Annotated in this window: 55 protein-coding genes, 1 tRNA gene and 2 rRNA genes (2 of these 58 running past the window's edge); 40 read left to right on the top strand and 18 right to left on the bottom strand. The window is 66.2% G+C overall.

The features are described 5' to 3' along the window. From AC1RP5_RS07830 to AC1RP5_RS07880, 11 genes are all read left to right on the top strand, one after another. Nucleotides 1–1,070, top strand: a 23S ribosomal RNA gene (locus AC1RP5_RS07830); it begins 1,660 nt to the left of the window's first position. Nucleotides 1,071–1,151: 81 nt separating this feature from the next. Next, nucleotides 1,152–1,266 (top strand): 5S ribosomal RNA (gene rrf / locus AC1RP5_RS07835). Between the two features lie 58 nt (nt 1,267–1,324). Then, nucleotides 1,325–1,401: transfer RNA gene (locus AC1RP5_RS07840), tRNA-Met, on the top strand. A 170-nt stretch (nt 1,402–1,571) separates the two neighbouring features. Continuing rightward, nucleotides 1,572–3,065: a TRIC cation channel family protein gene (locus tag AC1RP5_RS07845; RefSeq protein ID WP_493110063.1), complete on the top strand. Its 1,494-nt coding sequence runs from the start codon at nt 1,572–1,574 to the stop codon at nt 3,063–3,065. A 15-nt stretch (nt 3,066–3,080) separates the two neighbouring features. After that, nucleotides 3,081–4,367 (top strand): HdeD family acid-resistance protein, encoded by a 1,287-nt coding sequence (locus AC1RP5_RS07850; RefSeq protein WP_493110064.1) that lies wholly within the window; start codon nt 3,081–3,083, stop codon nt 4,365–4,367. After that, the gene (locus tag AC1RP5_RS07855; RefSeq protein WP_493110065.1) at nt 4,364–5,518 is read left to right on the top strand and encodes an MFS transporter; all 1,155 of its coding nucleotides are present in this window, start codon (nt 4,364–4,366) and stop codon (nt 5,516–5,518) included. Before AC1RP5_RS07850 ends, AC1RP5_RS07855 begins: the two co-directional genes overlap by 4 nt. A gap of 66 nt (nt 5,519–5,584) precedes the next feature. Then, complete coding sequence (locus AC1RP5_RS07860; protein ID WP_493110066.1) at nt 5,585–6,544, top strand: helix-turn-helix transcriptional regulator; 960 nt, start codon at nt 5,585–5,587, stop codon at nt 6,542–6,544. Between the two features lie 126 nt (nt 6,545–6,670). Beyond that, complete coding sequence (locus AC1RP5_RS07865; protein ID WP_493110067.1) at nt 6,671–7,111, top strand: hypothetical protein; 441 nt, start codon at nt 6,671–6,673, stop codon at nt 7,109–7,111. Then, complete coding sequence (locus AC1RP5_RS07870) at nt 7,108–7,629, top strand: glycine zipper domain-containing protein (protein WP_493110069.1); 522 nt, start codon at nt 7,108–7,110, stop codon at nt 7,627–7,629. Before AC1RP5_RS07865 ends, AC1RP5_RS07870 begins: the two co-directional genes overlap by 4 nt. 72 nt (nt 7,630–7,701) lie before the next feature. Then, nucleotides 7,702–8,478, top strand: a complete 777-nt coding sequence (locus AC1RP5_RS07875; protein WP_493110070.1) for a phosphocholine cytidylyltransferase family protein — start codon at nt 7,702–7,704, stop codon at nt 8,476–8,478. Between the two features lie 4 nt (nt 8,479–8,482). Further along, nucleotides 8,483–9,544, top strand: a complete 1,062-nt coding sequence (locus AC1RP5_RS07880; RefSeq protein WP_493110071.1) for a hypothetical protein — start codon at nt 8,483–8,485, stop codon at nt 9,542–9,544. 66 nt (nt 9,545–9,610) lie between these two features. Here the strand turns inward: AC1RP5_RS07880 and AC1RP5_RS07885 are convergent, their stop codons facing one another. Continuing rightward, the gene (locus tag AC1RP5_RS07885) at nt 9,611–10,138 is read right to left on the bottom strand and encodes a TetR/AcrR family transcriptional regulator (protein WP_493110072.1); all 528 of its coding nucleotides are present in this window, start codon (nt 10,136–10,138) and stop codon (nt 9,611–9,613) included. Nucleotides 10,139–10,293: 155 nt separating this feature from the next. Here AC1RP5_RS07885 and AC1RP5_RS07890 point away from each other — a divergent pair, with 155 nt between their 5' ends. The 3 genes from AC1RP5_RS07890 (at nt 10,294) to AC1RP5_RS07900 (ending at nt 12,042) form a co-directional block, all read left to right on the top strand. Next, on the top strand, nt 10,294–10,560 hold the full coding sequence (locus AC1RP5_RS07890) for a DUF1127 domain-containing protein (RefSeq protein ID WP_493110073.1): 267 nt from the start codon (nt 10,294–10,296) through the stop codon (nt 10,558–10,560). A gap of 36 nt (nt 10,561–10,596) precedes the next feature. Then, nucleotides 10,597–11,217: a glutathione binding-like protein gene (locus AC1RP5_RS07895; RefSeq protein WP_493110075.1), complete on the top strand. Its 621-nt coding sequence runs from the start codon at nt 10,597–10,599 to the stop codon at nt 11,215–11,217. 114 nt (nt 11,218–11,331) lie between these two features. Next, on the top strand, nt 11,332–12,042 hold the full coding sequence (locus tag AC1RP5_RS07900; protein WP_493110076.1) for a DUF4198 domain-containing protein: 711 nt from the start codon (nt 11,332–11,334) through the stop codon (nt 12,040–12,042). Between the two features lie 4 nt (nt 12,043–12,046). On the opposite strand, the gene AC1RP5_RS07905 is transcribed toward AC1RP5_RS07900, so the two are convergent. Together AC1RP5_RS07905 and AC1RP5_RS07910 are read right to left on the bottom strand one after the other, a co-directional pair. Next, the gene (locus AC1RP5_RS07905) at nt 12,047–12,877 is read right to left on the bottom strand and encodes an enoyl-CoA hydratase (RefSeq protein WP_493110077.1); all 831 of its coding nucleotides are present in this window, start codon (nt 12,875–12,877) and stop codon (nt 12,047–12,049) included. Then, on the bottom strand, nt 12,874–14,055 hold the full coding sequence (locus tag AC1RP5_RS07910; RefSeq protein WP_493110078.1) for an amidohydrolase family protein: 1,182 nt from the start codon (nt 14,053–14,055) through the stop codon (nt 12,874–12,876). Before AC1RP5_RS07910 ends, AC1RP5_RS07905 begins: the two co-directional genes overlap by 4 nt. A 42-nt stretch (nt 14,056–14,097) precedes the next feature. On the opposite strand from AC1RP5_RS07910, the gene AC1RP5_RS07915 reads away from it, so the two are divergent. Next, nucleotides 14,098–14,841: a 2-keto-4-pentenoate hydratase gene (locus tag AC1RP5_RS07915; protein ID WP_493110079.1), complete on the top strand. Its 744-nt coding sequence runs from the start codon at nt 14,098–14,100 to the stop codon at nt 14,839–14,841. A 154-nt stretch (nt 14,842–14,995) separates the two neighbouring features. Then, nucleotides 14,996–16,231, top strand: coding sequence for an MFS transporter (locus AC1RP5_RS07920; protein WP_493110080.1), 1,236 nt, complete (start codon nt 14,996–14,998; stop codon nt 16,229–16,231). 3 nt (nt 16,232–16,234) lie between these two features. Here AC1RP5_RS07920 and AC1RP5_RS07925 read toward each other — a convergent pair whose 3' ends face one another. Then, on the bottom strand, nt 16,235–16,639 hold the full coding sequence (locus AC1RP5_RS07925) for a hypothetical protein (protein WP_493110081.1): 405 nt from the start codon (nt 16,637–16,639) through the stop codon (nt 16,235–16,237). Between the two features lie 24 nt (nt 16,640–16,663). Then, on the bottom strand, nt 16,664–17,443 hold the full coding sequence (locus AC1RP5_RS07930; protein ID WP_493110082.1) for an enoyl-CoA hydratase/isomerase family protein: 780 nt from the start codon (nt 17,441–17,443) through the stop codon (nt 16,664–16,666). An 82-nt stretch (nt 17,444–17,525) separates the two neighbouring features. Here AC1RP5_RS07930 and AC1RP5_RS07935 point away from each other — a divergent pair, with 82 nt between their 5' ends. Next, the gene (locus AC1RP5_RS07935) at nt 17,526–18,266 is read left to right on the top strand and encodes a carbonic anhydrase (protein ID WP_493110083.1); all 741 of its coding nucleotides are present in this window, start codon (nt 17,526–17,528) and stop codon (nt 18,264–18,266) included. 91 nt (nt 18,267–18,357) lie between these two features. Here the strand turns inward: AC1RP5_RS07935 and AC1RP5_RS07940 are convergent, their stop codons facing one another. Further along, nucleotides 18,358–19,536, bottom strand: coding sequence for a pyridoxal-phosphate-dependent aminotransferase family protein (locus tag AC1RP5_RS07940; RefSeq protein ID WP_493110084.1), 1,179 nt, complete (start codon nt 19,534–19,536; stop codon nt 18,358–18,360). Between the two features lie 99 nt (nt 19,537–19,635). On the opposite strand from AC1RP5_RS07940, the gene AC1RP5_RS07945 reads away from it, so the two are divergent. Beyond that, nucleotides 19,636–21,039 (top strand): aspartate aminotransferase family protein, encoded by a 1,404-nt coding sequence (locus AC1RP5_RS07945; protein ID WP_493110085.1) that lies wholly within the window; start codon nt 19,636–19,638, stop codon nt 21,037–21,039. A 101-nt stretch (nt 21,040–21,140) separates the two neighbouring features. Then, nucleotides 21,141–22,061, top strand: a complete 921-nt coding sequence (locus AC1RP5_RS07950) for an SMP-30/gluconolactonase/LRE family protein (protein ID WP_493110086.1) — start codon at nt 21,141–21,143, stop codon at nt 22,059–22,061. A gap of 6 nt (nt 22,062–22,067) precedes the next feature. Here the strand turns inward: AC1RP5_RS07950 and AC1RP5_RS07955 are convergent, their stop codons facing one another. After that, complete coding sequence (locus AC1RP5_RS07955) at nt 22,068–22,550, bottom strand: SET domain-containing protein-lysine N-methyltransferase (RefSeq protein WP_493113311.1); 483 nt, start codon at nt 22,548–22,550, stop codon at nt 22,068–22,070. A 63-nt stretch (nt 22,551–22,613) separates the two neighbouring features. On the opposite strand from AC1RP5_RS07955, the gene AC1RP5_RS07960 reads away from it, so the two are divergent. Beyond that, complete coding sequence (locus tag AC1RP5_RS07960; protein ID WP_493110087.1) at nt 22,614–23,051, top strand: GNAT family N-acetyltransferase; 438 nt, start codon at nt 22,614–22,616, stop codon at nt 23,049–23,051. Between the two features lie 148 nt (nt 23,052–23,199). Here the strand turns inward: AC1RP5_RS07960 and AC1RP5_RS07965 are convergent, their stop codons facing one another. Next, entirely contained in the window at nt 23,200–23,601 is a 402-nt protein-coding gene (locus AC1RP5_RS07965) for a RidA family protein (protein ID WP_493110088.1), read from the bottom strand. Between the two features lie 19 nt (nt 23,602–23,620). After that, nucleotides 23,621–24,592 carry a Bug family tripartite tricarboxylate transporter substrate binding protein gene (locus tag AC1RP5_RS07970; RefSeq protein ID WP_493110089.1) on the bottom strand — a complete coding sequence of 324 codons (972 nt, stop codon included), beginning with the start codon at nt 24,590–24,592 and terminating at the stop codon, nt 23,621–23,623. Between the two features lie 20 nt (nt 24,593–24,612). On the opposite strand from AC1RP5_RS07970, the gene AC1RP5_RS07975 reads away from it, so the two are divergent. After that, nucleotides 24,613–26,712, top strand: coding sequence for an acetate--CoA ligase family protein (locus AC1RP5_RS07975; RefSeq protein WP_493110090.1), 2,100 nt, complete (start codon nt 24,613–24,615; stop codon nt 26,710–26,712). Between the two features lie 149 nt (nt 26,713–26,861). Here the strand turns inward: AC1RP5_RS07975 and phhA are convergent, their stop codons facing one another. After that, complete coding sequence (gene phhA, locus AC1RP5_RS07980; protein ID WP_493110091.1) at nt 26,862–27,614, bottom strand: phenylalanine 4-monooxygenase; 753 nt, start codon at nt 27,612–27,614, stop codon at nt 26,862–26,864. Nucleotides 27,615–27,724: 110 nt separating this feature from the next. On the opposite strand from phhA, the gene AC1RP5_RS07985 reads away from it, so the two are divergent. Then, nucleotides 27,725–28,225, top strand: coding sequence for an Lrp/AsnC family transcriptional regulator (locus AC1RP5_RS07985; RefSeq protein ID WP_493110092.1), 501 nt, complete (start codon nt 27,725–27,727; stop codon nt 28,223–28,225). Here the strand turns inward: AC1RP5_RS07985 and AC1RP5_RS07990 are convergent. After that, nucleotides 28,198–29,154 (bottom strand): threonine dehydratase, encoded by a 957-nt coding sequence (locus AC1RP5_RS07990; protein ID WP_493110093.1) that lies wholly within the window; start codon nt 29,152–29,154, stop codon nt 28,198–28,200. The genes AC1RP5_RS07985 and AC1RP5_RS07990 overlap by 28 nt on opposite strands. Nucleotides 29,155–29,202: 48 nt before the next feature. Between AC1RP5_RS07990 and AC1RP5_RS07995 the strand changes: the two genes are divergently transcribed. The 6 genes from AC1RP5_RS07995 (at nt 29,203) to AC1RP5_RS08020 (ending at nt 36,259) form a co-directional block, all read left to right on the top strand. Further along, a complete protein-coding gene (locus AC1RP5_RS07995) occupies nt 29,203–30,372 on the top strand; it encodes a M20 aminoacylase family protein (protein WP_493110094.1) in 1,170 nt (389 codons plus the stop codon). A 24-nt stretch (nt 30,373–30,396) separates the two neighbouring features. After that, a complete protein-coding gene (locus tag AC1RP5_RS08000) occupies nt 30,397–32,157 on the top strand; it encodes a glucan ABC transporter ATP-binding protein/ permease (RefSeq protein ID WP_493110095.1) in 1,761 nt (586 codons plus the stop codon). 68 nt (nt 32,158–32,225) lie between these two features. Next, nucleotides 32,226–33,239 carry an ABC transporter substrate-binding protein gene (locus AC1RP5_RS08005; RefSeq protein ID WP_493110096.1) on the top strand — a complete coding sequence of 338 codons (1,014 nt, stop codon included), beginning with the start codon at nt 32,226–32,228 and terminating at the stop codon, nt 33,237–33,239. 18 nt (nt 33,240–33,257) lie between these two features. Next, nucleotides 33,258–34,043 carry an ABC transporter ATP-binding protein gene (locus AC1RP5_RS08010; protein ID WP_493110097.1) on the top strand — a complete coding sequence of 262 codons (786 nt, stop codon included), beginning with the start codon at nt 33,258–33,260 and terminating at the stop codon, nt 34,041–34,043. Next, nucleotides 34,040–34,816, top strand: a complete 777-nt coding sequence (locus AC1RP5_RS08015; RefSeq protein ID WP_493110098.1) for an ABC transporter permease — start codon at nt 34,040–34,042, stop codon at nt 34,814–34,816. The genes AC1RP5_RS08010 and AC1RP5_RS08015 overlap by 4 nt, the downstream gene beginning before the upstream one ends. A 192-nt stretch (nt 34,817–35,008) precedes the next feature. Beyond that, nucleotides 35,009–36,259, top strand: coding sequence for an Hsp70 family protein (locus AC1RP5_RS08020; protein WP_493110099.1), 1,251 nt, complete (start codon nt 35,009–35,011; stop codon nt 36,257–36,259). Nucleotides 36,260–36,385: 126 nt separating this feature from the next. On the opposite strand, the gene AC1RP5_RS08025 is transcribed toward AC1RP5_RS08020, so the two are convergent. After that, nucleotides 36,386–37,918 (bottom strand): ABC-F family ATP-binding cassette domain-containing protein, encoded by a 1,533-nt coding sequence (locus AC1RP5_RS08025; RefSeq protein WP_493110100.1) that lies wholly within the window; start codon nt 37,916–37,918, stop codon nt 36,386–36,388. 137 nt (nt 37,919–38,055) lie between these two features. Here AC1RP5_RS08025 and AC1RP5_RS08030 point away from each other — a divergent pair, with 137 nt between their 5' ends. Together AC1RP5_RS08030 and AC1RP5_RS08035 are read left to right on the top strand one after the other, a co-directional pair. Continuing rightward, nucleotides 38,056–39,150 carry an LLM class flavin-dependent oxidoreductase gene (locus tag AC1RP5_RS08030; protein WP_493110101.1) on the top strand — a complete coding sequence of 365 codons (1,095 nt, stop codon included), beginning with the start codon at nt 38,056–38,058 and terminating at the stop codon, nt 39,148–39,150. 11 nt (nt 39,151–39,161) lie between these two features. Further along, on the top strand, nt 39,162–39,533 hold the full coding sequence (locus AC1RP5_RS08035; protein WP_493110102.1) for a nuclear transport factor 2 family protein: 372 nt from the start codon (nt 39,162–39,164) through the stop codon (nt 39,531–39,533). Nucleotides 39,534–39,656: 123 nt separating this feature from the next. On the opposite strand, the gene AC1RP5_RS08040 is transcribed toward AC1RP5_RS08035, so the two are convergent. Continuing rightward, nucleotides 39,657–40,865 carry an amidohydrolase family protein gene (locus AC1RP5_RS08040; protein ID WP_493110103.1) on the bottom strand — a complete coding sequence of 403 codons (1,209 nt, stop codon included), beginning with the start codon at nt 40,863–40,865 and terminating at the stop codon, nt 39,657–39,659. 1 nt (nt 40,866) lies between these two features. Then, nucleotides 40,867–41,649, bottom strand: a complete 783-nt coding sequence (locus AC1RP5_RS08045; RefSeq protein WP_493110104.1) for an HpcH/HpaI aldolase family protein — start codon at nt 41,647–41,649, stop codon at nt 40,867–40,869. Between the two features lie 57 nt (nt 41,650–41,706). Here AC1RP5_RS08045 and AC1RP5_RS08050 point away from each other — a divergent pair, with 57 nt between their 5' ends. From AC1RP5_RS08050 to AC1RP5_RS08075, 6 genes are all read left to right on the top strand, one after another. Continuing rightward, complete coding sequence (locus AC1RP5_RS08050; protein ID WP_493110105.1) at nt 41,707–42,573, top strand: aldose 1-epimerase; 867 nt, start codon at nt 41,707–41,709, stop codon at nt 42,571–42,573. A gap of 9 nt (nt 42,574–42,582) precedes the next feature. Further along, nucleotides 42,583–43,350, top strand: coding sequence for an SDR family NAD(P)-dependent oxidoreductase (locus AC1RP5_RS08055; RefSeq protein WP_493110106.1), 768 nt, complete (start codon nt 42,583–42,585; stop codon nt 43,348–43,350). Beyond that, nucleotides 43,347–44,030, top strand: a complete 684-nt coding sequence (locus tag AC1RP5_RS08060) for a hypothetical protein (protein ID WP_493110107.1) — start codon at nt 43,347–43,349, stop codon at nt 44,028–44,030. The genes AC1RP5_RS08055 and AC1RP5_RS08060 overlap by 4 nt, the downstream gene beginning before the upstream one ends. A gap of 78 nt (nt 44,031–44,108) precedes the next feature. Continuing rightward, nucleotides 44,109–45,098, top strand: a complete 990-nt coding sequence (locus tag AC1RP5_RS08065; RefSeq protein ID WP_493110108.1) for a Bug family tripartite tricarboxylate transporter substrate binding protein — start codon at nt 44,109–44,111, stop codon at nt 45,096–45,098. A gap of 117 nt (nt 45,099–45,215) precedes the next feature. Then, complete coding sequence (locus tag AC1RP5_RS08070; RefSeq protein WP_493110109.1) at nt 45,216–46,199, top strand: Bug family tripartite tricarboxylate transporter substrate binding protein; 984 nt, start codon at nt 45,216–45,218, stop codon at nt 46,197–46,199. Between the two features lie 48 nt (nt 46,200–46,247). Further along, the gene (locus tag AC1RP5_RS08075; protein ID WP_493110110.1) at nt 46,248–47,117 is read left to right on the top strand and encodes a DUF3592 domain-containing protein; all 870 of its coding nucleotides are present in this window, start codon (nt 46,248–46,250) and stop codon (nt 47,115–47,117) included. Here the strand turns inward: AC1RP5_RS08075 and AC1RP5_RS08080 are convergent. The 4 genes from AC1RP5_RS08080 to AC1RP5_RS08095 all read right to left on the bottom strand — a co-directional run bounded on the left by AC1RP5_RS08080 (nt 47,114) and on the right by AC1RP5_RS08095 (nt 51,397). After that, nucleotides 47,114–47,806, bottom strand: a complete 693-nt coding sequence (locus tag AC1RP5_RS08080; RefSeq protein ID WP_493110111.1) for an alpha/beta fold hydrolase — start codon at nt 47,804–47,806, stop codon at nt 47,114–47,116. The genes AC1RP5_RS08075 and AC1RP5_RS08080 overlap by 4 nt on opposite strands. An 11-nt stretch (nt 47,807–47,817) precedes the next feature. Continuing rightward, nucleotides 47,818–48,897: a patatin-like phospholipase family protein gene (locus AC1RP5_RS08085; protein WP_493110112.1), complete on the bottom strand. Its 1,080-nt coding sequence runs from the start codon at nt 48,895–48,897 to the stop codon at nt 47,818–47,820. A gap of 17 nt (nt 48,898–48,914) precedes the next feature. Continuing rightward, nucleotides 48,915–50,159 carry an MgtC/SapB family protein gene (locus AC1RP5_RS08090; RefSeq protein ID WP_493110113.1) on the bottom strand — a complete coding sequence of 415 codons (1,245 nt, stop codon included), beginning with the start codon at nt 50,157–50,159 and terminating at the stop codon, nt 48,915–48,917. 341 nt (nt 50,160–50,500) lie between these two features. Further along, nucleotides 50,501–51,397, bottom strand: coding sequence for a LysR substrate-binding domain-containing protein (locus tag AC1RP5_RS08095; protein WP_493110114.1), 897 nt, complete (start codon nt 51,395–51,397; stop codon nt 50,501–50,503). 99 nt (nt 51,398–51,496) lie between these two features. Here AC1RP5_RS08095 and AC1RP5_RS08100 point away from each other — a divergent pair, with 99 nt between their 5' ends. The 4 genes in view from AC1RP5_RS08100 to AC1RP5_RS08115 are tightly spaced (at most 28 nt apart) and all read left to right on the top strand, a layout consistent with a single transcriptional unit that may run on beyond the window. Then, on the top strand, nt 51,497–53,032 hold the full coding sequence (locus tag AC1RP5_RS08100) for an alkaline phosphatase family protein (RefSeq protein ID WP_493110115.1): 1,536 nt from the start codon (nt 51,497–51,499) through the stop codon (nt 53,030–53,032). Between the two features lie 20 nt (nt 53,033–53,052). Then, complete coding sequence (gene ugpB / locus AC1RP5_RS08105; RefSeq protein ID WP_493110116.1) at nt 53,053–54,360, top strand: sn-glycerol-3-phosphate ABC transporter substrate-binding protein UgpB; 1,308 nt, start codon at nt 53,053–53,055, stop codon at nt 54,358–54,360. Nucleotides 54,361–54,388: 28 nt separating this feature from the next. Then, on the top strand, nt 54,389–55,282 hold the full coding sequence (ugpA, locus tag AC1RP5_RS08110; protein ID WP_493110117.1) for a sn-glycerol-3-phosphate ABC transporter permease UgpA: 894 nt from the start codon (nt 54,389–54,391) through the stop codon (nt 55,280–55,282). Further along, nucleotides 55,279–55,307, top strand: the 5' end (the start) of a protein-coding gene (locus tag AC1RP5_RS08115) for an ABC transporter permease subunit (RefSeq protein WP_493110118.1). 895 nt of this gene lie beyond the right edge of the window; only the first 29 of its 924 coding nucleotides appear in the window; it begins with the start codon at nt 55,279–55,281; its stop codon lies beyond the right edge, outside the window. Before ugpA ends, AC1RP5_RS08115 begins: the two co-directional genes overlap by 4 nt.

Raw genomic sequence — 55,307 nt, forward strand, 5'->3', positions numbered from 1 at the left:
TGAGGCGAAGTATAGGGTCTGACGCCTGCCCGGTGCCGGAAGGTTAAGAGGAGAGGTGCAAGCCTTGAATTGAAGCCCCGGTAAACGGCGGCCGTAACTATAACGGTCCTAAGGTAGCGAAATTCCTTGTCGGGTAAGTTCCGACCTGCACGAATGGCGTAACGACTTCCCCGCTGTCTCCAACATGGGCTCGGCGAAATTGAATTCCCCGTGAAGATGCGGGGTACCCGCAGTTAGACGGAAAGACCCCGTGCACCTTTACTACAACTTTGCAGTGGCATTAGAGAATGGATGTGTAGGATAGGCGGGAGCCTTTGAAGCCGGGGCGCTAGCTCTGGTGGAGGCAACCTTGAAATACCGCCCTTTTGTTCTTTGATGTCTAACCGAGGTCTGTCATCCAGATCCGGGACCCTGCATGGTGGGTAGTTTGACTGGGGCGGTCGCCTCCCAAAGAGTAACGGAGGCGCGCGATGGTGGGCTCAGGCCGGTCGGAAATCGGCTGCTGAGTGCAATGGCACAAGCCCGCCTGACTGCGAGACTGACAAGTCGAGCAGGGACGAAAGTCGGCCATAGTGATCCGGTGGTTCCGCGTGAGTGGGCCATCGCTCAACGGATAAAAGGTACGCCGGGGATAACAGGCTGATACCACCCAAGCGTCCACAGCGACGGTGGTGTTTGGCACCTCGATGTCGACTCATCACATCCTGGGGCTGGAGCAGGTCCCAAGGGTTCGGCTGTTCGCCGATTAAAGTGGTACGTGAGTTGGGTTCAAAACGTCGTGAGACAGTTTGGTCCCTATCTGCTGTGGGTGTTCGAGACTTGAGAGGAGCCGTCCTTAGTACGAGAGGACCGGGATGGACTTACCTCTGGTGTACCGGTTGTGACGCCAGTCGCAGCGCCGGGTAGCTATGTAGTGAAGGGATAAACGCTGAAAGCATCTAAGCGTGAAACCCGCCTCAAAACTAGGTCTCGCTGAGAGTCGTGGTAGACCACCACGTTGATAGGCCGCATGTGCAAGTGCAGTGATGCATTCAGCTTAGCGGTACTAATAGCTCGATCGGCTTGATTTCATTCGTTCCGTGCAGCGGTCGACATCCGCTGCACGGCCTTGTGCACAGACTTAAAGACCTCACACCTTTGCATTCCGACGATCCGGTGGCTCTAGCGAGAGGTGTACACCCGATCCCATTCCGAACTCGGACGTGAAAACTCTCAGCGCCAATGGTACTGTGTCTCAAGGCACGGGAGAGTAGGTCGCTGCCGGATCTTCCGAATGCAAAGGGCATTATTCCGATACAACGATCACTGCACGCGCTGGATTTGACGCGGGGTGGAGCAGCCCGGTAGCTCGTCAGGCTCATAACCTGAAGGTCGTAGGTTCAAATCCTGCCCCCGCAACCAATTACGAAAAGCCGTTCTCGAAAGAGGACGGCTTTTGTGCGTTTGGGCCCCCAGCGATCGAACTAGGTGCGATCAAGTCCTGCGCCGGGCTGACCGCCGACTTTCCTTTCGCGTGCACTGACCTCCAGCAAATGCCAACGTCTTCCCGCGCACAGGATCGGGGAGAGGTTTTGCTTCGCGTTTTTCTTTTGGGGCTCGTCGCCGTCATTGCCTGGGGCGGGCCAGCGATCGCACGTGAACCTGGTAATGGCGCCGGGAATGGTGGCGGCATACTCCGCGCCGCCTGGGTGGCAACCGGGACCGGACTCATCAACCCGACGGCGGGTTTCGATGGCGTCGACAGCCCCGTAGACCTTCAGATTCTCCAGGAAGCGGCGCGGGCCGCTCACCTCGGCATCGTGATCCTGCCGATGGGACGGGCGGCCGCCGAAGCTGCGGTCACCGAAGGCGCGGTCGATCTCGTTTTTCCCACCGCGCAGGCTCGCGGGACCGTCTCAGCTCCCTATCGGCTGGAGCGGGACGTGCTTTTGTGCGCACGCGGCCTGCCCGATCTCGCTCGGCAGGGGCTCGGCGCGCTCGAGGAAGCCTATGGCCGCGGCTCGCGAATTGGATTCGTTCGGGAGGCGCCCTATCGCGGAGACATCACGACGATCGTGACCAACGGCGCGGCCGCCGGCCGGACCTCCTACTTCGGCGATGCGAGCCAGGCGCTCGGCGCGGTCGTCGCCGGTGCTGTGGATTGCCTGGTCGCTCCCCGGCTGGCCATCCTGTCTGCTCTCGGCGCGATGCCGGGGACCGAATCGTTCGTCGCCCGAAAGGCCGTCGAGCTGGGAACGACCGAGCTTCGCCTGCGCTTTGCCGACGACGTGCCGCCGGCCACGATCGCGGCACTCGACACCGCCCTGACCACGCTTCGCAAGGACGGCACGGTCGCGGCGTTGGAAGAACGGGCCGGCCGGCCGGTCCTGCTTCGGTTCGCCGTCGCGACGTGGTGGTTCTCGCTTCTCGATGTGGTCGGAACGATCGCCTTTGCCCTCTCCGGAGTCCTGATCGCCCGCGCCGAGCGTTTTTCCTTCCTCGGCGCCTTCGTGCTCGCCGGCCTGCCGGCGGTTGGCGGCGGCGTGGTCCGGGATCTCCTGCTTGGCCGCAGCCCGATCGGCATCCTCGCCAACCCGCAGCCGCTTTTCCTGATTTTCGGCACCGTCATCGTCGCGTACCTGGCCATGGCAGCGGCGCAAAAGATCGGAGCTGAATCGTCGGGGCGCATGCGCGCCGTGACGAAGGCTCTTCCGCCGCGGCTCGTCCTCGAAATCACGGATGCCGCTGGCCTTGCGGCCTTCGCCGTCATCGGCGTCGTCGTGGCGGTTCGCACCGGCGCCGAGCCGCTCTGGCTGTGGGGCCCGCTGGCCGCCGGGCTCGGCGGCGCCGGCGGCGGCATCCTGCGCGACCTGCTGCGGAGCGGCTATGAAAATCCTGCGTTGCGCACCTCGTTCTACGCCGAGGTCTGTGTTTTGTGGGGCGCGTTGTTCACACTGGCCATCATCCACTTCCTGCGGGAGGACGAGCCGGCGCTGGTTCGCATCGCCGTCGGCATCGCCGTTCTCGGCGGATTCGCGACGCGAATGGCCGTCGTCGCCTACGGAATCCGCAGTCCGCGCTTCTGATATGCTGCCAGCAAGATGATCGAGCTCTTCCTGCTCCTGCTCGGAACGCCTGCCGTGCGGCGGCGCTGGTGGCTCATCGCGATTCTCGGCGCCGCCTGGACCGGGCTCGGCCTATTCTTCTTCGCCAACGCGATGATCGACGAATTCCGGATGCAGCCGGCATACTTCGCCATTCCGCTGGTGATCGACGGGACCTTCTCCCTCATCGCCGGCCTGGCCAGTACCGCGGGCGTGCGGCTGCTGCGTCTCGGCAAATCGGCCGTGCTGATCGTGCTGGCTTTCGTGATCTGGTTCTACCCGTTCCACAGCGGCATGGCGGTCGGCTTCCTGGCCGGCACGTTCCTGGTTGCCGATGCGGCCTGGCGCGCGACAAGCGCCTACGTGGTTCGTTATGGCAAATGGCGGCGCTCCTGTTTCTATGCCGTGATCGAATTCGTGTTCGGTTTCTGGTCGTTCATCCCCTGGCCGACCAACTGGCAGGGCGAGATCGGCGCGGATGTCGGCATGGTGATCTTTGTTTCAGGCATCGGGCTCTGCGCCTTGGCCCGTCGCCTGCGCCGCCTGCCACCCGACAAGTCGATCGCGGGATTGCTCAATCGCGGCTGGCCCGTCGATCCGGCGAAGGATGCGCCGTCGAGCAGCCGGCCGCCCTTTCAGCCGGCGAGCTCTTCGCCCGTGACGGTTCACGTCTGGACCCCGACGGGCAAACTGGTCCCGATCAACCGGGGGCTCAGCCGCTATGTCGCGGCCTTCGACGGCAAGGGGACCGTGTCCACGGGGCATGCGGCCCTCGAGACATCGGGCGTCTACATCAGCCATTATCCGGCGGTCGAGATCGACCGCTCGGCTGCCGACTTCCGCCGGATGTTGCAGGCGAGCCCCGACAACGACATGGCCGGTCGTTTTCTGCCGGGATATGCAGAAGAGATCGCTGATTGGTCTCCGTCGAGTGTCCAAGTCCGATTGACCGGACTGAACACCGAGGCGCTGGCCGACTTCTGGGACGCCTACCGCCGCGACAGCACCTACAACCTGACCAGCAGGAACTGCTCGAGCGCGGTTGCCCACGCGCTCGACGCGGCCCTCGAAGGCATCTTCGCCGAGCCCGGACAGTCGCTCTACTTCAAGGCAAGGCTGTTCCTCGCGCCCGAACTCTGGATTGCCGGTTTCATGCGCTATCGCGCGGCGGCCATGGCATGGACGCCCGGCCTGGTGCTGGACTATGCGCGCGCGCTCTCACTGGTGATCGCCCTCCCGAAACGCCTGGGCAGGAACGAGATCCGGACTCCCGCGGCGCAATGAACGCACCGGAACACGCCTCGCCGAGGCACCTGACCCTGTCGCGGCTCGCCATCATTGCGACGGCGGCGATCTTCGGCCTGACCTACAGTTTGATCGCCGCGCTATTGGCCATGGATCTGGCGCGGCGCGGCTTCGACGAGACGTTCATCGGCGCTACGGCGGCCATGCACGCGGTGGGCGTGCTCGCGATGGCGGTCTTGCTGCCGCATCTGGTGGCCGCGGTCGGCATGCGCCGGGCAGTCGTCGGCGCGCTCGGCGCGGCGGCGGTCCTGATGCTTTCGTTCCCCGCGATACCGATCGTCTGGCTCTGGTTTCCGTTGCGCATCCTGCTGGGCGCGGCCTCCGAAGTCCTGTTCGTGCTTTCGGAGACCTGGCTCAACGCGTTGACGCCCGATAAATCGCGAGCGCGCATGATGGGCGCCTATACCGCCGCGCTCTCCTCCGGCTTTGCGCTTGGACCGACGATCCTGTCAGTCACCGGCGCGGAAGGCTTCCTGCCCTACGCGATCGGCTCGGGACTGGCGATCGCGGCGGCCCTGTTCGTCCTGTTTCCCGGGATCGACGTACCGGCCTTCGAGAAGCCCGCGCACGCGAATCCATTGCGCTATCTGCGCCTCGCGCCGCTCGCCATGGCCGCGACCGCGTTGAACGCCGCCGTCGAGACGGCGGGTCTCACCTTTCTGGCCCTGTATGCGATCGACCGGGGCTGGGAGGAGGGGCAGGCGGTCCAGCTCATCTCCTGCATGATGCTGGGGGCGATCGTGCTTCAATTGCCGATCGGCTGGGTCGGAGACCGGATAGACCGGCGCCGGCTGGTGATCGTGCTCGCAGGCCTGAGCGCCGCGACCGCCCTGGCCTGGCCATGGGCGATACAACACACCTGGATGATCTTCCCCTTGTTGTTCGTGTGGGGCGGCCTGTTCGTCGGGATCTACACGATCATGCTGGCGATCATCGGAAGCCGGTATTCGGGAAGCAATCTCGTGGGCGTCTACGCGGCGATGGGAGTCGTCTGGGGCGGTGGCGCGCTACTTGGGCCCGCATTGGCGGGTGTGGCCCAGCAGGCGATGACGCATGGGCTGGTCTATTTCGTGGCGCTGGCGTGTGCCTTGTTCATGTTTTTCGCCCTCGCGCGTAAGCAGCCGGAATAGCCTTCGGCATTTCCCATCTCGATTTCCCGGTAGCCCGACCCGTTCTCTTCCGCTAACCGGGACACCATGGAACGGTTCTCGACGAACGATATTCCCGCGCGCGACCGGCTGGCCGTCATCAACGAGGTCGTCGCCCGCCACATCGCCGGCCGGCATTTCACGCCCCTGGCCGATAGCGAGCTCGAAGTCGAGATCGAGGCCTTCGCGCTGCCAGATCGGTTGACCGTGGGCGCGGCCCGGTACTCGCCGATGGTCGGCACGCGGGCTGGCGACATGCTGGACGACGGCCGCGAGGATTACCTGCTCACGCTTCATACGAGCGAACACGAAGTGTCGGTCGATGGCGGTCCGCCGATCCGCGTCGCGGCAGGCGAGATGATGCTGGTCAGCGATGCCGTGCGTTCACGCTGTTTCCTGCCGGAGACGGTGGTGAAGGTCCTGTCGCTCAGCCGGCAGCGGCTGCGCGAACTGGCGCCGCGGATCGATCTCGAGGCCTTCCACCGCGCGCCCGTCACGGCGCCCGGCCTGGCACTGGTAGCGGGCTATGCCGATCTCCTGCGCGCCCATCCGCCCGGCGCCGACCGGGAGAGCCAGCTCGCGTCCGCGCATCTCTACGATCTCGTGGCGCTGCTGCTCGACGGTCTCGTCCAGGGAGGTGCCGCGCGCAATCCCTCCGGCATTCGCGCCGCCCGCCTGGAACTCGCCCGCAGGGACATCCACAACGGTTTGGCGGATCCCGACTTCGACATCGCCGAAGCCGCGCGTCGTCAGGGCGTCACGCCGCGCTACATCCAGCAGCTTTTTGCCGGGGCGGGCACCTCCTTCTCGGAAGTGCTGCGCGAAAGCCGGCTCGACCTCGCGTTCCGCCGGCTCGACGAGGGGCAGCAGCGTCGCCGCAGCATCTCCCAGGTCGCCTTCGACACCGGATTCTCCGATCTTTCGACCTTCAACCGCGCATTCCGGCGTCGTTTCGGGCGAACACCGTCCGATGTCCGGGCGGATGCCCTGGCCAGATCGGCCCGCTGAAGGTTTTTCTGCAGGTTGGTTCGCGATCCGCATAGGCGCTTCGCTCCTCGCCAAGACGAGGCAGCCGGCCGGACCTAAGACACGCCGCTCCTGAGACCATCGAGGAGCGAGCGCATGAGGGAGTCTTTGGTCACCGGTTTCCGGCGGATGCTGGCTCTTCTTCCGGTGGTGCTCATCGCGGCCTGCACGCAGACCGCGCCGCCGCCGCCGATCGCGCCGGCCCAGCGCGCCCAACTGAACGATGTCGCCGCTTCGGCGGACTCGCCCGAAGGATTGAAGGAGGCGCTCGCGGGCATCGACGCGCACGAGAAGCGTCGCGACTGCCAGCAGAATGTCGCCCGGGTCGCTGCCGACATGCAGGCGCGGGGCGTCGTCACCCAGGCTGCGGGCATGGCAGGCGGCATGGGCGGAATAGCCGGCCGGAAGGCCGCCAAGGCCGTCGGCGTGGTCCAGGGAAAGATCGTGCAGGCTCAAGTTCGCCAGTTGCCCGATTGCAACCCGCCGGCCGGACAGGCGCCTCCCTCTTCGGAACAAAACGAAATCACCAACACGGAGCACAACCGATGATCGCTTCAGTCTTTCCACGCGCTCTCACCACCATCGCCATCCTTGGCCTCGTCTGCGGTTGCATGACCGACGACAGCGGCCGGCCCACCAACCAGGCGACGGGAACGGTCGTCGGCGCGACCGTCGGTAGTGTCGTCGGCGGCCTCGCTTTCGGCTCCTGGGGCGGTGCGCTCGGCGGGGCGATCGTGGGCGGCCTGGCAGGCAATCTCGTCGGCCGCGCACTCGACGACCAGGAGCGGCGACGCCTCGCCGAAGCGACGCAGCGCGCCTATGCGTCGGACAGCGACGAGCCGGTCGTCTACACCGTCGAGCCGGTCAAGACCTCCTCGGGTGAGGCCGCCGCCGCGCCGCCCACTACCGTCTCCGCCAAGCCGGTGGGGCCAAGGGCGAGCCGTGCCGACGGCAGCACCTGCCGGCCGCTCGAGCTGACGGCGACCAAGAACGGCCAGACGACGCGCGAGACGACCACCTTCTGCCAGTCGCCCGGCTCGACCGAGCTCAAGCCGGTCTCGGTCTGACGTCCGCTCTGCGCTCGGTCGCGGCATCGGCCGCGGTGGCGGCGACCGGGGTTGCCGCTGGCGTGCGGGCGCATGTTGCGTCACATTCCGCGCGACATGCGCGCCATCATCATCGGAGCCGGCCGTGGCAGCCGGCTCATGCCGACCACCGAAGACGCCCCCAAATGCTTTGCCGAGATTCAGGGAAAGCGCATCCTCGACTGGACCGTCGAGGCGCTGAAGGGCGGCGGCTGTACCGAGATCGTGTTCATCGGCGGCTACCGCATCGAGTCGGTGCAGCGCGAGTATCCGGACTTCATCTTCCGCGAGAACAAGGACTGGCCCAACAACAACATCCTCGTGTCGCTGATGTGCGCCGAGGACCTGATGGACCAGCCGTTCGTCACCAGCTACTCCGACATCCTCTTCACGAAGGACGTCGTGCGCGGTCTGGTCGACTCGAAGGACGAGCTGGCGCTGGGCATCGATACCGAATGGCGCGAGCACTACAAGCCGCGCACCCAGCATCCGCCGCACGACGCGGAGAAGGTGATCACGCGGGGCGACAAGGTCGAGAGGGTCTATCGCACCATCCCCTACGAGGATGCGACCGGCGAGTTCATCGGCGTGGCCAAGTTTGGCGCCAGGGGCGCCACTCAGTTCCGTGACTTCTATCACCGCCGCAAGGCGGAGTTCTGGGACAAGCCCTATCGCGAAGCCGCGATCTTCCAGAAGGCGTACCTGATCCACATGTTCCAGGACATGATCGAGCAGGGCGCCTCGTTCGGTCATGCCGATACGCCCGGCAACTATCGCGAGATCGATACGCAGGAAGACATGAATCTCGCCCAGACTCTTTGGAAGCCGTGAGCCGATGACCAACCTTCCACTGTTTCCCGCCTCCATCGTCGGGTCGATTCCGCGCCCCCTGGTCGTGCGCGAGCTGATTGAGAAGCCGGACTGGGACGATACCGACCGCCACACGATGGATTCGGCGATCCGCTTCGTCGTGGCGCTGCAGGAACGCGCTGGCCTCGATGTCGTGAACGACGGCGAATGGCGCCGCCGCTCCTATATCGGCGTGATCGCCGAACTGGCGCACGGCTTCACGCTCGAGATCAACCCGGCCGACGGAAGGCCGTGGACCGTGGTGACGGAGAAGCTCACGCCGAAACCCGCGGGCTTCATCGCGGCCGAAGCGAAGTTCGTGAAAGAGATCGCGAAGGTCGCGACCAAGATCACCTTGCCGGCGCCGGCCCTGCTGGGCGAGCGGCTGTGGGACAAGGTCCGTTCGGCCAAGGCCTATCCCAACCGCGACGACTTCGTGCGCGACTGCGTGGCGCCGCTCAGAGCCGAGATCGCGCTGCTGCAGGACATGGGCGTGGAGATGGTGCAGATCGACGATCCGCATCTCTGCCTGTTCGTCGATCCCGATGTTCGCAAGAGCTACGACGATCCAGATCGTGCCGCCGACTTCGCCGTCGACATGATCAACGAGACGGTGAACGGCTTCGACGGCATCAAGTTCGCCGTGCACCTGTGCCGTCGCGCCGGCGCGCGCGTGCGTGGCGAGAAGCATCATGCCGGCACCTACGGGCCGATCCTCAGCCAACTCAACAAGCTGAAGGTCCAGCACCTCACGATGGAGTTCACGGCGGCCGGTGCCGACGATCTCGAAAGCCTGTCGCGCCTGCGCGAGGATTTCGAACTGGGCCTCGGCGTCGTCGACGTGACGCCCGGTGCGCCGGAAGCCGCGGCGCTGATCGTGTCGCGCGTCGAGCGCGCGCTGACGCGCATCGACAAGAAGCGCATCACGCTCAATCCCGATTGCGGCTTCGCGCCAGGCTCGGCCGCCAAGGTCGACACCGACGAGGTCTATCTCAAGTTGAAGGCCGAAGCCGAAGCGGCGCGGACGCTGCGCGCGAAGTACGCCTAGTCTTGCGGACCGCGGGCCTCCAGGCCCGCTCATGAATGCGGGCCTGGAGGCCCGCGGTCCATAAAACTACCGACAGATCACCGGGATCATCGACTTGGTGAAGGCCCGCAATTCTGTTGCCGGCACGCCGAGACGCGCGCGGATGCCGGTGGCGGTCATGATGGCGCCGGCCATGCTGGCGCGCTCCGCGGGTGAGGGGACGGGCTTCAGGTCGCTGTTGATGAAGCCGCGCTCGAAGGCCTTCTCGAAGCTTGCCAGGATCTGGTTGGCCGTCGCGCCGATCTCGGGATGGCTGAGCGATTCGACGGTCGCGGTGCCGACGACGATGCAGCCCGGACGGTTCGGCGGCTTGGTGTAGATGTCGATCGCACCCTTGTAGAGGCGGCCCAGCCGCTGCTCGATCGGTTCCGGCCCCGACAGCACTGCGTCCATCGCCTCGACACTCTTCTCGCCGATATGGCGCAGCATGCTGATGTAGAGCTGTTCCTTATCGCCGAAGGCAGCATAGAGGCTCGGCCGGTTGAGGCCGGCGGCGGCGCACAGTTCGTCGAGCGAGGCGGCCGCGAATCCCTTGGCGATGAACACATCGCGCACGCGCTCCAATACCTCGCTGGTAATAAATCCGCGCGGACGGCCGCGCGGACGCGCTTCTTTTTCTATTTTTGTACCGTTTCGCATAATTATCCTTGACGGAAGCCGCCGCCCGTATTTCTGTACCACTTCGTACATAAATACGAAAGCAGCCCACTATGAGCAATCTCAGCCATTTACGCCGCGACCTGTTCCCGGTCGACCCCTTCTGCGAGGACCCGACCTGCCAGTCCGTCTCGGTGCCGCGGCTGCCGTGGCATCGCCGGCTGCTCGCCAGGATCGGCCTGTGGCGCGAGCGCGCCCGGGTGCGCCGTGCGCTGGGCGAGGTCGATGCCCGCAGCCTGCGCGATGCCGGCGTCGCCCCCTCGCAAGCCGAGTTCGAAGCAAACCAGCCGTTCTGGCGGCGGCCGGGATCGCTTCGCTGACCGTTCGACCAAACCGTTCAACCAAGGAGAGCTGAGATGGAATTGTTTGCTTCCCCCATGGCCTGTTCGCTGGCCTCACATATCGCGGTGATCGAGGCCGGCCTGCCCGTAAAAATCCGCTTCGTCGAGAACAAGAAAACCGACGATGGCGGCGATTTCTTCGCCGTGTCGCCCTACGGCTACGTGCCGGCACTGCGGCTCGACGACGGCAGGATCCTGAACGAGGGCGCGTCAGTGCTGCAGTACCTGGCTGACCGCAAGCCCGAAGCCGGCCTTGCGCCGGCCTGGGGCAGCGCCGAGCGCTATCAGCTCATCGACACGCTGCACTATCTCGGCACCGAAGTGCACAAGCGCGTCTTCTACAACATCTTCTCGACCACGGTGCCGGCCGAGACGAAGGCGGCGGCGATGGCCGAGCTCGCGCCGACGCTTGCGGCGATCGCCAAGCGCCTCGGCGATCGCGAAACTCTGGTCGGCGACAGCTTCACCGTTGCCGATGCCTACCTGCTCACCTTGCTCAACTGGGCGGTGTTCCTGAAGGCCGACCTCGCCAAGTGGCCGGCCTTGCAGGCCTATCACGCTAGGCATCTGAAGCGTCCGTCGGTTGTCCGTGCGATGGGTGTGGAGATGGAAGAGCGCAAGCGCCGCGCGGCCTGATCCGGAAAGAGAGGCGGGCGGCTTCGGCCGCCCGTTTCATTTCGCCTGTTTTAGATTGCGTCTAGTAATTGATTGCCTTCGTGGTAGATGTTCCGTCATCGGAGGATATCGACCATGCGCATCGTCACTGCCGCTGCCCTTCTGTGGCTCTCGTTCACCGGCGCCGCCTCGGCCCACGCCCTCTGGCTCGAGCCCGATGCGGCCGGCTACCAGCTCTATTTCGGCGAGTTCGGCGAGAACCTGCGCGAAGGCTCGCCCGGCCTGCTCGATCGCTTCGAGCCCCTGCCGGCCGCCAAGGCATTTGGCGCCTCGGGCGATCCCGCCCTCAAGGTCGAGAAGAAACCGACCTCGTTCCAGTTCACCGGCACGCCGGACGGCGCCAACAGCGTCGTGGCCGAGCAAGCGAGGGTCACGGAGCGCAAGCAGAACGACAAGGTCATCCGTACCCTGGGCCGGTTCACGGCGCGCTACATCACCGACTTCAGCGAACGCAAGCCGATCGTCCCGCTCGACATCGTGCCGACCGGCAAGCCCGGCCACTTCAAGGTGTTCTACGACGGCAAGCCGCTGCCCAAGGCGAAGGCCGAGGTCGTGACCGAGTTCGGCTGGACCAAGGAATTCAAGACCGACGAGGCCGGCGCCTTCGACGTCGAACTGCCGTGGAAGGGCACCTACCTGGTCGAGGTCGCGCTGGTCGACAACACGCCGGGCACGCACGGCACCGCAGCCTATGACGGCATGCGCCTCGTCACGACGCTCACCTTCAAGGTGGCCGACGGCCTCGCGGCGCCCGCGCGTCCGCCGGTCGTCACGCCGAAGCGCTAGACGCTCACCCCGTCTTCTTGTTGAGAACGCCGAAGCGATCCTTCGGCGACTTCTCGCGGGCGGCGGCGCCGTAGGTGCCCATCTCGATACGGTGCGGGATGGTGAGCATGTAGTTCTTGAAGGCGTTCTCCATCGCCTGCCGCCAGCCCTGCGCATCCTGCGTTTCGTTGACCGACGCCTTGGCAAGCTTCAGCGCGTAGGGATCGCGCTCGGCGATGCGCTGTGCCAGCGCCATCGTTTCCTCTTCGAGCTTTTCGCGCGACACGACACGGTTCACGAGGCCGGCCTTCTCGGCGTCGGCGGCGCTGATGAAGTCGCCGGTGAAGAGATATTCCTTCGTCTTGCGCGGACCGAAGTCCCACGGCATCGAGAAATACTGTACATGGCTGCCGCCCCACTTCACGGCGCGGTCGGCGAACTGGGCGTCTTCGCTCGCAATGATGATGTCGCAGGCCGAGGCGATCATCATGCCGCCCATGATGCAGTAGCCCTGGACCTGCGCGATGGTGGGCTTGGGCAGGTCGCGCCAGCGCATCGTGTTCTCGAAGAAGCGCTCCCACAGGCGGCGATATTCGCCCTTGAAGCCGGGTTCGAGCGGGGTCTTCTTCTGGTCCTCCATCTCCTGCGGGCTGCCGAGATCGTGGCCGGCCGAGAAATGCTTGCCGGCGCCGGCCAGGATGATGACCCGCACGTCCTTGTCGTCGACTGCCTCAGCGAAGGCGTCGTCGAGTTCCTTCAGCAGGATGCGGCTCTGCGCGTTCAGCGATTCCGGCCGGTTGGTCGTGATCTTGAGCACCGGTCCGATGCGGTCGATGAGAAGCGTCGAGTAAGTCATGCGGCTACCTGTACGGGGTGACGGAGTTCGGGCGCGAGACCTGCGCCCATCAGGTCGATGAAATTGTCACAATAGAAGCGCTGCTTCTGCGCCTCCGTGGTGCCGGCCTTCTCCATCGACGCCTCGAAGCGCTTGATGGGATGGCGACCGCCCTCGACATGCGGGTAGTCGGAGGAGAAGAGGCAGACCTCGTCGCCGGTGTTGGCGATGATCCAGCCCGCATCCTCGTGCGGATAGGGCGTGACCCGGACCTGGCGCTGCACGAACTCGCTGGGCTTCAGCGACATCTTCTGCAGCCGCTCTTCGTTGCGATAGAAGGCGTTGTGTGCGCTGTCCATGTTGCGCATCCAGCCCGGCACCCACGACGCGCCCTGTTCGATCACACCGAACTTCAGCGCCGGGAAACGGTCGAGCACGCGGTCGACGACCAGCGCCGTCAGCGCCTTCATCGGCGGATAGGCGATGGCCATGTAGTCGATCGACTTGAAATTGTCGTCGCCGCCATGGAAGTCGGGCACCGGCGGCAGGCCGTTGTTGAACCAGGCGTCCTCCAGCAGCTTGCCGCCACCGCCGACATGGAAAACGATCGGCAGCCCTGCTTCCTGCGCGATGGCCCAGAGCGGATCGAAGCCGATATGGCTCGGCGAATGGCCATCGGGGCAGCGCGACGGGATCATCAATGCCTTGGCGCCGAGCTCGATCGCCTCGCGCGCGGCCTTCTCGGTGCGCTCGAAATCGACCAGCGGCACGTAGCCGGTCGGCAGCAGGCGGCTGTCGACCGAGCAGAACTCGACCATGTGCCGCGTATGGGCACGCGCCACGGCATAGGTCAGCTCGACGTCGCGTCCGCCTTCCAGCACCGAGGAATAATTGAGCAGCGCCGTGGTGAACATGAGCTGGCTGGCGAAGCCCAGCAGGTCGATGGAGCGGGGGCGATCCTGCTGGTTCGACGAGCCCAGCGCCTCCCAGTTCTTGCGCAGCATGATCTGCGCTTCATCGAAATCCTGCGCCGGTTCGGCTTTCAGGCGTGTGCTGTGGAAGCCTTCGTGGCGGGGAAACAGAACCTGGTCACTGACCGTCGCGCGATGCCTTGCCTCCAGATGGTCCTCCAGGAAACCGGGCACTTCCATGATGTGCGCATCGGCGTCGTGAATGACGCGGCCGCTGGCGTAGGGCATGGTTTCCTCTCCAGTTTCCTTGTCGTTTTGGGCGAGCTTAACATGAGCCAGGACATTTCCCACGCAGTGCAGGCCCTTCTCGAGGCGCGCCGCAGCGGCCAACAAGTGGCGCCGCCATTTGCCCTGAAAGATCGCGCTGCGGTCTATGCCGTCCAGGACGGCGTGGCCGCGGCCACCGGGCCCGTCAGTGGCTGGAAGGTCGGCGCGCGCACGCCGACCGCGGACCCCAATCCCGCACCGCTGCTCAAGGGCGCGCTCGTGCCGTCGCCCGCACGTTTCGACGGCAAGGCGATGCACATGATCGGCGTCGAGGTCGAGATCTCGTTCCACATCGTGCGCGACATCGCCTCGCGCGCCGCACCGGTCGAGCGCGACGAAGCGCTGGCCGCGGTGGGCGATGCCTTCGTCGGCATGGAGATCGTCGACACGCGCCTCGCCGATTTCAAGAACGCCGATCCTGACTGGCTGCTGGCCGACAACCAGATGAACCATGCGCTGGTGGTGGGCGATTCGATCAACGGCTGGAAGACGCTCGACTGGCCGAAGCTTCAGGTCAGCCTCGTGGTCGACGGAAAGACGATCGTCGACCAGCAAGGGGGCCTCGGCGCCGTCGATCCGGTGCGGCCGCTCGTCTGGATGATCGACCACGCGGTGCGTCATCGCGGCGGCATCCGGGCAGGGCAGGCGATCACGACGGGCTCCTGGACCGGCCTGCGTTACTTCCCGCCGGGTTCGCACGCGCGTGGCGAGTTCACGGGATTGGGGGCAGTGGAGGCGAGTTTCTAGCCCCCTGTCATCCTGAGTGCAGCGAAGGATCTCACGCTAGCCCAGGAGTCCGTTGGTCGCTCCGTCAGGTCCTTCGCTGCGCTCAGGACGACAATAGGGATGCTTCGGCCTGAACCGTAACAACGGTCAGGTCCCGCGCGGCAGTGTCCGCCGCATGACAACCCTCGCTTCTCCCGCGCCTTTCTTCGGCCGTCGCGTCGTCGCGGCCGCTTTCGTGCTCGCCACCTTCGGATGGGGCCTCGGTTTCTATGGGCCGCCGGTCTATCTCCAGTCGGTGCGCGAGGCGCGGGACTGGTCGGTGGTGCTGGTCTCGTCCGCCGTTACCCTGCATTTCCTGGTGGGCGCGGTCGTCGTGGCCAACCTGCCGGCGCTCTATCGCCGCTTCGGCCTGGCGACGGTCACAAAAATAGGTGCCGTATTGCTGGCGCTCGGCATCGTCGGCTGGGCGGTGGCACGCGAGCCGTGGCAACTCCTGCTGGCGGCGTTCCTGAGCGGCGCCGGCTGGGTGGCGATGGGGGCAGCGGCGGTCAACGCGATCGTGGCGCCGTGGTACGTCGTGCGCCGCCCCGCAGCGCTGTCGATGGCCTACAACGGCGCCAGCATCGGCGGTGTCGTGTTCTCGCCGCTCTGGGTTGCGGCCATTGCGGCCTTCGGTTTTCCCGTCGCCGCTGCGGTCATCGGCGCGATCATGGTGGCCACGATCTGGTTCCTCGCCGACAGCGTCTTCTCGCACACGCCCCAGTCGGTGGGCCAGATGCCGGACGGCGAGATCCTGACGCCAGCCGCCAGTGCGGCCGCGCCCGCCGAGCGCAGCCTGCCTGGCGCGATGCTGTGGCGCGACGTCCGGTTCCTCACCCTAGCGGCGGCGATGGCGCTTGGCCTGTTCGCGCAGATCGGCCTGATCGCCCATCTCTTCTCGCTGCTGGTGCCGGTGTTCGGCGGACCGGCGGCCGGCATCCTGATGGGGCTGGCGACGGCGGCGGCCATCGCGGGCCGCACCCTGGTCGGCTGGCTGATGCCGGCCGGCAGCGACCGCCGGCTGGTCGCGTGCGCCAGCCATGTCGTGCAGATCGCGGGATCGCTGGCGCTGCTGTTCGCGGGCGGCGCCGACACGGTGCTGCTGGTGGCGGGCGTGCTGCTGTTCGGCGCGGGCATCGGCAATACGACGTCGCTGCCGCCGCTGATCGCGCAGGTCGAGTTCAACAAGGCCGACGTTCAGCGCGTCGTGCCGTTGATCGTGGCGATCGGTCAGGGAACCTATGCGTTCGCGCCGGCCGTGTTCGGATGGCTGCGGACGCTGTCACCAGCGGAAGGGATGCTGGTGTTCGTCGCGGCCGCCCTGGTCCAGGCGGCCGCGATCGCACTCTTCCTCGTGGGAAGAAAATCCTAGGTCTTAGTAGTACCAACCGGGGTACGGGTAGCCGCCCCAGGGGCCCCAATCCCAGTCGTTCATCGCGTTCATGTCGGCCGTCATCTGCTGCTCGTCCGCCAGGTTCTTCTGGAAGACGTTGTTGCGATAGACGCCGTAGGCCGCCGCGTTGCCGACATAGATGCACACGCATACCGTCGGGTCCGGATAGACGTAGAACACCTGGCCGTTCTTGATCTCACGCGAGAACTTGTGCGGCGGCAGGGTCTTGAACGCCTGCTGACGCTGCGGCGTATTCGCGGGCACGAACTTGAAGCCCGCCGCCACCATCATGTCTTCCTTGTTCGCGATCACCTGCTGCGGGTTCTGGCAGGCGGCGACGGCAGCGCCCATTCCAAGAACCAGTGAAAGAGTGGCAATCCGCTTCATCAACTTCCTCCGTATCATCCTATGTCAGGCGCCTGACCATTTGGGTGCCCGCTTCTCCAGGAAGGCCGCCATGCCCTCGCGGAAATCGGCGCTACCGTAAGCCAGTCTGACGAGATCGTCGATGTTCTCGTCGCCCAGACGGGCCTGCAACCGGCGCAGCGCCTCCTTGGTGACCTGCATCGTGATCGGGGCATGGCCGGCGACGGTATTGGCCAGTTCCTCAGCCCGGGCCAGAAGGGACGCCTGGTCGGGCAGCAGCTCGCTCACCAGGCCGCAGGCCAGCGCCGACGGCGCGTCCATCAGCTTGGCCAGCAGGACCATTTCCTTGACCCGTTGGGTCCCGATCAGGGCGACCAGCCGGGCGTAGTTGGCCATCGACAGGCAGTTGCCCAGGGTCCGGGCGATCGGGAAGCCGAACTGGGCGGTGGCCGAGGCGATCCTGAGGTCGCAGACCGCTGCGATCGCCGCACCTCCGCCCGTGCAGAAGCCGTGGACGGCGGCGATGGTCGGCACGGTGCAGCGCTCGATTGCACCTACGATGCGATCCATTTTCTGCTCGTAGGCGATCCCGTCGTCGCCGCCCTCGAAGCTCTTGAACTGGGCGATGTCGGTGCCGGCCGCGAAGGCCTTGTCGCCGCCGCCGGTGATCACCAGGGCGCGGACCTCGCGGGTCGTGTCGATGCGGCCGCAGATCTCGGCCAGTCCTTCGTACATCGCAAAGGTGAGGGCATTGCGCGCCTTGGGCCGGTTGAACGTCACCCAGCCGATCTCGCCGCGCTTCTCGAAAAGCAGTTCTTCGGTCATTTGATCCGGTTTGTTGTGTTTGTGCGCTGCGGCATCATCGTCTATGTCGCCTTGGGCCGCAAACGGGCATAGGCAAGGCATCATGGCGCTGAACCGGCTTCTAAAAGGCTTCGCGGACTTCCGCGTCGGCTATTACCAGGAGCATCTCGATCTGTTCGAGAAGCTCGCGACCGAGGGCCAATCGCCCAAGATCCTGATCATCGGATGCTCCGACGCCCGCGTCGATCCGGGCATCCTGACCCAGACGAAACCCGGCGACATCTTCACGGTGCGCAACGTGGCGGCCATGGTGCCGCCGGCGCAGTATCCGCCCGACGATCGCCAGCACGGCACGTCGGCGGCCATCGAGTTCGCGGTGCGCGGCCTCGGCGTCGAGCACATCGTCGTGCTGGGCCATGCGCTGTGCGGCGGCATCGGCGCGCTGGTCGACGGCAGCACCGGCGCCTACGCGCACTACGACTATCTCTCGACCTGGACCGCCGTCGCGCAGCACACGCGCGACCTCGTCGTCGAGGAATTGAAAGGCCGTTCGCGCGACGAGGTCACGCGCGCCGTCGAGCAGGCCGCCGTCGTGAACAGCGTGAACAACCTGATGGGCTATCCCTGGATCGAGGAGCGGGTGAAGGCCGGCACGCTGACCCTGCATGCCTGGTGGTTCAACCTGACGAAGGGCCAGCTCTACGCCTTCAATCCCAAGACCCAGCTTTTTGCGCCGGTCCTCGGCGTCGAACTCGACATCGCCATTACTGCCCGCACGCCGCTTTCGGCGTTGAAGCCGGAAGCCTTCGTCGCGGCGCTGGCCGGCAAGAAGCCGGCGTTCTGACGGCCCTTGGCCGTCATCCCGAGCTTTTGCGAGGGATCTTCCCCTTCCGGCCTCCCCCGCCGGGCGGGGGAGGTGGAAGAGGCAATGAGTACTAGGCCGACAGCGACTTGATCGCGGCGTCGACGCCGCCCGGGACGAACGGCACGCCCGAGGCCTTCATGGCGAGCTCGGTCGTGGCGAGGCAGCCCAGCAGCATCGGCTCGTTGAGGTCGCCCATGTGGCCGATGCGGAACATCTTGCCCATCATCTTGCCGAGGCCACCGCCCAGCGACAGGTTGAAGCGATCGATCGCGGCCTTGCGCATCGGGTCGGAGCTCATGCCCTCGGGCATGGTGACGGCGGTCACCGAGTTCGAGAGCCGCTCCTCGTTCTGGCAGAAGAGCTGCGGGCCCTTGCCGTCGGAGCCCCACACGCGCACCGCGGCGCGCGTCGCCTCGGCCAGGCGCGCATGGCGCTGGAACACGGCGTCGAGGCCTTCTTCCTCGAGCATCTTCAGCGATTCCTGCAGGCCGAAGAACATGTGCACCGGCGCGGTGCCGACGAACTTCTGCGGCGCGCGGCCGGTCATCATCTCCCAGCTCCAGTAGTGACGCGGCGTCTTGGACTTGCGCGACACTTCCAGCGCCTTGTTGCTGACGCCGGTCATCGACATGCCGGTGGGCAGCATCAGGCCCTTCTGGCTGCCGCCGACGGTGAGGTCGATGCCCCAGGCGTCCATCTTGTATTCCATGCTGGCGAGCGAGGAGATCGTGTCGCTGAGCAGCAGGGCGGGGTGCTTGGCCTCGTCGATGGCGCGGCGGACCTGATCGATCGGCAGGACCATGCCGGTCGCGGTCTCGTTGTGGACGGTCAGCACCGCCTTGATCTTGTGTTCCTTGTCGGCGGCGAGGCGCTCGGCGATCTTGGAAACGTCGGCGCCCATGCGCTGGTCGGCGGGGATCGTCTCGACCTTGATGTCGAGATGGTTCGCCATCTCGGTCCAGCTCTCGGAGAAGTAGCCGGTCTCGACCATCAGCACCGTTTCACCCGGTGAGAACAGGTTGGCGAGGGCGGCTTCCCAGGCGCCGTGGCCGGTCGAGGAATACATGAACAGGTTCTGGTCGGTCTTCAGCACGCGCTTCACGCCGTTGTGGCAGGCGTGATGGATGGCGACGAACTCTTCCGACATGAAATCGATTACGGGCCGGTCCATGGCGCGCAGGACGCGGTCGGGAATGTTGGTCGGGCCGGGATTATTGAAGAATTGGCGGCCACGGGGCTTGGCGTTCACGGCGTTCCTCCGGTTTTGGTGGCCGGACTTTGGCGCGAGGCCCTTGGCGAAACAAGCGAGACAAGCGATGCTCAGCCATTAGCTGGGTTGAGGGCAAGTATGACCGTGCAAGAGAAAGATTCATCGGCAACGAACTCCGCCGTCGTCGCCGACTACAAGGCGAAGACCGGCAAATCGGCGGCTCTGTTCGAGCGCGCCCACAAGGTGCTGCCGAGCGGCATCACCCATGATGCGCGTTACCTCGACCCCTATTCGATCCATGTTTCGCGCGCGGTGGGACCGCGCAAGTGGGATGTCGACGGCAACGAATATGTCGACTACTTCGGCGGCCATGGCGCCATGCTGCTCGGCCATTCGCATCCCGCCATTGTCGAGGCGGTGAAGCGGCAGATCGAACTCGGCACGCATTACGGTTCCAGCCACGAGCTGGAGGTGCGCTGGGCGGAACTGGTGTGTGAGCTGACGCCCTGCGCCGAGCGGGTGCGTTTCACCGCGTCGGGCACCGAGGCCTCGCACATGGCGATCCGTCTCGCGCGCGCCCACACGGGCAAGGACAAGATCGTCCGTTTCCTCGGCCACTTCCACGGCTGGCACGACAATGTGACGGCGGGCGCCGGTGCGACCTATGACGGCGGCACGACGCCGGGCGTACCGCAGGAAGTGAGCTCGCTCTCGATCGTGATGCCGCAAAACGATGTCGCGGCCGTCGTGAAGCTGATCGAGGAGCGCGACGATATCGCCGCCGTGATGTTCGAGCCGTCGGGCGCCTCGTGGGGCCAGGCACCGCTGCCGCCGGGCTTCGTCAAGGCGGTGCGCGACGCCACGGCCAAGAAGGGCGTCGTCATGTTGATGGACGAGGTCATCACCGGCTATCGCTGGTCCTCGGGTGGCGCGCAGAAGGCGCTGGGCATCACGCCCGACCTCTGCATCCAGGCCAAGATCGTGGCCGGCGGCCTGCCGGGCGGCGCGGTTTCGGGCAAGCGCGAGATCATGGACCGCATCGACCATGCCGCGACCGCGGCCCGCAAGATCGAGCGCATCCTCCATCCCGGCACCTTCAACGCCAACCCGCTGTCGGCGGCCGCCGCCGTCACCGCGCTGTCGATGGTGCGCGACGAGGGCCTGGCCGAGAAGGCCAACAAGACCGCCGCCGAACTGCGCGCGGCGCTGACCGAGGTGCTGGTGCAGGAAGGCGTGCCGTGGGGCATCTACGGCCAGAGCTCGACCTTCCTGATCTATCCGAACCCGTTCGGCGACCCGATCGATCCCGCGACCTTCGATCCGCTGAAGGTTCCGATCGAGAAGCTCAAGGGCGCGCGCGGCGCCGGCCCGCTCACCGGCAAGATCCGCATGGGCCTGATGACCCACGGCGTCGACGTCATGGGCGCCCCCGGCGGCTTCGTCTCCGCCACGCACGGCGGTGCCGAGATCGAGAAGACGGTCCATGCGCTCCGCCAGACCGTCCGTGCGCTGAAGGCCGAACGCGAAGTGAAGGTGGCGTAACCGCCTTTTTCTCCCTCTCGCCTCTCAAACGCCCTCTCCGCCCGCGTCATCGCGGGGGGAGAGGGTGAACTGACGACAACGAAGAAATCGGGGAAACGGCCATGTACGGAATGACCAAGCCCGTTCGCGCGACCGAGTTCACGCGGCTGCCGGAGAAGTTTCGGAAGCCGTCGCGCACGGCGTGGGGCGACACCAATGCCGTGGGTCAGTTGCTCGATTCGTTTCTCGAAGGGCCGAGCTTCGATCGCGCCGGCAACCTCTACGTCACCGACATTCCGTTTGGTCGCATCTTCCGCATCGACCCGGCGGGCGAGTGGACGCTGGTGACCGAATATGACGGCTGGCCAAACGGGCTGAAAATCCACAAGGACGGCCGCATCTTCATCACCGACTACAAGCGCGGCATCGTCCTGCTCGATCCCGCGACCGGCAAGGTAACGCCACTGCTCGAGACGCGCGGCTCGGAGAGCTTCAAGGGCGTGAACGACCTGTTCTTTGCCGCGAGCGGCGATCTCTATTTCACCGACCAGGGCCAGACCGGCCTGCACGACCCGACAGGCCGCGTCTATCGCTACGACACGACGGGCCGGCTCACGATGCTGGTGAACACCGTGCCGAGCCCCAACGGACTGGTGATGAACAAGGCCGAGACGGTGCTCTATGTCGGCGTGACGCGCGGCAACGCGGTGTGGCGCCTGCCGCTGATGGGCGACGGCACGGCAAGCAAGGTCGGTCTCTTCATCCAGATGAGCGGCGGGCATGCCGGCCCCGATGGCATGGCGCTGGACGACGAAGGCGGGCTGGTCATTGCCCATCCCAGCACCACGGCCTGGCGCTTCGATTCGCTGGGACGGCCGACGCATCACGTCGATTGCGGCGACGACATCTACTGCACCAACGTCGCCTTCTCAGGCCACGACCTCTACGTCGTGGTGTCGCGTCGCAGCGAGAAGGTCGCGGCCGGCACCATTCTCAAGGCGACCATGCCGGTCGCCGGCAAGGCGATGTTCTCGCACGCCTAGGCGTATTTACGCCGGCGCGGTCGGGTCGTAGCCGTAGTCGAAGGTCAGCTCCTCGCCGCTGGAAAGGCGGCGTATGGACCACGTCTCGATCATCCAGCGATCGTGGACCTGGATCATCCGCCATTCGCAATTCGGCTCCGGATCGTGGTTGATCAGGGAAATATGGCCGATGGCGACGAGGCCGCGCGTCGAGCAGACAGGATGGTCGAAGTAGTTGCCGTTCAGCACGGTCTCGGTGACGTGCTTGATGTCCCGCTTCGGCAGCTCCCAGGTGAAACAGTCATCGATCTTGGTGCGCGGATCGATGGTGGAGCAGGCGGTGAGCCCGAGGCCACGGCCGGGGATCGCAGTGACCTGATACGGTCGGACGGTCAGGGGGATTTTAACGCGCTTCACGGGCAGGCGACTCTGGAACTCTACGTAAATCGCAAGGCGCCTGCTTCTTGCCGAACAGCTGCGTGCGGATAAGGGTTGGCAATACTCGATCACCCAGTGGCCGATCAAGTGTCCGACGCATTCCAGGCGCTGAATCTCCGTATATAGTCGGGCGCAATGATCACCATCGGCAAACTCGAACCATCCGATCGCGCGCAATGGGAAGTGCTGTTCCGCGCCTACATGGAATTTTACAAGCGCACGCTCCCGCAGGCGATGTACGACCGCGCCTGGGACGAGTTCGCCAGGGACACGCGCATGCACGCGCTGGGTGCCCGTCTCGACGGACGCCTCGTGGGGATCACGCACTTCCTGATCCATGCAAACACCTCGTCGGACGATGTCTGCTACCTGCAGGACCTGTTCACCGAGGCCGAGGTGCGCGGCAAGGGCGTGGCGCGGGCGCTGATCCAGGCGGTCGCCGACTGGGCCAAGGCGCAGGGCTGCCCGCGCCTCTACTGGCAGACGCAGGACAGCAACAGGACCGCGCGGCTCCTCTACGACAAGATGGCCGTGAACCGCGGATTCATTCGCTACGATATCGAGCTGACTTAGCGTTTGACCGCACCACCTCATCCTGAGGAGGCGCGAAGCGCCGTCTCGAAGGATGGGCAACAGACGATGTGCGGGTGCCCACCCTTCGAGACGCGGCCCGATGGGCCGCTCCTCAGGGTGAGGTTGGTTAAATCGCGTCGCCTAAAAGCTAGCGCCGGCCCTTGCCGATATGCGCGACGGCCTCGATCTCGACGAGGATTTCCGGCGCGGCGAGGGCACTGACCTCGACCAAAGTCGAAGCCGGGAAGTCGCCGGTGAAGAATTCGCGGCGAGCCTGCCAGACCTTGGTGTTGTTGGCGATCTCGGTGAGGAAGATCGTGATCTTCACCACGTCGGACATGGCGCCGCCGGCGGCTTCGACCAGCGACTTGATCTTGCCGAAGATCACCTTGGCCTGGGCATATTCGTCCATCGCGCCCAGCGCCTTGAGGTCGGCGCCGCGCGCGGTCATGCCGGAGACATAGGCGACGCCATCGACCACGAGGCAGTTCGACCAGCGCTCGGCCGGCGGTTCGGCCACGTCGGGCGAGATCACGCGGCGGATGGTCATGGCGTCTCCTCTTCGGGTCCTAGCCGGGCTTGGCGCCTGAAGATTTAACGACCGGCGTCCACTTGTCGATCTCGGACTGGATGAAGCGCGTCACCTCGGCCGGCGTCATCGTGCTGCCCTCGGCGCCGATCTCCTCCCAGCGCTTGATGACGGCGGGCTCCTTCAGCACGGCCTGCATGTCGGTCGCGAGCCGGTCGACGATCGGCTGCGGGGTCTTGGCGGGCACCGAGATGCCGAACCAGGAATAGGAAATCAGGTCCGGGTAGCCGAGTTCCTTCATCGTCGGCACGTCGGGGAAGGCGGGGCTGCGCGTCTCGCCGCTCACCGCCAGCGCCTTGACCTTGCCGGCCTTGATGTGCGGCGCGGCCGACGGCAGCGAGTCGAACATCACCGGCACGACGCCTGCGATCGTGTCGATCATGGCGGGGCCGGCGCCGCGATAGGGGACGTGAACCATCTCCGCGCTGATCACCTGGGCCATGCGCGCGCCCAACAGGTGGTTGCTCGAGCCCGCGCCCGACGTCGCGTAGGAGACCTTGCCGGGGTTCGCCTTGGCGTAGTCGACGAACTCCTTGAAGGTCTTGGTCTCGAAGTTCGGATTGGCAACCAGGACGCTGGGGTTGGTCGAGGCGATGGAGACATGGATGAAGTCGCCCATCGGATCGAAGTCGGCGCCGCCATAGAGCGTGGGCGAGATCGAGAGGCCCGAGATCACCGACAGCAGCAGCGTGTAGCCGTCGGGCGGTGACTTGGCGACGATCGCGGTGCCGACCATCGCGCCCTTGCCAGGCCGGTTGTCGACGATGATGTTCTGCCCGAGCTTCTGGCCGAGATATTCCGCGACCATGCGGGCCACGACGTCGGTGGTGCCGCCGGGCGCGTAGGGCACGACGAGCTTGATGGGCTTGCTGGGCCACGGCGCCGTCTGCGCGGCGGCCGGAGCGGAGGCGACGGCGAGCGTCGCGGCGACGAAGGAGCGGCGGTTGAGCATGCGCGGAGTATACTCACGCCATGATCGATCCCAAGTCACTCTTCTCCGCCCTGTTCGAGCCGCAACGCATTGCGCTGATCGGCGCTTCGTCGGATGTCACGAAAACGACATCGCGGCCGCAGCGTTTTTTGCGCAAACACGGCTTCACGGGCGAAATCCTGCCGATCAATCCGTCGCGCAGCGAAATCCTGGGTGAGAAAGCCTACAAGGATCTCGACGCGATCCCGGGCGACATCGACCACGCCTACATTCTGTTGAACGGAAAAGCCGCGATCGATGCACTCGCCGCCTGCGGCCGGCGCGGCGTCAAAGTGGCGTCGATCCTGGCCGGCGGTTTCGCCGATGCGGGCGCCGCCGGCGCGTCGCTGCAGGAAGAGTTGTCGAAGGTCGTGCGCGAGACCGGCATTCGCCTGGTCGGCCCCAACAGCATCGGCACGGTGAGCACCGATCCCGCCATGGTGCTGACTGCCAACGCCGCCTTCGCCGTCGACAAGTTACGTACCGGCAACTGGGCCGTCGTCAGCCAGAGCGGCAGCCTGATCGGCGCGTTGCTGTCGCGGGCCGACGCGCGCGGCATCGGCTTCTCGCGGCTGATCTCGGTCGGCAACGAGGTCGACCTCGCGGTGGGCGAGATCGCCGACCTGATGGTCGACGATCCCAAGACCAAGGCCATCCTCCTGTTCATGGAAACGCTGCGCGACGGCGACCGGCTGGCGCGCGCGGCGCGGCGGGCGCACGAGGCGGGCAAGCCGGTGATCGCCTACAAGCTCGGGCGCTCCGACATCGGCCAGGAACTGGCGCGCTCGCATACCGGCGCCATCGCCGGCTCCGATGCGACCTTCGACGCCTTCTGCCTACGCCATGGCATCGCGCGCGTGTCGATGTTCGAATCGCTGATCGACGTGCCGTCGCTGCTGGTCGATCGGGCACGCTCGAAGAGCGGCGGCCGTCGTGTCGCCGTCGCGACCACGACGGGCGGCGGTGCGGCCATGGTGGTCGACAGCATGGCGGTGGCCGGGCTCGACATCGTGGGACCGCCTAAAAATCTCGTGGAGTGGTTGAAGCCGCTCGGCATCGCGGCCGGTGACGGCAAGCTGGTCGATCTCACTTTGGCCGGCGCCAAGCCGGAGATCGTCGCGGGCACGATCGAGCGGCTGCTGGCCGACGACGGCAACGACGCGGCGATCTTCGTGGTAGGCTCCTCCGCGCAGTTCAATCCCGAGCTCGCCGTCGAGCCGCTGCTGCGCTTCGCCGGCTCGGCCAAGCCCTTCGCGGTGGCGCTGACGCCCTCGGCAGAGAAGTCGCTGGCCCTGCTGACGGCAGCGGGCGTGCCGGCGTTCCGTCATCCCGAATCCTGCGCCGAGGCGATGGCGCTTTGCCTGTTGCGCCAGCCACCGCACCCCGTGCCGCGTCTCGTGGAGCCGTCGGTGGAGGCGCTCTCTGCATTGGAAGCGGGGCGCGCTTCCGGGTTCGACGAACGCCGCGCGGCTGATTTCTTCGCAACGCTGGGCGTGCCGATGGCGAAGTCGGCGACTGTGCCCGACGCACGGCGCGTCGCCGCTGCCGTCGGTGAAGTGGGTGCGCCGGTCGTCCTGAAAATCCTGTCGGTCGACATCCCGCACAAGACCGAAGCAGGCGGCGTGGCGCTCGGCATTCCCGACGGCCAGACCGCCGCCGTCGCCGCGCGCGAGATCGAGAAACGGGTGAAGGCCTACGCGCCCGAGGCGCGGCTACAGGGCTTCCTGGTGCAGAAGATGGAGCGTGGTCTCGTCGAGGTGATACTCGGCTATCGCCGCGATCCCTTGGTGGGCCCGACGGTCACCGTCGGCCTCGGCGGTGTGCTGGCCGAGATCTACAAGGACGCCTCGACCCGGCTCGCTCCGGTCGACGAGCGCGAGGCGATGGAGATGATCGCCGAGGTGAAGGGCCTCGCGACCGTGCGCGGCTATCGCAACATGCCGAAGGGCGATGTTTCGGCGCTGGCGAGGACGATCGCGGCCTTCTCGACCCTGGCGCACAGGCAGTTCGCCGATGTGGCCGAAGCCGAGATCAATCCGCTGCTGGTGAAACGCGATGGCGAAGGCGTCGTCGCGGTCGACGGGTTGGTCGTACTGACCTAGTCCAAAAACCCGCCCCAAAACCCGTCGTCCTGAGCGGAGCCGCCCAAAGGGCGGCGCAGTCGAAGGACCTCTTTTCGTTTCGACACACCGTGCGCCGGAAAAGAGGTCCTTCGACTACGCTGCGCTCCGCTCAGGACGACGGATTGGGACTAATGCCGCGGCGCAGTCGTCGGCTGGTCCATGAGCTGGCGGAAATCGTCGAGGACGAAGTAGGTGTTCTGCAGGCGGTCGATCTCGTAGGGCCGGTTTATCGCCGTCATCGCATCGAATGGCACGCGCTCGACGCCTTTGGCCTCAATCGCATGCTTCACTTCAGCGGCGGAAGAGAGGATGCCGGCGCCGTAGGCCTTCAATCCCTGTTTCGTGCGGATCAGGCCGAACTCGACGGTGAACCAGTAGAGGCGCGCCAGCAGGTGGACATTCGGGCCGGCTTCGACACCACGGCGGCCATAGTCCTGCATGTAGTCGGCGAAGACCGGGTTGGTCAGCAGCGGCACATGGCCGAAGAAATCGTGGAACAGGTCGGGCTCGACCAGATAGTCGATCTCCTCGCGCTTGCGGATCCACACCGTCACCGGGAAGCGGCGATGGGCGAGATGATCGTAGAAGGCGGCGTCGGGAATGAGGCCCGGCACGCCGACGATGCGCCAGCCCGTCAGCGGCTCCAGCCGCGCGTTGACCGCCGCGAAGTCTGGGATGGTGTCACCCAGTTCGATTGTCTCGAGGCCCGCTAGAAACTCGGCGCAGGCATAGCGTTCGGCGAGCGAGCGCTGGCGCTGGACCAACAGCCGCCACACGGTCTGTTCCTCGTCGGAATAGAGGTCGGGATGCTGCGGCACCGTCCAGTCCGGCGCCATGCCGGCATAGTCGCCGCGCAGGTTCTCGAGGGGTGCGGTGTTCATGACCTGAATATGGGGCCGGCACGCTGGTGAATCCCGGCGAAGATTGGCTTTGGAAAGGGGTTTTTTGGAGATATTCTCCCTGAAATTATGAAATAAGGGTGAATATCGCCATGATCGAGCTTGATGACATCGACAGACGCATCCTCGGCGCGCTGCAGGCCGAGGGCCGCCTACCCATGGTCGACCTCGCCGAGCGGGTCGGCCTGTCGCCCACGCCCTGCCAGCGCCGGGTGAAGCGGCTGGAAGAGGAAGGCGTGATCGAGCGCTACGCCGCTCTCGTGTCCCCGCCCGCGCTGGGGCTCGCCCTGCAGGCGATGGTGCAGGTGACGCTGGAGGATCATTCCGAGAAGACCGTCGAGGCCTTCGAGGCAGCGATCCGCGCGCGGCCCGAGGTCGTGGCCTGCTATGCCATGACCGGCGACATGGATTTCCTGCTGCACGTGCTGGCGCCCGATCTCGCGAGCTTCAGCGAGTTCGCGATGAAGGCGCTGCTGCGCATGCCCGGTGTCCGGGGCACGCGCTCGTCCTTCATCATGCAGGCGGTGAAGAGCGACCTCGCCTGGGCTCCTCAGTCACCGGCGCCTCAAGCGTCGCCAAGCACGCGCAAGTAGACCGGCCGGTCGATGTTGCCGCCGCTCAGCACGACGCCAACCTTCTTGCCGGCGAAGCGGTCGCGCTCCTGCATCAGCGCCGCGAAGGCAGCGGCGCCCGCGCCCTCCGTGAGCTGGTGCGTGTCCTCGTAATAGGCGCGCATGGCAGCGCCGATCTCGGTGTCGCTCACCTGCACGATGCGCTCGGCGCCCTTCAGGATGATGTCGAGCGCCTCGGCGTCGGGCCCGCGCACAGCCATGCCGTCGGCCATCGTGTCGGCGCTGTTGGTCGCCACCACCTTGCCGGCGGCGAAGGAGAGCGCATAGGCCGGCGCCTCGGTCGAGACGACGCCGACGATCTTCGTCTTGAGCCCCAGCGCATCGCGCACCGCGATGGTGCCGCAGATGCCCGAGCCCAGGCCGATCGGCACGTAGACCGTGTCGAGTGCCGGGGCGGCGCGGAACAGTTCGAACGCGTAGGAAGCAACACCCGCCACCAGGTCGCGATGGAACGACGGCACCATGGCGAGGCCGCGCTCGCCCGCGAGCTTGATCGCGGCATCCTTGGCGGCATCGAAATCGTGTCCCGCCTCGATCAGCTCGGCCCCGAAGGCGCGCATGGCAGCGTTCTTCTCGACCGAATTACCGTGAGGCACGACGATGGTGGCCGCGATGCCGTTGCGGGCGGCGGCGAGCGCGATGCTCTGGCCGTGATTGCCGCGGGTGGCGCTGACGACGCCCCTGGGTTGCCGGGCGCCGTGCTTCAGCCGGTCCATGTAGACCAGCCCGCCGCGCACCTTGAAGGCGCCGGTCGGCGTATGGTTCTCGTGTTTCACCCAGACTTCACAGCCCGCGCGGCGAGCGAGCAGGGGCCACGCATATTGGGCGGTCGGCGGCATTGCGGCATGCACCAGGGTGGCCGCAGCCTCGATTTCGTTAAGGGACAACATGCCGGCCACTTTGGTCTAAGATGGGTCAGGTTCCAACCGGAGTACCCAATGCCTGTCCTGCCGCGCGCACTCGAAATCCAGGGCGAGATCTCGGCGATCCGCCGCGACATTCACGCCCATCCCGAACTCGCCTTCGAAGAAAACCGCACGTCCGATGTGGTGGCCGCCAAGCTGCAGGAATGGGGACTGGAAGTGACGCGCGGCCTTGGCAAGACCGGTCTGGTCGGCACCCTGCGCAAGGGCAACTCGGTGAAGTCGATCGGCCTTCGCGCCGACATGGACTGCCTGCCGATGGACGAGACCAACGATTTCGCTCACCGGTCGACCGCTCCGGGCCGCATGCATGCCTGCGGCCATGACGGCCACACCGCCATGCTGCTGGGTGCCGCAAAAATGCTCAGCGAGACACGGAACTTTGAGGGGGCCGTACACTTTATCTTCCAGCCGGCCGAAGAGGGTGGCGGCGGGGCCAAGGTGATGATCGAGGACGGACTGTTCGAGAAATTCCCCTGCGACGCGGTGTTCGCCATCCACAACAAGCCCGGTATCCCGGTCGGTCACATCGTGACCAAGGGCGGGCCGCTGCTGGCGGCGGCCGACCGTTGGGACATCCGCATCACGGGCAAGGGCGGTCATGCCGCGCATCCGCACACCACGCTAGATCCCATGGTCGTGGGCGCCAACATCGTGATGGCGCTGCAGACCATCGTCTCGCGTAACATCGACCCGATCGATTCCTCGGTCGTGACCGTCGGCTTCTTCAAGGCGGGCTCGGCCTACAACGTGATCCCGGGCGACGCGCATATCGGCGGCACGACGCGCACGACCACGCCGGAGAACCGCGCACTGGTGGAGCGTCGTATCAACGAGATCTGCGAGGGCGCCGCGAAGATGCATGGCGTCAAGATCGAGGTCACGCACAAGCCCGGCTATCCGCCGACGGTGAACGACGTCGAGCGTGCGAAGTTCGCGGCCGATGTTGCAGTCGGCGTCTGCGGTGAGCACGCGGTCAAGGACAATACCCGTCCGAGCATGGGCGCCGAGGACTTCTCCTATATGCTGGAGAAGGTGCCGGGCGCGATGGTGTGGCTGGGCAATGGCGGCGACTCCGTCAGCCTTCACAACTCCCGCTACGACTTCAACGACATGGCGATCCCCTTTGGCGTGAGCTTCTTCGTTCGCACCGTCGAGCGCTTCCTCGACCCCAAGGGCGCCTAAAGAGAACGGACGCGGACGAATCACATGGAATTCTTCCGCGTCTACGGCCGCGTCATCGGCCTCCTGCGGGCTGAAAAGGGCCTCGCCATCACCCTGGCCATCGCGAACATCGCGGTGGCCGGCCTGCAATTCTATGAACCGGTCCTGTTCGGCAAGGTCATCGACCTGTTGAGCAACGCGCGCAACAAGCCCGTCGAGGTCCTGTGGCACGATGCACGCGAGATCCTGGGCCTGTGGGCGCTGGTCGGTATCGGCGGCATCGTGGCCAACATGGTGGTGTCGCTGCAGGCCGATCGCATGGCCCATCGCCGCCGCCTCGGCGCGATGGCCACCTATTTCCAGCATCTGCTGATCCTGCCGTTCTCCTTCCACAACGCGCAGCATTCCGGTCGGCTGATCAAGATCATGCTGACCGGCGTCGACAACCTGTTCGGCATCTGGCTCTCGTTCTTCCGCGAGAACCTCGCGACCCTGGTGGCGCTGTTCATCATGCTGCCGCTCAGCATGTTCATGAACTGGCGGCTGGGCCTCCTGCTGCTGGTGCTGATCATCTTCTTTGCCGTCACCAACGTCTGGGTGGTGAGCAAGACCGACCGGCTGCAGAAGAAGGTGGAGGACCTTCACAGTGAGCTCGCCGGCCGCGCCGGCGATGCGCTGGGCAATATCCACCTGATCCAGAGCTTCGTGCGCCTGGGCGCCGAGACGCGCGAGATGCACCGCATCATCGGCCAGACCCTGCAGGCGCAGTTCCCGGTGCTGAACTGGTGGGCGTTCCTGTCGGTGCTGACGCGCGCCGCCTCGACCATCACCGTCATCCTGATCTTCGTGCTGGGCACCTGGCTCTACACGCGTGGCGAGGCGACGGTCGGCGAGATCGTGAGCTTCATGGGCTTCGCCACCATGCTGATCGGCCGCATGGACCAGGCCTCGGGCTTCGTCAGCCGCATCTTCTTCCAGATGCCCTCGCTCGGCGATTTCTTCCGCGTGCTTGATTCGCAGTCGACGGTGCCGGACAAGCCCAACGGCGTCGATATCGGCCGCGCCAAGGGCGAGGTCGAGTTCGACGACATCAATTTCTCCTACGACGGCAAGCGTCCGGCGCTGGTCCACTTTTCGCTGAAGGTGCCGGCCGGCTCGACGGTCGCCTTCGTCGGCCCGACCGGCGCCGGCAAGAGCACAGCGCTGTCGCTGCTCCATCGCATGTGGGATGCCCAGTCGGGTGTGGTCCGCATCGACGGTGTCGACCATCGCGACATCAAGCTCTCTTCGCTGCGCAACAATATCGGCGTCGTGTTCCAGGACAGCACGATGTTCTACCGCTCGATCGCCGACAATCTGCGCATCGGCAAGCCCGACGCGACGCAGGCGGAGCTGGAGCAGGCGGCCAAGCTCGCCGAGGCGCACGACTTCATCATGCGCCAGCCGCAGGGCTACGAGACGCTCGTGGGCGAGCGTGGCACGACGCTTTCGGGCGGCGAGCGCCAGCGCCTCGCGATCGCCCGCGCGCTGCTCAAGAACCCGCCGATCCTGATCCTCGACGAGGCGACCAGCGCGCTCGATTCGGTGACCGAGGCGCGCATCCAGAAGGCGCTGAAGGTGCTGATGCAGGGCCGCACGACGTTTGTGATCGCCCATCGGCTCTCGACCATCCGCGAGGCCGACCAGGTCGTGGTGTTCGAGCATGGCCGGGTCGTCGAGCACGGCGCCTACCAGGCGCTGATCAAGGAAGGCGGCGCCTTTGCGCGCCTCGTGGCGACGCAGCAGGCTGGCATAGAATCTGCCTGATATCCCCTTGGCGGGCGTGGATTGTCCGCCTAAGAGTCGCCGACAGGGAACTCACGGGGATCAACAAAATGAGCAAGTTCGCCAAGATGCTGGGCGGTGCGGCGGCTGTCGCGCTGGCGCTCGGGAGCCTGCCGGCCAACGCGCAGACCGCGATCAAGTTCACGCTCGATTGGGTGTTCCAGGGCCCGACTTCGCCGTTCCTGGTGGCGCTGGAGAAGGGCTACTACAAGGCCGAGGGCCTCGACGTCACGATGGACCCCGGCCAGGGCTCGGCTGGCGCGGTGCAGCGCGTGGCCACCGGCGCCTACCAGATCGGCTTCGCCGACGTGAACTCGACCATCGAATACAACGCCAAGAACCCGGGCAAGGAAGTGCTCTGCGTTTTCATGGTCTACGACTTCGCGCCGTTCGGCGTCTATGCGCTGAAGAAGAGCGGCATCAAGACGCCGAAGGACCTCGAGGGCAAGAAGCTGGGCGCGCCGGTGTTCGACGCCAGCTTCCGCCTGTTCCCGGCCTTCGCCAAGAAGAACGGCATCACCAAGTGGGAGCACGTCAACCTGACGCCGCAGCTGCGCGAGCAGAGCCTGGTGCAGGGCACGGTCGACTTCATCTCCGGCCACTATTTCTCCTCGATGCTCGACCTCAAGGCGCGCGGCGTCGCCTTCGAGGACATCGTGTCGATGCGCTTCGTCGACTTCGGCATGGACGTCTACGGCAATGGCATCGTGATCTCGGCCGACATGATCAAGAACGAGAAGGCGGTGAAGGGCTTCATCGCCGCCACGGTGAAGGGCTGGAAGGACGTCATCGCCAACCCGCAGCTCGGCATTGCCGCCGCCAAGAAGCGCGATCCGCTGATCGACGAGAAGCTCGAGATGGAGCGTCTCAAGATCTCGCTCGAGACCAACATCCTGACACCCTACGTGAAGGCCAACGGCATGGGCGACGTCGACCCGGCCCGTTTCGCCCGCGCCGTGAAGGACGTGTCCGAGGCGTTCGGCCTGCCGATGACGCCGGCGCCAGACAAGGTGTTCAGCAACGCCTACCTCCCGCCCAAGGCCGACCGGATGGTCGCCAAGTAAGGGATCGGGTCTGAGGCAATGGCCTTCGTCGATCTCAAGGGCGTCAGCCTCACCTACCGGCTCGGCAAGGACACGACGCTGGCGCTTGCCGATGCGACGTTGGGCATCGAAAAGGGCGAGTTCATCGCCGTCGTCGGTCCCTCGGGCTGCGGCAAGTCCACCATCATGAAACTGGTGACCGGCCTGCTGCCGCCGTCGGGTGGCGAGATCATGGTGGACGGTGCGAAGGTGACCGGGCCGATCAAGGGCGTCGGCATGGCGTTCCAGAACCCGACCCTGATGCCGTGGCGCACGACGATGAACAACATCCTCCTGCCCATGGAGGTGGTCGAGCCGCACAAGCGTCGCTTCCGAGTCAACCGCGCCGAATATGTCGAGCGCGCGATGAAGCTGTTGAAGACCGTCGGCCTCGCGGACTTCGCCGACAAGTATCCCTGGCAGCTTTCGGGCGGCATGCAGCAGCGCTCGAACCTGTGCCGCGCGCTGATCCACGAGCCTGAGCTCTTGATGCTGGACGAACCGTTCGGCGCGCTCGACGCCTTCACGCGCGAGGAGCTGTGGGGTGTCATGCAGGCGCTGTGGCTCGAGAAGCGCTTCACCGGCGTGCTGGTGACGCATGACCTGCGCGAGGCGGTCTATCTCGCCGACACTGTTTACGTGATGAGCCGCCGGCCGGGCCGTATCGTGCTCGCCAAGAAGATCGACATTCCTCGGCCGCGCACACTTGAGACGACCTTCGAGCCGCATTTCGTCGACATTGTCCATGAGTTGCGCGACCGCATCCACCAGGAGCATGCGCCATGAGCGACCTGCGGCGCGAGGCGCTGAAGCACGCCATGCCATGGCTGGTCCTGGCCGGGCTGCTGATCATCTGGGAAGTCTGCTGCATCGTGTTCGACGTGCAGGAGATCACCCTGCCGAGACCGACGAAGATCTTCACGGTCTTCTACCAGCGCTTCGGTATCCTGATGGCCTATAGCTGGGACACGCTGTGGACCACGATGATCGGCTTCCTGCTGGCCATCGCCGGCGGCCTGCTGCTCGGCCTCGCGGTCGGCGCCTCGCCGTTCGTCTATTCCGGCCTCTATCCGCTGCTGATCGCCTTCAACGCGATCCCCAAGGTGGCGCTCGTGCCGATCCTGATGATCTGGGTCGGCGTCGGCTCGCTGCCGGCCGTGATCACCGCCTTCGTGATCAGCTTCTTTCCCATCGTGGTGAATGTGGCAACCGGGCTCGCCACCATCGAGCCCGAGATGCGCGACGTGCTGCGCAGTCTCGGCGCCACGCGGCTGGAGATCCTGACCAAGGTCGGCATCCCCCGCGCCATGCCTTATCTGTTCGCCAGCCTCAAGGTGGCGATCACGCTCGCCTTCATCGGCTCGGTGATCTCCGAGACCGTGGGCGGCAACAACGGCATCGGCTTCCTGATGCTCTCGGCCAGCGCCCGCAACGATGCGCCCACGACCTTCGCGGGCCTGTTCGCCATCGCCATCATGGGTGTCGCCATGTACGCGGTCTGCGCCCTTGTCGAGAAGCGCATGACCCGCTGGGCCTTCCGCGGCGAGATCGTCGCCTAGTCTTTTCTTCGGACCGCGGGCCTCCGGGCCCGCTCATGAGGTGGGCCTGGAGGCCCGCGGCCCAAAAAGCAAAAGGGCCGCCCGTTTCCTTGGCAGCCCTCTATCGCGCACAGGGTAGGCGAAAAGAAACAGTCTGGCAACGCGTGGCGCATCGTAATAGATGACATCCCCTTCGCGACCCTGGGGACTGTGATGACCGCCTGCGGACTTGATTTCGGCACGTCGAATTCGGCGATCGGCGTGGTGCGCGACGGCGCGGCCGCGCTGGCGCCCGTCGAGGGCGACAACACGCTGCTGCCGAGCGCGGTGTTCTTCGATCACGAGACCAAGGGGCGTGTGCTGCTCGGCGACGCCGCGATCGCGGCCTATGTCGATCAGACCGAGGGGCGCCTGATGCGGGCGCTGAAGTCGATCCTGGGCTCGTCGCTGATCGACGAGGAGACCAGCCTCGGCGGCCGCAAGGTGCCGCTGACCAAGGTGGTCGAGATCTTCGTGGCGCACCTCAAGGAGCGGGCGGAGACCTTTGCCGGCGAGGAGATCACCTCGGTCGTGATGGGGCGCCCGGTGCGCTTCGTCGATGATGACGACCGGGCCGATGCGCGCGCGCAGGAGGTGCTGGAGCGCATCGCCCGCCAAGCCGGCTTCCGCGACATCGCCTTCGCCTACGAGCCGATCGCAGCGGCGCATCACTACGAGCAGACGGTGACGCGCGAGGAATTGGTGCTGATCGCCGACATCGGCGGCGGCACGAGCGACTTCTCCATCGTGCGGGTTGGGCCGGGCCGCCGCGACCGTGCCGATCGCAGCGACGACGTGCTCGCGACCTCGGGCGTGCGGCTGGGCGGTACCGATCTCGACACCGCGCTCAGCCTCACCTCGGTGATGCCGCTGCTGGGCCTCGGCACGCAGCTGGTGCAGAAGAACCTGCCGATGCCCAACGCGCTCTATCATCAGCTCGCGACCTGGGCGACGATCAACTTCGCCTACACCTACAAAAACGAGCGCGAGATCGCCGAGCTGGAATCGCTCGCGGCTGAGCCGGAGAAGGTGGCGCGTCTCCTGACCCTGGTGCGCGAAGGCCTCGGCCACCGCGTCGCCTTCGCCGTCGAGGACGCCAAGATCGTGCTGAGCGCCGAGGACCGCGCCGCCATCCCGCTCGCCTTCCTCGAAGCCGGCCTCTCGGCGCTGGCGACGCGCCGCGACTTCGATCGCGCCATCGCCGTCGCGACGGACCGGCTGCACAAGTCGGCCAGCGCTTGCATCGCCGCCGCCGGCCTCACGCCCGACGCGATCGAGACGATCTTCCTCACCGGCGGATCGAGCCGCGTCCCGGCCGTGCGCGAAGCGGTCGGCCGTGCCGCGCCGTCCGCGCGCACCGCCGGCGGCTCTGACCTCTTATCCGTCGCGCTTGGCCTTGCGCAGATGGCGGGGCGTAAGGCGTAACCGTCGTCTCGACCGAAGCGCGTAGCGCGTAGTGGAGAGACCTCTTTTCTACTTAGTGCTGTCAGATCGAGGAAAAGAGGTCTCTCCACTACGCCTCGCTGCGCGAGGCTCCGGTCGAGACGACGGTTAGGTTTGCGAATCGAAGAACGCGTCGGCGTCTTCGGTTTCGACCAGGCGGCCCTTGCGAATCTCAAGGAATCGCGTCGCCACGGTGCGCGTGAAGAAGCGGTCGTGGCTCACGAAGAGGCACGACACGTCGCTCTTCTCCAACTGCTCCTCGAGGTCTTCCTGCCCCTCGATGTCGAGATGGTTGGTCGGCTCGTCGAGCACGTAGAAATTCGGCCGCAGCAGCTTCATCTTCAGGAACACCAGCCGCGCGCGCTCGCCGTGGCTCAACACGCCGATCGGCTCCTTCAGGCGCACGAAGGCAAAGCCGGCACCGGCGAGTTGGCGCACTGCGTCCTTCTCGGTGACGCCCTCGGCCTCGACCACATAGTCGAGGATTTTGGTCGTCGTCGGCAGGTCGCTCATCGTCTGGTCGAAATAGACCAGCCGGCAGGCCGGATTGAAGCGCACGGCGGCTTGGCCGTCGTAATGCTCGCGGCCGGGCTCATAGGCGGCGGCGAGGGCTGCGAGAAGCGTCGACTTGCCGGTGCCGTTGGTGCCGAGCAGCGCCACCCTCTCGCCCGCCGCGATGGCGAGGCGATCGATGCCGATCAGCTTGCGACCGCCACCGGGCACCGTCACGTCGAGGTTCGACAGACGCAGCGCCACCTTGGCGTCGATGTCGCCGTCGGCCAGCTCTAGCCGGCGTTCGCGCGCGACATAGGTCTGCGTGCGGTCCTTCTCGATGCGCGCGATGCGGCTCTCGACGGCGTTCTTGCGCTTGTTGAGGTCGGGATTCTTGACCGCCCACACCTTGTAGCGCGCGGCCGCCTGCTCCAGCCGCTTGATCTCGCGATCCTCCTGACGCGCCCGCGACGCCGCGGTGGCGTCGCGGCGCAGCAGCTCCTCGCGTGCCACGGAGAAGCGCGTCTTGAAGGCGTGCACGCCGTCGGAGCGCAGGAACAGCGTGCGCTCGGTCACCCGGTCGAGGAACTCGCGGTCGTGGCTCACGATCAGCATCGGCACGGCGAACTCGGCCGTGAGCCAGCGCTCCAAGGTGTTGATGTTGGCGAGGTCGAGATGGTTGGTCGGCTCGTCGAGGATCAGGATGTCGGGCTCTTCCAGCCGCGCCGCCGCCGCGATCAGCATCAGCCGCTGCCAGCCGCCCGACAGCGTGCCGAACGGCCGGTCGAGCATCTCCGGATCGACGCCGATCTCGTCGACCAGCACGTCGATGCGCCAGTCCTCGCCGTCCTGGCCGACCTTGGCCAGAGACTGCGCCAGCACCTCGCGCACCGGCTGATCGCCGAGGCCCTCGGGGACGTCCTGTGGCACCTGGCCGATGCGCAGGCCGCGCGAGCGGATCACCTGGCCGGCATTGAGTTCGAGCACGCCCGTGAGGCACTTCAGCAGGGTCGACTTGCCCGCGCCGTTCTCGCCGACCAGCGCCGTGCGCGCATCGTCCAGCAGGAACGACACGTTCTCGAAGACACGGCCCGAGCCGTAGAAGAAGGAAGCCTGCTCCATGCCGAGCACGGCCTGACGCGACGCCATTGTCTGTCCTGACGGAAAAGCGACCGCGCGTTTACCACCGCTCTGCGGCCGGGGCGAGAGGCGAGTGGGCCCACAGGCTTGCCCGGTCGGCGGTCGCGTGAAAGCATTTCGGTAACCAAGAACATGGAGGAAGCCCGATGGACGTCGGCATGATGATGGTCTTCACCAGCTACGGCTGGGAGAACTGCCCGGACCAGCGCGTCTGGGACGAGGAAATCCGCCTGGCGCGGATCGCGGCGGACTCGGGCTTCGACTGCCTGTGGTCGGCCGAGCATCACTTCGCCGACTATTCATTCGTGCCCGACAATCTGGCGCTCATGACCCACCTGACGGCGCTGTGCCCGAACATCGATGTCGGGACGGCGGCGGTGATCCTGCCGTGGCACGATCCGCTGAGGGTCGCCGAGAATGCGGCCGTGCTCGACATGCTGAGCAAGGGACGGTTGCGGCTCGGCATGGGGCGCGGGCTGGCGCGGCGAGAGTTCAACGCCTTCCGCCTCAGCATGGACGAATCGCGCGGCCGTTTCGATGAGGCCGCGCCCATGATCGTCGAGGCGCTGAAGACCGGCTTCATGGAAGGCAATGGCAAATACTACAAGCAGCCGCGCATCGAGATCAGGCCGCGGCCGCTTCATTCGTTCGACGGCCGCATCTATGCCGTGGCGTCGAGCGAGGATTCGATCGACTCGGCCGCCAAGCTCGGTGCCCACATGGTGATGTTTGCCGACCGGCCCTGGGAGATGCGCGCGCCGATGATCGAGAAGGGGCGGCAACTCCATCGCCAGTATCACGGCACCGAGCCGCCTACGGTCATGCTCACCGAGTTCTGCGTCTGCGGTCCCGACGCCTCGACCATCGAGGACGAGGCGCGCCGCTACCAGGGCAAGTTCGTCGAGAGCAACTTCTACCACTACGAATTTCTCGGCGAGCACTTCAAGTCGGTGAAGGGCTACGACTCCTACCAGCAGAAGGCCGATCTCGCGCGCAAGGGCGGCGGCATCGAGGGCGCCATCACCGGCTTCATGAAGGCGGCGTCGTGGGGCACACCGGACAAGATCCTGCGCGACCTCGAAGCGCGGCGGACGCTTTTGGGCGACTTCGAGATGAACGTCGCCTTCCGCTTCGGCGGCACGCCCTACGAGGTGAGCGAACGCGGGCTGAAGCTGTTCGCCAAGGAAGTCCTGCCGGTGGTGAAGTCGTGGGGACCCGTCAACGCGGCCCGAGCGGCCTGAAGGAGCAAGTCATGAGCAACGCACAAACCGTCATCGACCTCGACAGGAAGCGCATGCAGGCGATGGGTGCCAAGGACTACGCCACACTCGAGGCGGTGATCGCCGACGACCTGATCTACGCGCACTCGACAACGCGCCTCGACACCAAGCAGAGCCTGATCGGCGCCATGAAGTCCGGCGCCACGGTGTACACCAGCATCGAGCCGTCCGACGTCAAGGCGCAGGATCTGGGCGACGCCGTGGTCCTGACCGGCGTGGCCCACATCAAACTCCTGTTGAACGGCACGCCTACCGGGTTTGGCGTGCGGTTCCTCGATGTCTACGCCAAGCGCAACGGCAGCTGGCAGATGGTGACGTGGCAGTCGACGAAGCTGCCGGTTTAAAAAGATTCCCGTCGTCCTGAGCGGAGCCGCCCGCAGGGCGGCGCAGTCGAAGGACCTCTTTTCTGGCGCACGGAGCGTTGAAACGAAAAGAGGTCCTTCGACTGCGCGCCTTGGGCGCTTCGCTCAGGACGACGGTGTGGTTAACACGCCATCCTTCGCGACGACGCGGCCGGCCTTCACGACGAGGCGGCGGCGTTTGCGGGTGGCGACGGCTTCGGCGAGGGTCGTGGCTTCGACCGTGACGAAGTCGGCGGGGCCGCCGACCTTGAAGCCGTAATCTGAAAGGCCGAGCACGCGCGCGGCGGCAGCGGTTACCATGTCGAAGGCGAGCGCCAGTTCCGGGTCGTGGCGGAAGTTGGCGCGGTAGGCGATCTGCATCGCGCGGTCGAGCATGTCGCCGTTGCCGAAGGGCGACCAGGCATCGCGGATATTGTCGGAGCCGCCGAACACTTCGACGCCGTGCTCGCGCAGCAGTTTCAGCGGCGGGATTGTCGCACCACCGGGCCCGTGGCTCATGATGGCAACACCGGCGCGGGCCAGCGTGTCGGCGGCACGGGTGACGCTCTCGGTCGAGACCGAGCCCAGCGCGAAAGCGTGACTCACTACGACCTTTCCCTGCAGGCCCAGTGCCTCGGTGCGTGCGGCGATGGCCATGATCTGTGCCAGTCCAGCCTCACCGCCGTCATGCAGGTGAATGTCGACGCCGGCGCCGCGGCGGCTGGCGATGGCGAACACCGCATCGAGATGGGCGTCGAGGTCGTCGTCGATGCCGACCGGGTCGAGGCCGCCCACGAGGTCCGCGCCTTGCGCGATCGCCTCGCCAAGCAGCTCCGCCGTGCCGGGCGAGCGCAGGATGCCGCTTTGCGGGAAGGCCACGATCTCGATGGTGACGAGGTCGCGGAAATGCTCGCGGATCTTCAACACCTCGTGGAGGTTCTTGAGCCCGAGCTGACTGTCGATGTCGACATGGCTGCGCATGTGCAGCGTGCCGCTGGCCACGATCTGGCGCACCAGGTTCGAGCCGGTCTCGAATTCCGGCACGGTGCGGGCCGCGCGCACCCGGCGCTCGGCCTCGATACGGTCGGAAACCTGGTTGCCCGCCGACTGGTTGGGCACCCACGGCAGGCCGAGCAGGGTCTTGTCGAGATGGATATGGCCGTCGACCAACGGCGGCAGGACGATCGTGCCGCCGAGGTCGATGGTTTCGGAATCGGCCGTGCGTGCTGCACCCGAGGCCGGGAGGAGGGCGGCGATCCGCCCTCCCTCGACCTCGATGTCGTGCCGGCTGCCGTCGGGCAGCGTGGCGTTGGTGAAGCGCACGTGGATAGCCACCTTACTTGGCGGCCGTCGGGCCGCCTTCCTTGCGCGTCTGGGCGACCGCTTCGCGCGCGGCCTTGGCCATCAGGCCGGCATCGTTGGCGATGGTCACGAGCTGGAAGCCCTTGTGGACCATCTTGGCGGCGTAGCTGCCGGTGCCGTTGTGCAGGCCGGCGAACTGGCCGCGCTTCTTGGTGGCGGCGAGCAGCTTGTCGTAGATCGACAGGATCTGCGGCTCCTCGCGGTCGAGCATCGGCTTCATACCGAGCGACAGGCCGAGATCGGACGGTCCGATGTAGATGCCGCTGATGCCCGGCACGTCGAGGATGGCGTCGATATTGTCGATCGCTTCCTGCGTCTCGATCATCGGGATGATCAGCACCTCGTCGTTGGCCATCGCCTGGTAGGGCGTGGCCTCGCCATAGGCGCCCGCGCGGATCGGGCCGTTGGAGCGCTTGCCCTTCGGCGGATAGAGCGAATAGGAGACCAGCGCCTTGGCTTCGGCCGGCGTGTTCACCATCGGGCAGATGACACCCCAGGCGCCGCCGTCGAGCACCTTGCCGACGATGCCGGGTTCGTTCCACGGCACGCGCACCAGCGGCGTGATCGGATGCTTGTCCATCGCCTGGAAGCAGCGGACCATCGAGTGGTAGTCCTGCACGCCATGCTGCATGTCGACGGTGACGCTGTCCCAGCCGCACTGCGCCATGGTCTCGGCGGCGAAGCCGTCGGGGATCGCCAGCCATCCATTGACGCAGGCCTTGCCGGCCTGCAGCCGCTTCTTCAGCATGTTCGACATCGATGCGCTTCCTCGTGATTTGAGAACGGGGGAGTTTACACAGCGACGGGGGATGGTGTGACGCTTTTGTCGCTGCGGGCGGGCCGGCTGGCCGTCGATCTGGCGCCGGAGGCCGGCGGGTCGATTGCCCGCTTCGCGCTGGAGGGTGTCGGCGATCTGCTGCGCCCGGCCTCGGATGCCGCGCTGGCCTCGGGCACGGGCAAGGACACGTCCTGCTATCCGCTGGTGCCGTTTTCCAACCGCATCGCGAACGGCCGTCTCGCCTTCGGCGATGAGGTCATTCAGCTCAAGACCAACTGGCCGGGCGTGCGCCATCCCATGCACGGCGAGGGCTGGGCGGCCAACTGGCAGGTAATCCATCACGAGCGGACGCGGGCGGAACTGGTCCATCTCCACGAGCGTGACGCCGGCGGCACTGGCTGGCCGTTCCGTTACCGCGCGCGCCAGACCTTCGCGCTGGACGAGGAAAACCTCACGATCGGCTTCTCGGTCGAGAATCTCGAAGACCGCCCGGTGCCGGCGGGTTTGGGCCTGCATCCTTTCTTCGTGCGGGATGCCGATACCGAGCTCGCCTGCCGCTTGTCAGGCGTCTGGCGTGCCAATCCGGAAGTGCTGCCAGTGCAGCGCGTTCCTTTGCCGCCGGAGTGGGATTTTTCGCGCTCGCGCCGGGTCGAGGGGATGGGGCTCGACCATTGCTTCGACGGCTGGGACGGCCAGGCTATCGTCACCTGGCCGCAGCGGGGACTTCGTCTGGTCCTGTCCGCGACGGAGGCATTTCGTCATCTGGTGATCTATGTTCCCGACGGCCAACGATACTTCTGTGTCGAGCCGGTGAGCCACGCCAACGGCGCGGTCGGGCAGACCCGGCTGGCGGCGGGTGCCACGCTCGGCGGTGAGATCTCGTTCAGGCTGGTCAGGATCTAGGGGAATTTCATGACGGCGTTCGCTTCCTATCCCAGCCTCGCGGGCCGCACCGTTTTCGTGTCGGGCGGCGGCTCCGGCATCGGCGCCTCGATCGTCGAGCACTTCGCCGAGCAGGGTGCCAAGGTGGGCTTCGTCGACATCGACGAGGCGGCCTCGAAGGCGCTGATCGACAAGATCGAGGCCCGGCGCCACACCGTGCCGCTGTTCGTGCCCTGCGATATCCGCGACGTGGCGGCCTACCAGCGGGCCATCGAGGGCGTGGCGGCGAAGCTCGGCACCATCACCGTGCTGGTGAACAACGCTGCGCGCGACGATCGCCATACGATCGATCAGGTGACGACCGACTTCTGGGACGAGCGCATCGCGGTCAACCTGCGCCATGCCTACTTCGCCATCCAGACGGTGGCGCCGGCGATGAAGAAGGCGGGCGGCGGCTCGATCGTGAACTTCAGCTCGGTGAGCTACCACACGATGACGCCCAACCTCTCCGTCTATCAGGCCGCCAAGGCGGCAGTGATCGGCATGACGCGCGGCCTCGCGCGCGATCTCGGCGGCGACGGCATCCGCCTCAACGCCGTGACGCCCGGCTGGATCATGACCCAGCGCCAGCTCGATCTCTGGGTGACGCCGGAAGGCAAGGCCGCGCAGCTCAACGCGCAGTGCCTGAAGGAGCTGCTCTATCCGCCCGACATCGCCCGCATGGTCCTGTGGCTCGCCTCCGACGACAGCCGCCTGGTGACGGCGCAGAACTTCGTCGTCGACGGGGGCCGCATTTGAGCGCGGCGACCATCGCCTCCCTGCCGCGACGCTTCTTCCACGGCTGGGTGCACATGTTCCGGCACCTGTTGCCGCCGACCTTCTATTTCTTCATTGCCTTCAACCTGATCGTCTTCACGACCAACCTGCTGACGCACGATTACTGGTTCAACCTCGGCAGCTTCATGCTGGCCAGCACGACGGCGCTGATCGTCGGCAAGGTGGTGCTGGTCGTCGACAAGGTCCGCATCATCGACAAATTCCGCGGCGCGCCGCTGGCGCAGCCGATCCTGTACAAGACGATCTTCTATTCGGTCGTCGTCACGATCGTGCGTTATCTGGAAAGGATGATCCACTTCGCCTTCGACGCGCGCGGCTTCGATGCCGCCGCCGAAGCGGCGCTGGCCGACTTCACCTGGCATCGCTTCGTCGCGGTTCAGATCTGGATCTTCGTCTGCTTCCTGCTCTACGTGACCGCGAGCGAGCTGAATGCGCTGGTGGGCGACGGTCAGCTTCGACGGCTCTTCTTCCATCACCGTTCCTCGGAATATCGCCTGACGCGCCGTCAGCACATTCGCGCACTGATGGAGATCAGCCGGCTGGCGCGCGACACGCCGCATGAGAAGTTGCTCGATCCGGCGACGCCGCAGGGCAGCCGGCTGGTCGCACTGGTCGACCGGCTGCGGCGACGGGAGACCTGACAGGCCAGCGTTCCGCCACATGATGCGCGCCGGCCTATGCCGGTGGATCGGGCGACGGGCTTTGGCCAGAGTCGGGCTATGCACACTTCATTTTTCGCGCGTGCCCTTCGCTGCCTCTGCGTCGGCCTCGCCATCCTCGCGTCTCAAAGCGTCGTCGCATCCGTCCAGGCGCAGGACTGGCCGACCAAGCCGGTGAAGATCGTCGCTCCCTTCGCGGCGGGCGGAAACGTCGATGTCACCGCGCGCATCGTGGCGGCGCGGCTGCAGGCCGAGATCGGCCAGCCGGTCGTCGTCGAGAACAAGACAGGTGCCGGCGCCATGATCGGCTCCGAGTTCGTCGCGCGCTCCGCGCCCGACGGCTACACGTTGCTGATGACCTCGGCCTCGCTGACCAACAGCCCGGCCCTGTTCGGCCGCACGCCCTACGACTGGCAGAAGGATTTCACCTTCGTCACCGCCGTCTCGTTCCAGCCGCTGGTCCTGCTGGTCAATCCGTCGATGCCGGCCAGGACGGTGCCGGAGTTCCTCGAGCTGGCGCGCAAGGAGAACGGCAAGATGACGATGGGCACGGCCGGCGCCGGCTCGTTCACGCATCTCGCCGGGCTGCTCGTCGAGCAGCGCAGCGATGTCCGCTTCGAGTCCGTCCATTATCGCGGCACCGCGCCGGGGCTCGTCGACCTCATGGCGGGCCAGATCCAGTTCCAGTTCGAGCCGATCGCGACAGCGCTGCCGCTCATCAAGGACGGCAAGCTGCGAGCGCTCGCCGTCACCTCTCTGCAGCGTGCGCCGGCATTGCCCGACGTGCCGACGGTCGCCGAGACGATCCCAGGCTACGAAGCGATCAACCTGCTGGGCCTGATCGCGCCCGCCAAGCTGCCCGCGCCTGTATTGGCAAAGCTCAGCGGCGCTATGAAGGCCGTGCTGCAGGACCCGAACGTCATCCGCCGTTTCGACGAACTCGGCACCGAGGCGCGCTTCACCACCTCGGAGGCTTTCTTCGAGATCATGCGGACACAGGCCGACACGTGGATTCCGGTCATCCGCAAGGCCAACCTCAAGCTCGAATAGGCGAGACCCGAGCGGCCACACTTTCGAAGTGTGAATTCCGTATGATCCGTTTCGCATCATGGCGGCCATCTGTCTTTCGCAATGGATTCGAACGCCAGTCCTGAGCAGGATCAGCCCATGAGTACCTCCCTGCTTCGGCGAGCCTTGATCGGCCTCTCGTGCGGTCTCTCGGTCCTCGCTTTTCACGCCGCCACCGCGCCGACCCAAGCGCAGGAATGGCCCAGCCAACCCGTCAAGCTCGTGGTGCCGTTCGCGGCCAGCGGCAGCATCGACGGCATCTCCCGGCTCGTCGCGACGGGGCTTCAGGCCCAGCTCGGCCAGCCGGTCGCGGTCGAGAACAAGCCCGGTGACGGCGCCCTGACCGGCTCGGAACTCGTCGCGCGCGCCACACCCGACGGCTACACGCTGCTCGTGACGTCGGCGGCGATGGTCAACAGTCCACTGCTCTACGGTCGTGCGCCGTATGACTGGCAGAAGGACTTCACCTTCATCACCACTTTCTCCGTCCAGCCGCTCGTGCTGCTGGTGAAGCCCACGATGCCGGCGCGCACTGTGACGGCCTTCCTCGCGCAGGCGCGCAAGGAACGGATGACGATGGGCACGGCGGGCGAGGGCCTGTTGCCGCATCTGGCCGGACTTCTCCTCGAGCAGCGCACGGGCGTGCGCTTTGAATCGGCCCACTATCGCCTGAGCTCCGGCGGGCTGGTCGATCTGATGGCGGGCCAGATCCAGTTCCAGTTCGAGCCGATCTCGACGGCCCTGCCGCTGCTGCGCGACGGCAAGCTGCGCGCGCTGGCGGTCACGTCGCTGCAGCGTTCGCCGGTCCTGCCCGACGTGCCGACGATCGCCGAGACGGTCCAGGGCTACGAGGCGATCAACGTGCTGGGGCTCGCCGGGCCCGCGAACCTGCCGGCGCCGGTCGAGGCCAAGATTGGCGCGGCCGTGAAGGCGTTGCTCGAAGACCCGATCGTTCAGCGCCGCTTCGACGAGCGTGGCGCCCAACCGCGCGCCACCACGCCGGAGGCCTTCCGCGAACTCATGCGCGAACAGGCCGACATCTGGATTCCGGTCATCCGCAAGGCCAACCTCAAGATCGAATGAACGCTGCCGCCTGAGACGGCCAGGGCCGGTGCGGGTTAGTCTGCCGCCATGGCTGTCGACACAAGCTGGCGCTGGATTGCCTGGCTGATCCTTTTAATCGGCGGACTGATCGCGGCCGGCGGCGTGGCGATGGGGGCGGGCAACCTGCGTCACGTCCTCTATGGCGAGCGGGCCGAGGGCACGGTCGCCGAGATCGTGCGCGAGGGCGACATGTATGCGCCGGTGGTGCGCTTCCGCCTGCCCCAGGGCGATACCGTCGAGGTGAAGGACCTCGCAAGCGGGGCGCCTGATTTCTCCACGGGCGACGCCGTCACCGTCCTCTATCTGCCCGAATCGCCGCAGGACTTCCGTCTCGACACGTTCGAACGGCTCTGGCTGGTGCCGATCATCCTCACGGTCTTCGGCGGTTTCTGGCTACTGTTCGGGGTCATCGCCTGGGCGTTGTCGAACAATGTCGATCTCGCCCTCGTGGGCGAACGCGCCTTCTCGGTGATCTCGGTGACGGCGCTGCTGATCGGGGTCTTCACCTTGTGGAGCGCGGTCGATCTCTACGCCAGCGGCGGTCGTGCCCGCGGCAAGGTGCTGGAGATCCGCGAGAGTCGTTCGGTCGTGACGGAGGAGGTGACCACGCCCGGCGGCCGCGAGGTGCGCCGCGACGTCGAGCGCCTGTCCTATGCGCCGGTGGTGCGCTTCACGACGCCGGAGGGGCGGGAGATCGAGTTCCATGGCCGCGGCGGCAGCGGCACGTCGTTCGCCGCGGGCGACCTCGTGAACGTGGTCTACGATCGCAGCCAGCCGAGCCGCGCCCGCATCATGTCGTTCACGGACCTCTGGTTGCCCGCGGCCGTGGGCTTCGGGGTTGCGCTGCTGTTCGGCGGCGCGGTGCGCCTGTCGCGGTGGAGCCGGCGGCCGCGCTAGAGAGCCACCCGCTCGATCCAGGCGCCGAGCAGCGCCGACAGTTCGTGCGGTTTTTCCAGCGGCGCCATGTGGCCGCAATCCTCGAGGATGCTGAAGTTCGAATTCGGCAGCGCCTGCGCCATGCGCTCGGTCTCGGCGAAGGTGCGCAGCCGGTCCTGGCGGCAGGCGACGACCAGCGACGGGCAGGCGATGCGTTCGAGGTCGGCGTAGCCGTCGCGTCGCACCAAAGCGGCCTGGCGCTTGCGCACCTCGGGTCCCAGCCGGCGCTGCATGTTGCGCAGCCGGTCGAGCAGGACCGGATCGGTGTCGCGATCGGGGTGCAGGCCGATCGCGTTCGAGACCGCGCCGGCGGCGCGCGGCGGGCGATCTCCCGGCCGATAGCCCGATTGGCGCCGCGCCCGTTCCTCGTCGGAGTAGCCGCGCGCGGAGGAGGCGACGAAGGCCACGCCCGACACCCGCTCCGGCGCCATCAGGGTGAGCACGCGCGCCACGAACCCGCCCATCGAGAAGCCGACCAGCACGAAGCGCTCCGGCGCTTCGGCCAGCACGCGCCGGGCCATGCCTTCGAGCGAATCGTCCTCGTAGACATTGCCGAAGTGAAGCGCGCCGAAGGCTTCCAGGTCGGGGACCATGTCGGTCCACAGATCGGCGTCGCACATATAGCCGGGAAGAAGAACGAGGGTACGCATCGGTCGATTTCTTACGCCCAGAGCGCCTTCACCTTCGCCGCGTCGGCAACGCCGCGCTCATGGCCGTATTTCAGCATCGGGCCGATCCACTTTGGATCCATGATGCTGTCGATGTGATCGACGCCCGACGGCAGGCCCGCGACCGTCAGCATGGTGCGCGTGCCGCCGGCTTCGAGGTCGCGGATCTCCTGTTGCAGGGTGTTGGGCATGCCCGAGGTGCGCAGGCCCTGGGTCACGGCCTGCGGGCCACCGTCGCTCAACGAGATGATGAGCGCGCGCTTCACGCCGGTGACGACGTCGGCGTGCGTGCTGGTCTGGCAGATGCCGCCGTCCATGCAGAGGCGATCCTTCAGCCAGGTCGGTCCCATGGAGCCCGGCAGCGACGAACTCGCGGCACAGGCAACGTCGACCGGAATGCCCGCGCTCGCGGAGACCACGAGGCGCTCGCCGGTGTAGCAGTCGTTGGCCGTCGTATGCAGCGCGGGCGAGGGCCATTCGCTCGGTCCGATCAGGCGGCGCAGGGTGGTGAAGTACTTGTCGCTGCCAGCGGGATTGCGTGCCGCCATCGCGGCCCGGCCGATCGTGCGGATCGTCTCGAAGCTCGTGTCCTTGGCGTCGACCGCGAGCTTGCGCGCGCGCTCCTGGCTGGGATTGGCCTGCAAGGCGGGCACCAGCTCGGCAAACAGCTTGGGGAATTCGGCGAAGATGTTGAGCTCGCCGGTGAGCCGCCACAGCCGGCCGCTGGTCAGCACGGCGCCCGCGACCGAACCGGCGGAGGTGCCGACCACGACGTCGGCCGTCGCAAGATCGACGCCGTTCTCCTTCAGCGCATGGAAGTAACCCATCATGAAGGAGACGAGGTAGGCGCCACCGCCGCCCAGCACGAGGCCGCGTTCCTTCCCGAGACCGGGTGGGGGCGTGTAGGGGATCGGATGCGCGAGCCCGTCGTTCCAACCGGCGGGCGTCGCGCCTGTCGCGGCACCCGATGCGGCCGGCGCCTGGGCCAGCGCGGGAGCGGCAATCGCGGTCGCGGCGGCGATCGTTCCGGCGGCGATCAGGCCGCGGCGGCCAAACTTTTCTTCGACGGTCATTGAACTTCCTTACGCATTCAGGTGACGAGCATACCCGCCCACGCCGCCGCCAGCATCAGGAGCTGCCCCGGGATGACATAGAGTGCGAAACGCGCACCGCCGGCCGTGAAGGCGAAGATCATCTTGGTGAGGGTGTTGGTCGAGAATGCGGCGAGAATCGGAATGACCGCCGCGGATGCCGCAAGCCGTCCGTCGGCGACCAGTGACGCGACCGAGATGGACGGCGCATGCGTGTCGGCGAAGCCTGCCGCACCGGCAGCGAGGATGACGCCGGCTTCGCCCATCCAGTCCTGCAGCGCGGCGGCAAGCAGCAGCACGCCGGCAAGGATGCCGGCGAAGACCAGCGCCGTCTTCACGCTGAAGGCATTGCCCTGTGTCTCTTCGACCTCGCCGCGCTTCTCGCGCAGTGCCCACAACGTGAACGCGCCGCCGTAGACGATCGCCGCACCGCCGGAAAACAGCAGCGGCATGAGGAAGGCCTTCAGCACCGCGAGATCGGTGGCGGCGATCAGGATTCCGAGTTGCACGACGGTCGCGACCGAGGAGAGGACCGCGCCGGCCGCGGCCGGCTTGATCAGGTCGGGCTCCTTGGCCGCACGCGCGCCCATCGCGCCGATCGTGGCCGAGCTCGAGATGAAGCCTGAGGCGAAGCCCGCCAGCGGCAGGCCGTAGCGCGGTCCCACGATGCGCACGAGGATGTAGCCCAAGGCGCCGATGCCCATCACGAGGATCACCACCAGCCAGATCGTGCGCAGGTTCAGCGCGCCGTAGGGACCGATCGGATGGTCGGGCAGCAGCGGCAGCACGACCAGCGTGGCGCCGGCGAAGATCAGCAGGTCGTGGATTTCCTCGTTGGTCAGCACCGAGCGCACGAAACGATGCAGCGCCGCGCGCGCGTTGAGCAGCACGGCGATCACCACGCCGATGCCGGCGGCGAAGGCGGGTTCGCGGATGGCGAGGCCGCCCAGCAGGCTCGTCACGACCAGCGCCGTCTCCGTCGTCAGGCCGGGATTGCTCTCGCGCGCACGCCAGTAGGAGAGACCGGCAAATGCCACCATGCCCAGCACGACGGTGGCCAGCAGCAGGTCGCCACCCGCCGCCGCGGCCGTCGCGCCCGCGAGCGAAGCCAGGGTGAAGGTCCGCAGGCCCGCAGCACCTCGTCCCGGTCCTTCGCCTTTCTTGCGCTCGCGGTCGATGCCGATCAGCAGGCCGACGCCGAGGGCGACGACGAAGCCGAGGAAGAGGGAGTGGAGTTCGAACATGAGGTGCGGACTTTAGCATCGGTTTCATGGCTGGCACCGTCATCAGGTTGCCTCGCCCGTACGTGGAGCATCACGGCGAGGCGATCTGGTGAACTATGCCAGCGGCATCATCTGCCGGTCGTGCGTGGCCCGATCCTGACCAGCCGCGTCATCTACACCGGCTCGCAATATATAGACGCGCTCGCGCCTCGGCGCAGCCTGTCGGAATGGATCCGCTTGACGGTGACTCTGCCTGATCCGGCCCCGCCGCCGCGCCCGGATGATCGAGCAAGAAGATAGCCGCATGGGCTTCCGCCTTGTCGAGCTCAGGCTGAAGCTGTTCGGCGAGAGGAATTGATGCTTTACGGCAGGCTCCGCCGCGCCGCCTCGCGCTGGTTGGAAAGGCTGGCCGCCACGGCGAAGAACGCCTTGATGCTGCGGCGCAGGCGCTCGCTCTTCAGGCAGGCGACATAGTCGCTGCTGGTGATCTTGGTGTCGCGGACGTGGAGCGTGCGGAAGCGGGTCGAGGCAGCGGCCTCCAGCTCCCAGATGACGCTGAAGCCGAGGCCGGCGCCGACGGCTTCGCACACGGCCTCGCGGCTGCCCAGTTCCAGCACCCGGCGCGGCTTCACGCCGGCCCGGGCCATCGCGGCTTCGGCGACGCGGCGGGTGTTGGAGCCTTCCTCGCGCGAGATCATCGGCTGGTCGTCGAGTTCGGCCAGCCGCACGCTCTCGCGGCCGGCCCAGGGATGGTCGTTGCCGACGATCAGCACGGCGGTGTGCTTCCACAGCGGCATGGCGTGGATCTGCGGATGGCGCTCGACGCCGGGCAGGATGGCGAGATCGGTGCGCCGCTCCATCAACTGCTCGCGCACGAAGCGCGTGTTGCCCATGGCGACCGACAGCTCGATGTTGGGATGGCGCGCCAGGAAGCGGGCGAACACACCCATGGCGATGTGCGGCCCGTCGGCGGTAAGGCTGAGCTGCCCGCTCTCCAGTTCGGAGGATTCGGTCAGGATCTCGCGCATCTGCTCTTCGAGGCTCGAATAGCGTCGCGACATCCGGAACAGCCGCTCGCCCATGTCGGTGAGGCGCACCGAACGGCGCGAGCGTTCGAGCAGTTTCACGCCGTAGCGTTCTTCCAATGCCTTCACCTGGATGGTGACGGCGGGCTGGGTCAGGCCCAGCGCCTCGGCAGCGCGCGAGAAACTGCCCTCCTGGGCGACGGCATCGAAGGCGCGGATCTGTGTGTGCAGCATCGGGCTATTATAAAATTAATTTAAGTTACAGAAGTAATATTAAATTGTCCTAACAATCCGCGCGCCCGATGATCCCTGTGAGGGGAAGGGGAGTTTTGCATGGTCGCGCGGAGGAATATCCTCTTCATCGTCATCGACCAGTGGCGGGCCGATGCGCTGGGCTGCGCCGGCAACCCCGTCCTCAAGACTCCCAATCTCGATCGTCTCGCCGCTGATGGTGTGCTGTGCCGCCGCCATTTCGTGCAGGCCGCGCCCTGCGGCCCGTCGCGCGCGGCGCTGCTGACCGGGACCTACCAGCACAATAACGGCGTGATGCGGAACGGCACGCCGCTGGCGCGCCGCTTCACCAACATCGCCCTCGAATGCCGCAAGGCGGGCTACGATCCGGCGCTGTTCGGCTACACCGACACGACGGCCGATCCGACCGGCTTGCCGCCGGACGATCCCGCGCTGCGCACCTACGAATCGGTGATGGCGGGCTTCGCGCCCGAGCTGCACCTGCCGGAGCTGCCCTATCCGTGGATGGCCGACCTCAAGGCCAAGGGCTATCCCTTCGCCGACGACGTCGTCGAAATCTACCGTCCGGCAGTTCCGGCCGGCGATCGCGGGCCGACCTATCCGCCGGCGCGCTTCAAGGCAGAGGACAGCATCACTGCCTTCCTCACCGACAAGCTGCTCGACTTCATCTCGGTACGGCGCAACGGCTCGTGGTTCGCGCACGCGGCCTATATCCGCCCGCATCCGCCGTTCATCGCGCCCGAGCCCTACAACACGCTCTACGATCCCGCCGACATGGCGAAGCCGCGGCGCGCCGCCACGGCAAAGGAAGAGGCCGCGCAGCATCCGCTGCTGGCGAGCTATCTCAAGTCACAGAACCAGGCGAGCTATTTCGTCACCGGGCAGGGGCTGGTCGCCGATCTCAGCGAGTCCGATCTCGCGCAGCTGCGCGCCACCTATTACGGCATGGTCCAGGAGGTCGATGACCAGGTCGGCCGCCTGATCGACAAGCTGAAGGAATGGGGCCTCTACGACGACACGCTGATCGTCGTGACCTCCGACCATGGCGAGCTGCTGGGCGATCACTGGATGCTCGGCAAGCAGGGCTATTTCGACGAGGCCTACAACGTGCCGCTGATCGTGCGCGATCCGCGGGCGGCGGCCGACGCCTCGCGCGGCGCGAAGATCGAGCGCTTCACCGAGGCGGTCGACGTGATGCCGACAGTCCTCGAGTGGCTCGGCCTCGCGATCCCGCGCCAGTGCGACGGCCGCTCGCTGCTGCCGCTGCTGCACGGCAAGACGCCCGAGGACTGGCGTCGCGAGGTGCATTGGGAGTTCGATTTCCGCGGCCTCGGCGCCGCCGATTCGGAGACGGCACTCGGCGTGCCGATGGATGCCTGCTCGCTCGCCGTCATCCGCGACGAGCGCTTCAAGTACGTCCACTTCGCCGCGCTGCCGCCGCTGTTCTTCGATCTCGTCGCCGACCCGCACTGTTTCAACGACCTGTCGCGCGATCCGGCCTCGGCGCCGGCGATGCTCGCCTACGCGCAGAAGATGCTGTCGTGGCGCATCGTCTCCAGCGGCCGCGACCTCACCGGCATGCACGTTTCGTCCAAGGGCCTCCACGCCCGCCCCTGATGCAGCAGAAGGAAACCGTCATGAGAAGAAGATTGCTCGGCGCCTTCGCAGGCATGATCGCCGCCTTCGTGTCCTCGGTGACGGCCGCCGCGCCGATCGAGATCCAGTTCTGGCATCCGACGCTCGGTCCCATCGACGATGCGTTGAAGCAGCAGATCGACAGCTTCAACAACTCCCAGACCGCCTACAAGGTCGTGGCAAGCGGTCGTGGCACCTATGACGAGACCTTCAACGCTGCGATCGCGGGCTTCCGTGCCAACAAGCATCCGCACCTGCTGGTCGTGATCGGGCAGGGCACGCAGAGCATGCTGCTCTCGGGCGCGGTTTATCCGGTGCAGGATCTGCTGGCGGCCGAGGGCTACAAGGTCGACTGGGACAACTACATCCAGCCGGTGCTGAATTATTACCGCACCAAGGAGATGAAGCTCCTGTCGCTGCCGTTCAGTGCCTCGACGCCGATCCTCTGGTACAACAAGGATGGCTTCGCCAAAGCCGGTCTAACGCGTCCGCCGGTGACGTGGGACGAGATGGGCGAGTACCTCACCAAGCTGCGCGCCGCCGGCTTCGAGTGCGGTTATACGTCGGGCTGGCAGCAGTGGGTCCATGTCGACAACTACTCGACGATCCACGACCTGCCGATCGCCACGCAGCACAACGGCCTCGACGGTCTCGACGCCACCTTCACCTACAACAAGACCGCGGTCGTGAAGAACATCGCGCGCCTGCAGTCGTGGGTCGCCGATGGCCGCTACGTCTACTCGGGCCGTCAGGGCAGCAGCGCCACGCCGGCTTTCGCCTCGGGCCGGTGCGCGATGATGACCCATTCGTCGGCGGTCTTCTCCTCGCTGCAGGCCAGCGCCAAGTTCGCCTTCGAGGCCGCACCACTGCCCTACGAGACTGGTGCGACTCCGCACAACAGCCTGATCGGTGGCGGCGCGCTGTGGGTGCTGAAGGGTCACAAGCCCGAGGAATACAAGGGCGTGGCGGCGTTCCTTGCGCATCTCACCAATCCCGACCAGCAAGCCAAGTGGCACAAGGACACCGGCTATCTGCCGCTCACCAAAGCCGCCTACGAGAAGGTCAAGGCCGAGGGCTATTACGACAAGTATCCGCAGCAGGAAGTGGCGATCACGCAGGTCCAGCGCGGCACGCCGACGCTGAACACGATGACCGTGCGGCTGGGCAACGCCAACCAGTACGTCGCCGCCCTCGAGGAGGAGATGGAGGCGGTCTGGTCGAACAAGAAGACGGCGCGGCAGGCGATGGACGACGCCGTCCGTCGCGGCAACGAGATCCTGCGTCGCTTCGAGCGGCAGCGCGGCAACTGAAGCCGATCGGCAGGGACGGGCTGACGCCGTGATCAAGCGCGTGAATTTCCAGCGGCACAAGCCGCTGGCGTTCCTGCTGCTCGCGCCGCAGATGCTCGTACTGGCCATCTTCGTCTTCTGGCCGGCGGCGCAGGCGCTGTACCAGGCCTTCACCGTCAGCGATCCGTTCGGCCAGAAATCGACCTTCGTCTGGTTCGACAATTTCCGCGACGTGCTGACCAGTCCGGAATATTTCAACTCGATCTACCGCACCGCCATCTTCAGCACCGGCACCACCGCTTCCGCGGTCATCGCCGGGCTGGCTTTCGCCGTGCTGGTCGATCGCGTCAGCCGCGGCAAGTCGGTGTACCGGCTGCTGATCATCTGGCCCTATGCCGTGGCGCCGGTGCTGGCGGGCGTGCTCTGGCTCTTCCTGTTCCATCCGATCTACGGCGCCATCGCGTTGATGCTGAAGCAGGGCCTCGGCATCCCGTGGAACCCGTTGCTCGACGGCAGCGACGCCATGCTGCTGGTCATCGTGGCCGCCGCCTGGAAGCAGGTGAGCTACAATTTCGTGTTCTTCCTCGCGGCGCTCCAGGCGATCCCGCGCTCGCTGATCGAGGCGGCGGCGATCGATGGCGCGGGGCCGATCCGGCGCTTCGTCAGCATCGTCTTCCCGCTGATTTCGCCCACGACCTTCTTCCTGCTGGTGATCAACGTCGTCTACGCCTTCTTCGACACGTTCGGCATCATCCATGCGCTGACCCAGGGCGGGCCCGGCGGCGCCACTGACATCCTGGTCTACAAGGTCTATGCCGACGGCTTCCTCGGCCTCGACCTCGGCCTGTCCTCGGCCCAGTCGGTCATCCTGATGATCCTGGTGATCGGGCTGACGGCCATCCAGTTCCGCTTTCTCGAGCGGCGCGTGAAGTACGCCCAATGATCGAGCGGACGCCCAAGCTCGACCT

Source organism: Reyranella sp. GW821-FHT12G01 (assembly GCF_058806575.1).

Bases quoted from the DNA above. Each gene is read 5' to 3' on its own strand.
- AC1RP5_RS08095 (WP_493110114.1), bottom strand. From the start codon at position 51,397: ATGCTGCACACACAGATCCGCGCCTTCGATGCCGTCGCCCAGGAGGGC.
- AC1RP5_RS07915 (WP_493110079.1), top strand. From the start codon at position 14,098: ATGAGCCAGGACATTTCCCACGCAGTGCAGGCCCTTCTCGAGGCGCGC.
- AC1RP5_RS07990 (WP_493110093.1), bottom strand. From the start codon at position 29,154: ATGTTGTCCCTTAACGAAATCGAGGCTGCGGCCACCCTGGTGCATGCC.
- AC1RP5_RS08010 (WP_493110097.1), top strand. From the start codon at position 33,258: ATGGCCTTCGTCGATCTCAAGGGCGTCAGCCTCACCTACCGGCTCGGC.
- AC1RP5_RS07880 (WP_493110071.1), top strand. From the start codon at position 8,483: ATGACCAACCTTCCACTGTTTCCCGCCTCCATCGTCGGGTCGATTCCG.
- AC1RP5_RS08055 (WP_493110106.1), top strand. From the start codon at position 42,583: ATGACGGCGTTCGCTTCCTATCCCAGCCTCGCGGGCCGCACCGTTTTC.
- AC1RP5_RS07975 (WP_493110090.1), top strand. From the start codon at position 24,613: ATGATCGATCCCAAGTCACTCTTCTCCGCCCTGTTCGAGCCGCAACGC.
- AC1RP5_RS07895 (WP_493110075.1), top strand. From the start codon at position 10,597: ATGGAATTGTTTGCTTCCCCCATGGCCTGTTCGCTGGCCTCACATATC.
- AC1RP5_RS07900 (WP_493110076.1), top strand. From the start codon at position 11,332: ATGCGCATCGTCACTGCCGCTGCCCTTCTGTGGCTCTCGTTCACCGGC.
- AC1RP5_RS07925 (WP_493110081.1), bottom strand. From the start codon at position 16,639: ATGAAGCGGATTGCCACTCTTTCACTGGTTCTTGGAATGGGCGCTGCC.
- AC1RP5_RS08075 (WP_493110110.1), top strand. From the start codon at position 46,248: ATGGCTGTCGACACAAGCTGGCGCTGGATTGCCTGGCTGATCCTTTTA.
- AC1RP5_RS08065 (WP_493110108.1), top strand. From the start codon at position 44,109: ATGCACACTTCATTTTTCGCGCGTGCCCTTCGCTGCCTCTGCGTCGGC.
- AC1RP5_RS07945 (WP_493110085.1), top strand. From the start codon at position 19,636: ATGACCGTGCAAGAGAAAGATTCATCGGCAACGAACTCCGCCGTCGTC.
- AC1RP5_RS07995 (WP_493110094.1), top strand. From the start codon at position 29,203: ATGCCTGTCCTGCCGCGCGCACTCGAAATCCAGGGCGAGATCTCGGCG.
- AC1RP5_RS08090 (WP_493110113.1), bottom strand. From the start codon at position 50,159: ATGTTCGAACTCCACTCCCTCTTCCTCGGCTTCGTCGTCGCCCTCGGC.
- AC1RP5_RS07870 (WP_493110069.1), top strand. From the start codon at position 7,108: ATGATCGCTTCAGTCTTTCCACGCGCTCTCACCACCATCGCCATCCTT.
- AC1RP5_RS07875 (WP_493110070.1), top strand. From the start codon at position 7,702: ATGTTGCGTCACATTCCGCGCGACATGCGCGCCATCATCATCGGAGCC.
- AC1RP5_RS08030 (WP_493110101.1), top strand. From the start codon at position 38,056: ATGGACGTCGGCATGATGATGGTCTTCACCAGCTACGGCTGGGAGAAC.
- AC1RP5_RS08045 (WP_493110104.1), bottom strand. From the start codon at position 41,649: ATGTCGAACATGCTGAAGAAGCGGCTGCAGGCCGGCAAGGCCTGCGTC.
- phhA (WP_493110091.1), bottom strand. From the start codon at position 27,614: ATGAACACCGCACCCCTCGAGAACCTGCGCGGCGACTATGCCGGCATG.
- AC1RP5_RS08000 (WP_493110095.1), top strand. From the start codon at position 30,397: ATGGAATTCTTCCGCGTCTACGGCCGCGTCATCGGCCTCCTGCGGGCT.
- AC1RP5_RS07855 (WP_493110065.1), top strand. From the start codon at position 4,364: ATGAACGCACCGGAACACGCCTCGCCGAGGCACCTGACCCTGTCGCGG.
- AC1RP5_RS07965 (WP_493110088.1), bottom strand. From the start codon at position 23,601: ATGACCATCCGCCGCGTGATCTCGCCCGACGTGGCCGAACCGCCGGCC.
- AC1RP5_RS07890 (WP_493110073.1), top strand. From the start codon at position 10,294: ATGAGCAATCTCAGCCATTTACGCCGCGACCTGTTCCCGGTCGACCCC.
- AC1RP5_RS07850 (WP_493110064.1), top strand. From the start codon at position 3,081: ATGATCGAGCTCTTCCTGCTCCTGCTCGGAACGCCTGCCGTGCGGCGG.
- AC1RP5_RS07970 (WP_493110089.1), bottom strand. From the start codon at position 24,592: ATGCTCAACCGCCGCTCCTTCGTCGCCGCGACGCTCGCCGTCGCCTCC.
- AC1RP5_RS07935 (WP_493110083.1), top strand. From the start codon at position 17,526: ATGGCGCTGAACCGGCTTCTAAAAGGCTTCGCGGACTTCCGCGTCGGC.
- AC1RP5_RS08005 (WP_493110096.1), top strand. From the start codon at position 32,226: ATGAGCAAGTTCGCCAAGATGCTGGGCGGTGCGGCGGCTGTCGCGCTG.
- AC1RP5_RS08070 (WP_493110109.1), top strand. From the start codon at position 45,216: ATGAGTACCTCCCTGCTTCGGCGAGCCTTGATCGGCCTCTCGTGCGGT.
- AC1RP5_RS07930 (WP_493110082.1), bottom strand. From the start codon at position 17,443: ATGACCGAAGAACTGCTTTTCGAGAAGCGCGGCGAGATCGGCTGGGTG.
- AC1RP5_RS07985 (WP_493110092.1), top strand. From the start codon at position 27,725: ATGATCGAGCTTGATGACATCGACAGACGCATCCTCGGCGCGCTGCAG.
- AC1RP5_RS07910 (WP_493110078.1), bottom strand. From the start codon at position 14,055: ATGCCCTACGCCAGCGGCCGCGTCATTCACGACGCCGATGCGCACATC.
- AC1RP5_RS08020 (WP_493110099.1), top strand. From the start codon at position 35,009: ATGACCGCCTGCGGACTTGATTTCGGCACGTCGAATTCGGCGATCGGC.
- AC1RP5_RS08085 (WP_493110112.1), bottom strand. From the start codon at position 48,897: ATGACCGTCGAAGAAAAGTTTGGCCGCCGCGGCCTGATCGCCGCCGGA.
- AC1RP5_RS08035 (WP_493110102.1), top strand. From the start codon at position 39,162: ATGAGCAACGCACAAACCGTCATCGACCTCGACAGGAAGCGCATGCAG.
- AC1RP5_RS08015 (WP_493110098.1), top strand. From the start codon at position 34,040: ATGAGCGACCTGCGGCGCGAGGCGCTGAAGCACGCCATGCCATGGCTG.
- AC1RP5_RS07920 (WP_493110080.1), top strand. From the start codon at position 14,996: ATGACAACCCTCGCTTCTCCCGCGCCTTTCTTCGGCCGTCGCGTCGTC.
- AC1RP5_RS08080 (WP_493110111.1), bottom strand. From the start codon at position 47,806: ATGCGTACCCTCGTTCTTCTTCCCGGCTATATGTGCGACGCCGATCTG.
- AC1RP5_RS07860 (WP_493110066.1), top strand. From the start codon at position 5,585: ATGGAACGGTTCTCGACGAACGATATTCCCGCGCGCGACCGGCTGGCC.
- AC1RP5_RS08100 (WP_493110115.1), top strand. From the start codon at position 51,497: ATGGTCGCGCGGAGGAATATCCTCTTCATCGTCATCGACCAGTGGCGG.
- AC1RP5_RS07905 (WP_493110077.1), bottom strand. From the start codon at position 12,877: ATGACTTACTCGACGCTTCTCATCGACCGCATCGGACCGGTGCTCAAG.
- ugpB (WP_493110116.1), top strand. From the start codon at position 53,053: ATGAGAAGAAGATTGCTCGGCGCCTTCGCAGGCATGATCGCCGCCTTC.
- AC1RP5_RS07960 (WP_493110087.1), top strand. From the start codon at position 22,614: ATGATCACCATCGGCAAACTCGAACCATCCGATCGCGCGCAATGGGAA.
- AC1RP5_RS08025 (WP_493110100.1), bottom strand. From the start codon at position 37,918: ATGGCGTCGCGTCAGGCCGTGCTCGGCATGGAGCAGGCTTCCTTCTTC.
- AC1RP5_RS07950 (WP_493110086.1), top strand. From the start codon at position 21,141: ATGTACGGAATGACCAAGCCCGTTCGCGCGACCGAGTTCACGCGGCTG.